Here is a 57,256-nt window from a genome sequence, read left to right as displayed (position 1 = left end):
GATACTGAGCCATGGTGTCGACTTTCGATTGCTGGGAAATACTGGGCCTGCCTGCCGGATCCGATGAGCGCAGCATCAAGCGCCAATACGCCAGACAGCTAAAGACCACGCGCCCGGACGAAGATCCGGTCGCCTTCCAGCGACTGCGTGAAGCGTATGAGCAAGCCCTGCAGATCATGCGTGATGGCGGCCTGGACGAGAGCGAGCAAGCTGCTGCTGACTTCATGGCTGAACCCTTTGTTGTCAGAAGCCACCCCCATGAGCCTCTCAACCCGACACCTTCACCCTACGAGCAAGCCGTCGAGCTGTTCTCCAGATTTGATGACGCAGACGTTGAGCAGTATTGGGATACAGCCTCGGCCAAAGGCTGTGGCCCTGAGTTCGAGCGTCTTCTGTTCCAGCGATGTGCAGACGACCCTGAAGCGCACACTGCGCTATTGACGTGGGGTCTGGAAAAACGTCAATGGCTGACGCCGTGGCAGCAGATCATTGGTGGCGAGTTTCAGCAACAACGGCTTGCCTTTGCTCTCACCACAGTGCTTTATAACCGCCTTGATCAGCACATGGCTGCAGGCGAAGACGCGTATTTTTTCGACTGCCTGGAGCAGCACAGCCGTCAAGGCTGGCTCAGTGATTTTTCACGCCGCCAGGCACTGCAGGTGCACGTCCTGAATCTGTTCCTCAACACTGAAAGCTGGTCGCCCGCACTATTCCAGCGCGTCTGCCAGTTGTTCGGTTGGGACGATGAAGCGGCAGTGGTGCCCATTGCGGATAAGTCATGGCAATACCTGCGTCGGCGCTGCGAGCAACAAGCCTGGCTTAACGAGTTACGCAGCCTCATGCAACTGCGCGAACAACAACCCAGTGCGCGCGCCAATGCCGCCACTCTGTTTCTGCTCTGCACCGCCCCTGCACAGCAAGCGCAACTGGCTGCTGATTTTGGCGAGGAAGACTGGCACGCCTGCGAACAACTGTCAGAGATTTTTGCCAGTCAGTACCCTGACCTGCTGGGAATATTCCCTAACCACAACCCCAGGTTCTGGAAGGCACTTGTCGTACAAAAGGCGCCGCCCTACGGGCTGAAACGCAGCGCCTGCGTCATCACCCTCGGCCTGATCCTGAACAGCATGGATCAACCCGACTTCATGTTCACGGTCACAATAATCCTGCTGCCACTCTATATCGCGGGCGGCGTGTTGGCGGCTTACGTCGGTAAATGGTTACTGAGCCACTGGGCGTCGCTGACGCAATACCTGTATGACGTGGACCTGCAAATCAGCCTATGGTGTGTGCGACACAATCTGATCAAGGATCGTCGATACCTCGTGATCCGTAACAGCGGCGGTTATCTAGCACTCGGATTTCTAATATGGAAGTTGCTCGGGATACTCGGCCTCGCGGCTTATGTGCTGACCGGAGCCATAGGCCTGCTGCGGTTTGCCGGTGCCGCGCCTGCAGACCGTCAGTACCGTTGGCGAAAGCCGTTGCAGGCGATCTATCGGATTGCCGGACTCAGCCCGTTGCAATGGCTGTTTGGCGTTTCGATGCTGTGTGTCATCGGCTATGTGCAACTGCACATGCCCGGCACCGTGCTGACTAAAAGTTGATGGCTGCGCATCAAGGGCTGTGGGGGAACTGGTTGTGGACATAAGCATCCAGTAGCCCCGTTACCCACGCAGAGTCCGTATTGCTTTCGAGGTGATAAGCAATCAGACCGAAATCATCGCTGACATACCCTGCAAGCTCGGAATTGTCCGAGACTGAAAAAACTTTTTTGAATACCCACTCTCTCAACAGGGTGATGTTTTCAATCACCTCACCGGTCAGTGGAGTGCTTTGCACAATGAGGTGATGCCGGGACCATTGCTCATCAAACCCCGCCTCATCGCGGGCATCAAGCATCGAGTCCCAGTCAGGGTTGCCTGCACACAACGCTTCAAAAAAACCGTCTGCGCGAACGAGACTCCACAATGCATTCAAATCTTGAACAATCATGAAAAACATCTCCGAAATTCACAACCGAGGACACGCAGCGCTCAGTGCCCCCACTACAAAACTGCTGCACGACGTCTTTATGGCATGAGCATATCGCACTGAGATCGACTTTGGTCATCACCTGCATGACTTGCTCTTCGTGACTCATATGTACCTTCTGAATGGAGCAATACATGAAATATGACGATGCCTCCTGGCACTACCTGGGCACCTTCCCCAAGCATCTGCCAAAAGCCGCTGGCGCCACTCATATCGGTATGTTTCTCGCGTGGATGCTGATGAATAACCTGGCCAGCGAAGAACTGGAAGAAGATGCCGAGAGCGAACTTGCCCAACTCAAGGCTCGCACCCTCACCGGCGCACAGTTTCTAATGAACGTACTGGACGAAAAGCTGACCGACCAGGAGTTCTCTGAAACCGGCAATGCATTTGCCGTTGCCTACTACGAAGGTTTGAATAACGACAGTCGCTACGTCGACGACTACCTGCAGACCTTTGGCGTCAGCATTAAAACCCTCTACAGCGTTGAGGACAGCTGGGACCATTACGACCAACTGTCTGCTGCGATGGATGCACGCTTTGCGGCCTGGATTGCAGCCGGGCGGCCCGAACATATTATTTGAACGAGCCTGGCGACGAGAATTACGCTCCAACATCAACGTACGGTCAGAGGGAAATAGCATGGATGAGTCGTTGCAGGCATTTGAACGGTTTGTAGCGCAATTCAATGCTTGGCCTGGCTCGCTCGGGGCCCTCACCTTTAACGCCGCCCCGGCTAATCTTCCGGCCATCGCCGAGATGCCGCAAGCGGGCCTGATGCGCAGGTATTTCGAGCACATAGACCTCTCGGCCGACCCCATGATTGGCGCAGACTTCGGCCTGGAACTTTATGGCCCACTGAGGCTGGAACAAGCACAGCAAGGTTGGCATGTCATAGACGATGAAGACCCTGCGTGGGGCTGGAAAGAAGGCTTCACCGTTTTCGCAGATCGCAATGGCGATGTGCTGGTTTATGACCGCCACGATGCCTGTTCTGCCATTTACGGATCGATTCAGAAAAGGTCGTTCAAGGTCGCTTCAGATATCGTTTCATTGCTCAACGCCTTACAAGCCGGGATCACGGTGCAATTGCAGGAATTCAATGATGACACCCTCGACGACGACCTGAGTCCCAAACCTGCCTTTCTGGATAGAGTCAGAGACGTAGTGGGTGATGTTGAGGGCGCCGACGTGGATGGATTCATGAAGTTCTTTTTTGAATGAACACGTGGAGTTAATCTCCTATTCAGTAGCCGCCTCAGGCTTTTAATTCAATGGGTGTACTCCAATGAGCTTGCGCTACGACTACAAAAATCCGCCTGCGAGTGTCGAAGACATCGCTATGGCCATGCAGCAATGCAACATAAAATCGGAGGCATGGATAACCGGGTTCTGGGCGCAGTGCAACGGCGCGATGATCGAAGACCTTGTGCTCATTTATTCCACGGACCACATCGCTGAACGGCAAGAGACCTACGACATAGCGACGTCTTTTCCTGATCACCTGCTCATTGGTGACGACTCTGGCGGTCGCTTTGTATTACTGGAGCGCTCGGCAGAGCCTCGGTTTTACCTGCAGGACTCGGGAAATCCTTTCATCGATGACGCAGAGGTTTTTTCATCCCTTGAGGCATTGATCAAAGCTGTCGTTGAAGAGGACTGAGCGTAATCAAATGGAAGACATCGACCCCGTACACGACCTAATCCACCAGCCTGACTATCAGGCATTGTCCGCGCAGCAACAAAGACTGGTGATCGCCAGCTATACGCTCAGAAGTCTGCGTCTGGTCGAGATGTTTGATCGTCGTTATAACCAATGTCTGGCAGATCTTTTTTGCCACGGCTTATCGGTCTACATCACCGGACGAGCCAGCGAGAGCCGCGACCTGCACGCAGAGATCGAGGCCCACATACCTGACACCGATGAGTTCAGTGAGCAGGAAGCGAGCTATGCACAAAACGCGTTTATCGCCCTGTTTTATCTGATAGGAGCGACAGCCACCGGCGACGCGGCTCTATTGCAGCGTAGTATCAACATGACCCTGGAAAACGTTGACTTGCTGTACTACGAGCGCGACCCTGACTACCTACAAATGGAACTGACGGCCGCAGAGCAGCATGTTCTCGATAACTTGCTGGAGCAGGCAGCAGCCACTTCTTCGGCAGAGCCCGCCACCTTTGAATTAATCGAAGCAATGACTTCACCCCACAGGCTGTGATTGTTTTTTCAACCTGATGGAATGATTTGATACCGCTGCTTGAACAGCCTGAGTGAGGCCTGATGAAAACTTACAGCATTCGCGAAGTACTGCAGAATATCGCAGACATGCCTGACAGCTGGTTCTACTTGCCAGCGACTCAATGGACGCTAGATACCCGCGGCGCGTTCTCATTGGACAGCCGGGATTTCGCACCCGATTCCACCGACTACCTGCCCCCGCAGGTGGCCAGTGAAGGTTGGGTGGAGACCTTGGAGAAGGCCATGATTGAGGACGTCATCTTCAACGCCGACCAGCAATTGACTCACGCATCGCTGGAGAACTACTTCCAGGCCTTCGAATTCTTTTACCAAAACGATGCGTTCATGGAATTTCAGCCAGACCCGCGCTGATGAACAATGATCGTTAGCCATAAGCTGCCACGAGAACCCCATGTCGACTTTGAACATTGAGCAGTTTCAACGGGATGTCCTGAAAGCGTCCATGAGCGCCATCGAACAGTTTCGAGCGGACTTCCCGAACGCAAAGGTCTGCGGATTCGCGCTGTATTCCGACGGCGACGCGGGAACACTGGTACCCGCCTTTAACACTCAAGACCATTTGGAGCGTGTCATAGCTGAAAACTCCGATGATTGGCAATACTTCAAGTGGTATCCCGCCGAGTGGAGCCACGAAGCCTACGCCGACCATTACTTCCAGGATTTATGCAAAATGCTCTGGGACCTGACCGACGCGACCACCGAGGATAATTTCGTGGCACATCGCAAACATATATTCGAGCAATCTGTCATCGCCCTGAGAAAGCTGACAACGACGTTCGACGATGCCATTTACGTGTTTGCGGTTTCGGACTTTGAGTGCCCGGAAGACGAGATTGCCTGGGTTACCGCTCTCAACACTCCAGACCAGGCCGACGAATTCAGGGCATGGAGGGAGTCACCCTCCAGTTGAAACCGCGAATATCGGGATATTCAATAGTTATGCAAGGACTTCAATCATGAGCATCGTCGAAACCTACCTCGCCGGTCTGCACAAAGCCTTACCGGCCGAACAACTCAATGAACTGAAACGTGCACACGGCGCTTCAGCGGCTGACCTGCAGCGGCTCACCGATCGTTATCCGTTGTGCCCGGCAAGCCTTCTTCAATTGCTCGGCCAGATCGACGGCACGCATTACCGGGATTATCCGGACGGCAGAGTCATGGTCCTGATACTTGGCTCCGATGTATTCGAGTACCCCTACTACCTCAGTTCGGTCGATCAGATCCTTGAAGAAATTGAGACTTACACCCGAAGCATTGAACAAATTTATGCAGGCTATCTTGACGAGCCCGACCTCGTCGGCCCCGGGATCGACATAACGCTGGGCATGCATGAGCGTCTGTGTTTCTCGCATTGCATGAACAATGGCGGCAGTTCCAGACTGTATATCGACTTTAATCCAGCGCCCGGCGGCAATGTGGGTCAGGTCGTGCGCTACCTTCACGATCCTGACAGTTACAAGGTGATTGCGCCGAGCTTCGATCAGTACCTGCAACAGTTGATTGATGATAATTACGCCTTCGTTTTCGAGGATGAAGACTACTGACGTTTTGTAAGTCCAGGGTTTTACAGCTCAGCCTGGACGATAAACGTGGCAACCTGAATCCAGTTTTTCTTTTTAAAGGCACCCCATCATGAGCCTCGTCGAAACTTATCTTGCCGGTCTGCGCGAGGTGTTACCGGCCGAAGATCTCGATCTACTGAAACACGCACACGGTGCTTCTGCGGCAGACTTGCAGCGGCTCACCGAACGTTATCCGTTGTGCCCGGCTAGCCTGTTGCAACTGCTTGGCCATTTCGACGGCACGCATTGGGAATACCCGGACGACGAGTCCGTAGTACTGATGCTGGGCTCCGATCTGGCGGGTTTGCCTTACTACCTGAATTCGGTAGAAGACATCCTTGCCGAGGCTGACGGCTTTTGTACCGAAAGCATCGACGAAATTTATGAAGGCTGGCCGGATGAGGAAGGCGAGCTGGCCGGAGAAGGCATTGATCGCACGGTGGGCATGAACGAGCGGCTTTGCTTTTCAAATTGCCTCAACAACGGGGGCACTTCCAGACTGTATATTGATTTCAATCCGTCACCGGGCGGGACAGTGGGTCAGATCATGCGCTTTCTGCATGACCCGGATAACTATGAAGTGATTGCGTCCAGCTTCGATCATTACCTGCAACAACTGATTGATCACGACTACCCGTTCATTCGCCGGGAGACCTGACGCCTGCTTACTGCCAGGGAAATGAGCGATGGGTCACTCGCTGCAACGGAATCGAGAGCGCGGAAAAACGCGCTTCGATCTGCATACACTGATCGCCGGTTATGCGCTCTCCCAGGCACAAGGGCAACGCCCGACATCCCTCTAGCGCACTGGCAATGTTGATCTCAAGAATCGCGCTAACCTCCCGCGCCGCGACACTCAACTGGTCAGGCGCGCATTCAGCCAGAAACAGGTCGTACTCAGCGTACAAGTCCCGCGCCAAACCGGGTTCTGCTGCCTTTGGTTCATCACCGCCTGGCACCTCCAGAAAGGCATCTTGCTCAGAGTAATGCTCAAGAGCGATGGCGTAGTCCTCCAGGCTAGAGTGCAGCTGTTGGCGCTTCTGTACGGACAACACGTCTGCAAAAGTAGCCGCCTCAAGGCACGAGGACAGGTCGTGCTGGGCGCCAAATTCCGAAACTCGACGCTCATCCTCGTCCTCGTCATCGCGCGTAACCAGGTAAAAGCGGCTGTCCAGCAATGCTGTGTCGCCCTGAACGTAGACCCAGACGTATTGGCTCCACAAAGCCCGATCATCAGAGCATGCAGCAATAGCCTCGACGGTTTCGCGAAACGACTTGAGCTTGAACATCCTGCAACGTCTCCTTGCGCGTAATGAGCGGTGACTATACCAAGGCTGCAGGAAAACGGGGCTGACGAGCAGGCCCTGAGTGCGCGTCAATCAAGAGTCAAAGGTATCTACCACCGAACGCGGCTGATTGTTGAATCCGGTACGGACTTTTTCATCACATAAGTATCCAATCCCGATACAGGCACTGCCTTTTCAGAATCACATGCTCTCCGTTCAGGGATACCTATGACCTTCTACATTTATCTACTCGCATGCTGTGCTGCCGCCGCAACGGGGATCATCTTCAAACCCGGGGCCTGGTACGAGTCACTTCAAAAGCCAGGCTTCACCCCGCCGAACTGGGCCTTCCCGGTGGCGTGGACGACGATCTATCTGCTGCTCGCATGGGCAGGGTATCGCTTGACCCTGATCCCCGGCAGCGAGATCGTGCTCGCGCTTTGGGCTGCACAAATAGCGCTGAACACGTTGTGGACACCGGTATTCTTTGGCGCGCACCGCATCGCCATTGCGATGGTAGTGCTTGCGCTGCTTTGGGCAGTGGTCGCCACCATGGTCGTGATGTCTTTTCAGCTGGACATCGTTACGGGGCTCATTTTACTGCCCTATCTGGCGTGGCTCTCCGTAGCGGCAGCGCTGAATTTTTATATTCTTCGGCACAACCGTCAGCGTTAATTCTGTACGCACGTACGTCGCTAAAGAGCCCCGGTAGCCTGCAAAGCTACCGGGGCTCTTTGTTTCACAAACGCTAGAAAGAGCAGCTCAGGCTCTATAACTCAGCCTTTCTAACTCAGGAGAACGCCCAATCCTGCGCAGGTTCTGATTGAGCGCCTATCAGCTCCACCTCTACAGATGCGGCGGCGACGTTCTGCGGCGCGAAGATGACGGTGTCTTGCAGCTCCGTCAACGGCCAGCGTTCGTCCAGGGTTAACTCAAAGCGCTGGCCCAGATCGTTGGTCTCGTAGTTCTTGAGGTAAGTGCGGCCCAACTCTGTGTTGTAACTGAGTTTAAGCGTGTCGCCAGTACCATCTCCGAACCCGGTAAAGCCCAGTGCCGAGACATCGATGTGATCAAACCTCTTGTCGAAGTTTTCAATGACGTCGGAGAAACTGTCCGTGGCTGTGCGGTAGCTATCGCGGATGGAGGTGTAAAGGAAAGTGTCTGCGCCCTCTCCGCCGTCCAGAATGTCGCGGCCGGCACCACTCTGGATAACGTCATCTCCCCCACCGCCATATATATGGTCGTTACCGCCCAGCCCCTGGATTGTCTCGGCAATAGCCGAGCCGTTGATCACGTGAGCGCCTGCGGTGCCTTTGATGTTCACCGGTTCGAATACCAGGTTGTCGGTGTTCAACTGATCGAGGTAATTCCCCTCAAGCACCAGTTCGAAGCGTTGCCCTTGAGCGTTGGTCTCAAAGTTTTTCAGGTAGGTACGCGTACCTTCAGCGTTTACCTGAAGTGAAAGCGTGCCGTCCAGACCATTGCCCAGGCCGGTAAAGCCCAGACCAATCAGGTCGATACGATCTTGAGTCGCGTCGAAATCAACAATACGGTCACTGCCAGTGGTGGTGCCGGTACGGAAGCTGTCGCCCACCGCGTCGAACCTGAAAATGTCAGCGCCGGTGCCGCCGATCAGGACGTCCCGCCCGCCATTACCCTGCAGTACGTCATCGCCGCCCAGACCCTTTATGATTTCAGCCTGATCGTTGCCAATCAGGTTGTCCGCGCCGGTCCAGCCATCAATGTGGCGATTACCGTCCTGACTACCGAACGTAGTATCCAGAGATCCGTCAGCATTAAGCCGGGTAATGGCGTACCCGCCCTGACCGACAACCACGATTTTTCCGTCTTCCTGCACGGTTACGCCACGCGCAGAGTAGCCTTCATTAGCACCCAATGCCGGGTGCACAACACCGTTGTCGCCAAAGCTGGTATCAAAGCTGCCATCCGCGTTGAGGCGCACTACTGTAGCGGCGTCGTAAGTTGTGCTGGTACCTGCAACGATGATCTTGCCATCGGGCTGCACAGTGACCGCAGATTGCCCTTGTAGCCCAAACGACTGTTCGAACACCAGGGTGCCGTTGTCAGCAAAACTGGTGTCCAGTTCACCATCAGCAGAGACTCTGACGATGCTGTAGGAGTAGTCACTCATTGCCGAGTAATTGCCGCCGAACAGAAAGCTGCCGTCGGGTTGTACTGTCGTCGAATTGTAAACCCCGATGAATTCACCTCCACCGGTGAAGGTGAACTTGCCATTCTCACCAAACTCAGTGGCCAGGGAACCGTCAGCGTTGAGCTTTGCCACGGATGGGTAGTCACCCTCCATGCCCGTGATGTAGAGCGTCCCGTCCGGGTTCACCGTAATATGTCCGCCGTTGTCGGCGGGCGGGATATCGACGTCAACAACCCCCGTGCCACCAAAGGAGGTATCCGCTACGCCGTCCTCATTGAAGCGCTGAACACGTACGCCCAACGGCCCGGCGACGGCTGACAGGATATGGCCGTCCGGCTGTACCGTCATATAGATACCCTGGTCCTGGTCTACGCTAGCCTGAACCATCACCACGCCGTCTTCTCCAAACGTGGTGTCCAGCGTACCGTCCGTATTGAGGCGGATCACCGAATAGTTGTCGCGTGTTTCGTGCTCTTCATAAGAATCGCCCAAGCGCCCCAGAACATAGGTACTGAAGCCGGCAACCAGTATCTTGCCATCCGCCTGCATGGCGACGCTGTTGGCCTTATCACCCAAGTTTGTGGGGTCTACATAAACCTGCCCAGGGGCTGTAATCACGGTATGCGTGCGTTGCTCTTCCATGTTGCCAATCCTTTAAACGTCATGGGGTCCACGTCAAAGTGGAGTAAGGGCGCTCGCCGAGATGTCGGACGACCGAGCAAAACTCTGACCTCGAATGATGCAACATGTGCCAGAAATCTGTTCAGCAATGTATTTGGGCGGTTTTCAGGTGATGTACGGGCGATGCATTTTCTGTAGGAGCTGCCGAAGGCTGCGAAGCCTTTCTCCTGACACGCCGCGATCGCAGCCTTCGGCAGCTCCTACAGGCCCTATGTTTGCCGCGAGACTGGTAGAACCGGATTCATCCGGGAAGACGGCATTCCAGACAGCAATGATGTGGCGGATGTACCGATCTCTTCCCGAATAAATTCGCTCCTACAGACTGCATGAACTTCACGTAGTACTGCTGAGCCCTGCTCATGGATTCATGTTGTAAAGCCCTGTTATCAGCGCAAGCCTGGTGCCATAGGCTCCAGCCATGGAAAAGTCCATCACACCTGTTTTCATCCAGTGCACCTGCGACGCAAGACGGCGGTCGATTGACAAGGAGTAAGCCCCATGAAGTTTGAGACGCCTGCGAGCACCAACCCCATCGATCAAATGAAAGTGATTGGTCAACCCAAGGATCGTGTTGAAGGCAGACTGAAAACAACCGGCACGGCGACGTATGCTTACGAACAGCAGGCCACTGCCAGCGCGCCCGCCTACGGCTATGTATTAGGTGCATCCATTGGAAAAGGCCGGATCTCCTCAATTGATTCGAGCGAAGCACGCCAGGCCAGCGGTGTTATTGCAATCGTAACCTATGAAAATGCCGGGCATTTGGACAAGGGGGAATTTTACGTTGATCGCGCACTTGCCGGTCCTGAGGTGGATCACTATCACCAGGCAGTAGCAATCGTCGTTGCCCACACGTTCGAACAAGCCCGCACCGCCTCGGCACTGCTTCGCGTCGATTACGTCAAGGAAGCTGGAGCCTATGATCTTGCCGCGCAGCGAGAGTCGGCCAAGACACCCCCGCCGGGTGCGTTCGGCCCTCCTCCACAAACCGCTATCGGGGATTTCGAAGGCGCGTTCAAGCAAGCAGCTTTCACCCTCGACGGTCATTACACCACCCCGGATCATGCCCACGCGATGATGGAACCCCATGCCACCATTGCTCAATGGCAAGGAGACAAACTGACGCTATGGACGTCCATTCAGCAAATGAACTGGGGCGTCAGAGACCTGGCCAAGACACTTGGAATCCCCAAAGACAACATTCACTTGATCTCGCCTTACATTGGCGGCGGTTTTGGCGGGAAAGGCACCATTCTGTGTGACGCCGTGTTGGCCTCTCTTGCGGCCAGAGAAGCCGGGCGGCCGGTAAAAGTAGCGCTTCCCCGCCCGCTGATGTTCAACAACCTGACCCATAGGCCAGCGACGATTCAAAGAATACGGCTGGGTGCCAATCCGGACGGCACACTCACCGCCATCGGCCATGAGAGTTGGTCCGGCAATCTGCGCGGTGGTCGTACTGAAGCCGCCACCGCATCAACCCGAACGTTGTACGCGGGCGCGAACCGCATGACCCGTTTGTACCTGGCCAAACTCGACTTGGCTGAAGGCAGCGCCATGCGAGCGCCCGGTGAGGCTCCAGGCATGATGGCGCTGGAAATTGCCATGGACGAAATGGCTGAGAAACTGGGCATGGATCCTGTGAAGTTTCGCGTCATCAACGACACTCAGGTAGATCCGGAGCAGCCAGATCGCCCATTTTCGCAGCGCCAGTTAGTCGAGTGCCTGAATACGGGAGCTGATCATTTCGGCTGGGCTCGACGTAATCCCCTGCCCGGCAAGGAGCTACATGACGGCTGGTGGACCGGCATCGGCATGGCGTCCGCCATCCGTGGAGCGCCTACCACGAAATCCGCCGCTCGCGTCCGGCTGGATCGCGATGGCATCGTCACCGTCGAAACCGACATGACAGACATCGGAACCGGCTCCTACACAATCATTGCCCAGACTGCAGCGGAAATGATGGGTGTGGGCATGGATAAGGTGAACGTGCATTTAGGGGATTCACGCTTCCCGGAGTCTTCCGGGTCAGGCGGCCAATGGGGCGCGGCTTCATCCACGGCGGGCGTCTATGCTGCGTGTGTGAAACTCAGGGAAGCCATCGCGACGAAGTTAGGACTGGACCCAACAACAGCGGAATTTATCGGTGGCCAGATTCGTGATGGTTTAAAAAGCATGCCATTGGCACAAGCGGCAATGGACGGCGACGTAATGGCCGAGGACGTCATGGAGTTCGGCAACCTGGCAAAAAAGTATGCCCAGCAAACCTTTGGCGCTCATTTTGTCGAGGTCGGCGTCCATGCCGCCACAGGAGAAATTCGCATTCGCCGCCAGTTGGCGGTCTGTGCAGCAGGACGGATACTCAACCCCAAAACAGCCCGCAGTCAGATCATTGGCGGGATGACCATGGGCGCAGGTGCAGCGCTTATGGAAGAAATGATTGTGGATCATCGCCTGGGATTTTTTGTTAATCATGATCTGGCCAGCTACGAAGTGCCGGTGCATGCCGACATCCCTCATCAGGAGGTTATTTTCCTCGATGAAGTAGACGCTTACGCAACACCTCTCAAGGCCAAGGGTGTCGGCGAGCTTGGTATTTCCGGAGCTGCCGCGGCGATTGCCAATGCTGTCTACAACGCGACCGGCATAAGGGTTCGCGATTACCCCATCACGCTCGATAAGCTCATTGATCATTTGCCCGCTCTGGGCTGACCTTACCTTCAACTCACTTGGCTTCGGAGTCATCAATGCAGCTCAGCCGGACGAATTTGGCCGATATTGTTTATTTCCTCGCCATCGCTCGGCATCAGAGCTTCAGAAAGGCGGGCCTGGAGGTGGGCATCAGTGCGTCAGCGCTGAGCCATGCCATGAAAGGCCTTGAGGCGCGTCTTGGTGTTCGGCTGCTTAACCGCACAACCCGAAGCGTGACGCTCACGGCTGCCGGTGAGGAGTTGCAGGGCCTCATCAGCTCTCCGATAGATGATATCGGGCAAGCGCTTGAGTCTCTGAACCGCTTACGTGATGAGCCCGCCGGGCGTATTCGTCTGAACGTCTTGAGTGACGGAGCCAAATTGCTGTTGGGGCCTGTTCTGCCGGTATTTGTTGATCGCTATCCGAACATCGAGGTCGACCTGACCGTGACCAACCGGATGGTCGATATCATCGGCGACGGACACGATGCAGGCATTCGTTTTGGTGGCACGGTCCCCGAAGACATGATCGCTCAACGCCTGTCTCCCGATGTGGCATGGGCCGTTGTTGGAGCGCCTGATTACCTTGAGCGATTCGGTACCCCGAAACATCCGGAAGATCTATACCAACACCGTTGTCTACGCGTACGCCTGGGTAACGCACGCATCTATCACTGGCAATTCTCGAAAGAGGATCAACAGATGGAGATTGACGCGCCCGGCACCATAACGATTGATGAAACCCGCGTCGGTGTAGCAATGGCGATGCGTGGCGCCGGCTTGATGTACGTTCCCGCGACGGTCGTTGAACGACAGATTGCGGAAGGCTCGCTGCAGCGAGTTCTGGAGGACTGGACTCATTACGATCCGGGTTTTCACATTTACTACTCAAGCTTCAGGCTGGTTCCTGTAGGCCTTCGCCTGCTCATTGACCTCATCCGCGAACTCGAACCGATGGGTCCCCTTCCATAGCGTTGGCATGCCCCATCCGAATGGTGACAAAAACTGTCCACATCCCGCTATAGATTCAACTCCGAAGCCAGCTCAACTATTGGACCAGGTTCGGAGACGTATCATGAAACGCATTCAATATCACACGTACGGCGGGCCGGAAGTGATGCGGGTCGAGGATTTTGACCTCCCTCCCCCAGGCGAAGGCGAAGTTGCAGTCAGTGTCAGGTTTGCTGCGATCAATCCGATTGACTGGAAGTTGCGCAGTGGGCAAATGAAAATCGTCACCGGGAAGAAATTTCCTCGTGCGATGGGTATGGATTTTTCCGGAACGGTTTTATCGGTCGGCCCAGGTGTGACACGTTTGAAAGTGGGCGATGCGGTTTTCGGGTTGGCCCGATTCAAGGAAAGCGGCGCGTTTGCCGAGGCCGTTATCACAAAAGAAGCATTTCTAACCCATAAGCCCGACGATGTTTCATTCGAGGAAGCTGCGTGCCTTGGTACGCCTGGCGTAACCGCATGGAACGGCCTTATCGACAAAGCCAGGCTGCAAGCGGGCCAGCAGGTCTTCATCAACGGTTGTGCCGGTGCCGTGGGCGAAGCCGCTGTACAAATAGGGCTTATGCATGGCGGTATCGTGTCAGGCAGTTGCAGCGCCAGGGACATACAAAGGGCAAAAACACTCGGTGTGCGAACCGTCTATGACTACCGCAATACACAGGTATCCAGTATCGCGGTCCAATTCGATGTCGTTTACGACACCGCGGCGACGCTAGCTGTTTCTACAGGGGTTGCAATGTTGCGCCCGGGAGGCGTGTTTCTGGATCTGAACCCAGGCCCTGGCAAATTCATTCGAGCGATCTTTGATCGCCGACTCAAACCCATCATTGGGTCGCCCCGCGCAGAAATTCTGGATAAGCTCGCCAAGGCTGCCAGTGCAGGAAGCTTCAGAATCCCGATAGGCATATCTGTGGCCCTACACGATGCTATACAACTGATCGGGGACATCGAAAACGGTCGCAAACCTGGCGGTAAGGCCGTCATCGAGATGGTTAACGAGATAGGGTAGCTATGGCCAGAAGTGATCGTTTGTTTGAGCTGATGCAAGTGCTTCGGCGTCATCGCAGAACGGTATCAGGACGAACACTCGCTCAAGAGCTGGGAGTGTCGCTTCGCACCATACGCCGCGACGTTCTGACATTGCAGGGCATGGGGGCCGAGATTGAGGGTGAACCCGGCTTGGGATACGTGCTCAAGCCGGGTTTTCTTCTGCCTCCGCTCTCATTTACGGAGGAAGAAATACAGGCACTGGTAACCGGTGCTTTATGGGTCAGTCGTCATACCGACGACAAGTTTGCCTTCGCCGTTAAAAATGCATTAGCGAAGATTAACGCTGTCCTGCCTCCGGACATGCGACCGGCCTTCGACGATGAAACATTTTATGTCAGCGGCCCTGCATCCCATGCCACACCCATCGACTTGAGCGAGATTCGCCGTGCCCTGCGCAACCAGTGCAAGCTGCGTATCACGTTGTCGATCACACATGCACCCGATATGGACCAGATCATCTGGCCAATCATGTTGGGGTTTATTGAAAACCGGCGTTCAGTAGCAGCCTGGTGCGAGGCTGACGGCAAATTTCGCATGATAGACCTGGATAACGTGACGCACGTTGAAGTGCTTGCAGAACGCTACTCCCGCAATCGCCGCCAGATGATCAACGAATGGCGTGCCCTGGACATTTTGCCGTGTAACGAACGTGGTGAGACGTGCTGATCGCGGGCGGCTGGCTACATCGTCTGTTTGAGCTTTTTCATACATGCCTGTTTTGGCAGTGGAAGAAATTAGCAAATATGTAGCTGCTATTTTTGGATAAGTCGCAACTTGCTGGCTGGCGATCGACACCTGGGAATGTCTTGGCAATACCCCATTATGCATATAGCCATAAAGGCGCTCGACTCGAGAAAGTGTGCAGTAACAGTGCATATTCCCAGCCTGCATAATTGCCGTTGCTGGCATCCACCACCTGCCGCAAACAAAAACCTTTCCTCACAACAGGCAAACGCCGAGTTCTCGGCAATAACGGCGATCCACGCCGCTGACCTAGGCGGAAATGGCAAGCAAATTGCTATTCCTTACAGGAAACTAATTTACTCAAAGGGAATTAATAATTTCACCCTGAGGCGTAAATCCAAGCGCTGACGCACTCTGCCCCGCAGGGTCGTGCCAGCGAAATTCCTGACCTCTGGAGATACTCAGCCATGATCCGCCTTACTCGCACAGGCCGCGCCATCTGCGGCCTCCCTCTTGTTGTGGCTTGCTCTTCAGGGTATGCCGATGAAGCTACGCCAGTGATCAACACGGGTGACACAGCGTTTGTGGCGCTGTGTTCGCTGGTCGTGTTGTTGATGACGTTGCCCGGCCTTGCGCTGTTCTACGGTGGTATGGCCAGAACCAAGAATGTGCTATCGGTGATGATGCAGGTGTTCTGCACGGCGGCCTTGATGTCGGTCATTTTTGCGGTGTATGGCTACAGTCTGGTGTTTGGCGACGGCGGCTCGCTGAATGCAATCATTGGCAACTTCGACAAGTTGTTTTTGCAGGGCGTAACCATTCATACAGTGGTGGGGACCATTCCTGAGTATTTGTACTTTCTGTTCATGTTGCTGTTTGCCGCCATTACCCCGGCAATTATTGTCGGTGCATTTGCCGAACGCATGAAGTTTGCAGCGGTGATGGTGTTCATGGCGGTGTGGATCACCATTAATTACATTCCCATGGCGCACATGGCATGGGGCGGTGGCTGGGTGTTCAGTCTGGGCGTGCAGGATTTTGCCGGCGGTAACGTCGTGCATCTCAATGTCGGTATTGCCTCGCTGGTCGGTGCCTGGCTGATCGGTCGGCGACGCGGTTTCGGCACCTCAGCGCTGGCACCGCACAACATGACGATGACCATGACCGGCGGTTCACTGTTGTGGGTTGGCTGGCTGGGTTTCTGCGGTGGCTGCGTGCTGGCCGTCAATGGTTTCGCCATGCTGGTGATGGTCAATACCATGCTGGCCAGCTGTGCCGGTGCGCTGGGCTGGATGCTTGTGGAATGGAAACACCGTGGCCGACCAAGTCTGTTCGGTGCGGTATCGGGCTCTATCGCGGGTCTGGTGGCAATTACCCCGGCATGCGGTTTCGTCGGGCCCATGGGCGCCATCGTGCTGGGCTTCATCGCAGGCCCTCTGTGTGTCTGGTCGGTGGAAAAACTCAAACCGATGCTGGGCCTCGACGACGCCTTCGACGTATTTGGCGTGCACGGTGTCGCGGGTATTCTGGGTGGGCTTTTGACCCCGGTCTTCGCCATGACAGCGTTGGGTGGTCAAGGATTTGCTGAAGGCCGTGACCTCATCAGTCAGTTGATGGTCAATGGCGGCGCGTTACTGTTCAGCATCGTGTTCTCGGCGGTGAGCAGCCTGGTGGCGTTCAAGATCGCTGCGATGCTGTGCGGTGGCTTGCGGGTCGACGAGGATGCCGAAGTGGATGGCCTGGACCTGGCAGCGCACGGCGAGGTCGGGTACAAATACTCGAACTGAGTCTCAGGATTATTCGGGGTTGATGGTCGGGCTGAAGGTATTAAGCCCGACTGCTTTCGATTCGGCATTGCTGCACAATCATTGTCTTGATTGCCCTGCAAAAGTGTATGCATGAGCGAATGAATTCGCTCCCACGGGGTTTGCACCAACGCGATCCTGTGGGACCGGATTCATCCGGGAAGGCGGCATTCCTGACGATAAAGAGGTTGTGGATGTAACGGCCTCTTCGCGAATGAATTCGCTCCCACGGGGTATGTGCCAACCTCAAATCCAACGCGATCCCTGTGGGACTGGATTCATCCGGGAAGACGGCATTTCTGACGATGAAGAAGCTATGGCTCTGAGGGGGATTCAGCTGCACGCCCCCTCCTTTCCAATTAAAAGAAAAAGGCGCCAGTGCAAGATACATCCTGCAATGGCGCCTTTAACCCGATGGAAAGACTTCAGCTACGAACCCGGAGTTTGTCTGGATCGTACGCCACGGTACTGGCAGCCACGTGCGCGCGAATACGCTTTTGCTGACCATCAAGTTTGCCGACCTCCACGGTCGTCCCCGGTTCGCAATACCCAACATCCAGTCGGCATAGCGCGATGTTGCGCCCCAGCACCGCAGAGCGCGTCGCGCTGGTGATCACCCCTACCTGAGCTCTTCCCACCCGCACGCAATCGCCATGTGCCGCCACTTCATTGCCTTCCAGCACCAGTCCCACCAGCTTGTGTCGAGGCTGAGCGGTACGCCGCAACAGCGCTTCGCGACCAATGAAATCGGCGGTTTTGCTTTTGAGTGGCACGCAAAACCCAATCCCTGCTTCAAACGGATCGGTCTGGTCGTCGAACTCGTAACCAGCAAATACCAGCCCGGCCTCGATGCGCAGCATGTCCAGGGCTTCAAGCCCCAGTGGCACCAACCCCAAGGGTTTGCCAAGCGCCCAGAGCCGTTCCCAGACTTGCATCGCGTGATCGGGGTGGCACCAGATTTCAAAACCCAGTTCGCCGGTGTAACCAGTACGCGAAACCATCAGCGCCGGGCCGTTATGGTCATCGAGGCGTCCAGTCAGAAAACGGAACCAGCCAAGTTCTTCCAGGGCAGGCTGGGTGCCTGGTGTCCAGATCATCTGCTTGAGCAATTCACGGCTCAGCGGGCCTTGCACCGCGACGTTGCTAATCTGTTCGGAAGCGCTCTTGATCCACACTTTCATGCCGAGTTTTTCGGCCTGCTCGCGCAGCCATACACCGGCATGGTCTTCGCCGCCGATCCAGCGAAACGCATCCTGGCCCAGGCGCAGTAAAGTGCCGTCATCGAGCATGCCGCCATGCTCGTAACACATCGCTGAATAGACCACCTGGCCGATGGCAAGTTTGCGCACGTCACGGGTCAGGCAATAGTCGAGCAACGCTTCGGCATCCGGGCCAAGCACTTCGAATTTGCGCAGCGCCGAAAGGTCCATCACGGCTACCCGTTCACGGCAGCCGTGGTATTCCTCAAGGGCGCCGTAGCCATCAAAGCGGCTTGGGGTCCAGAAGCCACGATAGTCGGTGAACTGTCGGGTCAGGCTTGAAGTGCCCGCATGAAAACCGCTTTCGCGGGTCAGCACCGGGTCGGCGTCAGCTGTCTGTCGTGTGGTCATGGCGATACTGAAACGCTCCTTTTCGGAATACACGCGAACATGAATATCGGTGGGCTGCCAGCCATTGGCCGGGTCGATGTCATCCGGGCAACTGCTACTGGCGCAGAGCAGATCGGTCATAGCCTTGAGCAACACGTAATCACCGGGACGAGACCATGGCTCATCGAGGGTCAGGTGCTGATGGGCATCGATGCCGGTATTGAAGAAGAAGTTGATCGCAGGCCACCCCGCCCGCCCCTGTACACCATGCGCGGCCAGCACGCGGCTGATGTTATCGCTGCAGTTTTCGTGGCCAAAGTAGCCCTGGGATTCGTAATAGCGTGCGGTGCAGGCCAAGGCAAAGGTGTCATGGCGGCCGACCGTGTCACGCACCACTTCCAGCATCGGTTGCAGGTTGCGGTCGAAGAAACGGCTGAACAGGCCTGGCCCCGGATAGGCGCTGCCGTTGAGGGTGCGGGTGACCGTGGGGTCCAGGTCAATTTCTCGGCCGACATCCAGCCCGCGCCGATCGAAGGCGACAAAGTCAGAGCACTGGCGTCCGGCGACGTCAATTACCTGAATGAACTGACCCGCGCCCACTCGATAGTCCCGCGCGGTACCCGGCGTAATGGTGAACTCGTCAATGACCTCACCCAAAGGCGCTGGCAGCGGTGGCACCCACAATGCTGTCGGATTGGCCCGTTCAATGATCAGACGCAACTCGCTGGCCCTGCCCTGTTCATCCACCGATGTGCGCCCACCTGGTGCGGCGACCACCACCAACAGATCGGCACTGGCGGTCATTGCGCGGCTGAAGCCTGCCGGTGTGGCGCTCGGCCAGAGGCTGCACGCATCAGCGAGATGACGGCAATCCACCCCGCGCTGCGTCAGGCCCGCCACAGCATGCTGCGCCTCACGACTGGACTGGCCAAGGCTCTGGCCGATAAAGCGTGCCCCGGGAGTACGTTGCAAACCCAACGCCGAGAGCGCTTCGCGGCCATCGGCGAGAAAGGCCAGCAATTCAGCGGCCTGGTCACCTTCCAGATCAATGACCTGCAAGCGGTCCCCAGCCTGCAAGGCAATCACCGTCAACCCACCCGGCGCAACCCGGTGGCGTTCGTAGCCAGGCGTGCGGGCAAACAAGGCCGGCTCCAGAGGCCGGCTTGTGACTGGAAGATTCATGGCAACCTCAACCTGCAGATTTCAGGCGATCAAAACCATCGCTGGCCAGATAGGTCTCTAACGAATCGTCCAGCGCGTCGAGCCACGGGGTGTGGTGAACGGTGGCCAGCGTACCGGTGATCAGCGAGCGATAGCAGTTGTTGCGATAGCCCATGATGTCTTCGTACTTGTCTTTCTTCCATTTCAGGAACGTCTGATTCACCTGCGAAATATCGAAACTGGGGTAGTCAGTGGCTCCAATCAATTGGCGGATGTATTCGCCCTGAAATTCGAACATCTGTTGCGCGGTTTCAAGGGTTTCTTCCTCACGGCGCCAAGCCAGGTTTTCCGCCTCCATGTGGGCTTTATCCGGTAAATCGATGCACCCCAGAATGACATCGCGGGCGTACCAGGCCTGGGCGTCGAACATATTGAAGCTGTACCACTGGTCCTGCATGCCCAGGTAGATCAGCCGCGGGTTGGCTTCCCAGAAAATGCCTTTGTACAGGTTCAGCGGCCACAGGCGGTTGCCCGTTTTGAGGCGCAGCTCTTCGGGCAGAAAAGCAAAATGATGTTTGTAGCCGGTGCACAGGATCACCGCATCGACTGCTTTACTGCTGCCGTCGACAAAGAACGCCCGATTGCCCTGCACATGAGTCAGCAGTGGCTTCTCTTCCCAATTGTCCGGCCAGTGATAGCCCATCGGGGCGCTGCGATAGCTGCTGGTGATGGTCCGGGCTCCATACTTGTAGCACTGCGAGCCAATGTCCTCGGCCGAATAACTGCTGCCTACGATCAACACGTCCTTGTCTTTGAATTCCAGTGCATCGCGGAAGTCATGCGCATGCAGCACGCGCCCGGCGAAGCTCTCGAAACCCGGAAAATGCGGCACATTGGGCGTGGAAAAATGCCCACTCGCGACCACCACATAATCGAAGACTTCGCTGCTGGTCAGGTCGCTGCCGTGATCATGAACGGTGACCGTGAACTGCTCCTGTACCTCGTCAAAACTCACGCTGCGCACCACCGTATTGAAACGGATGTAGTCACGCACACCGGCTTTTTCGACCCGGCCCTTGATGTAATCCCAGAGCACCTCGCGCGGCGGATAAGAGCCGATGGGTCGGCCAAAATGCTCGTCGAAACTGTAGTCGGCAAACTCCAGGCATTCTTTTGGACCGTTTGACCACAGATAGCGGTACATGCTGCCGTGAACCGGCTCACCATGCTCATCCAGCCCGGTGCGCCAGGTGTAATTCCACATGCCGCCCCAGTCAGCCTGTTTCTCGTAGCAGACCAGTTCGGGCGCCTGTTCCGGCGTGCACGCACCCGACTCCACGGCCGACTGAAATGCCCGCAACTGAGCCAGTCCGCAGGGGCCCGCACCAATAATCGCGACTCGTTTTTTCATGTTCGATTCTCCGCAATGAGAAAAGCTCGATGCCTCACAGGCAGTACAAGCGGCTGGCAACCAAGGCGTTGCGTATCAGGCAGGTGACGAACATCGGGGGCTCATCGGAAGATCACCGTCTTGTCGTGGTTGATGAACACGCGATGTTCCAGGTGGTATTTGAGGGCCCGCGAGAGCGCCACGGTCTCGGTATCCCGGCCGATGGCGACGAGATCGTCCGGGCTATGGTCATGCTCGACCCGTTGCACCTGCTGCTCGATGATCGGCCCCTCGTCGAGGTCGCCGGTGACGTAATGCGCCGTTGCGCCGATCAGTTTGACGCCCCGCGCATAGGCCTGGTGATAGGGCCTGGCGCCCTTGAAGCCGGGTAAAAACGAGTGGTGAATATTGATCGCCCGCCCCGCGAGCTTGTGACACAAATCATCGGACAGAATCTGCATATAGCGCGCAAGCACCACCAGGTCGGTCCCGGTCTGCTCGATGATGCTCATCAACTCGGCTTCCTGCTGCGCCTTGGTGTCAGGCGTGACGGGCAGATACACGAAGCAGATGCCCTCGCGCTCAGCCATCGGCCGCAGGTCCAGGTGGTTTGAAACTATGGCGGTGATGTGCATGCTCAACTCGCCCTTGTGGTGGCGATACAGCAGGTCAGTCAGGCAATGGTCGAACTTGCTGACCATCAGCAGCACCCGCAGCGGTTTATCGCCCGCGTGCAGCGCCCATTGCATGTCGAAGGGCATGGCAACATCGTCGAAGCCCTGGCGCAACGACTCAATATCGCCAGTGGTGCCCGCATTGAAGCGAAACACCGCCCGCATGAAAAAGCGCCCGGTGTGCTCGTCGTCGAACTGCGCCAGTTCGCTCAGGTAACAGTCGCGCTCGGCCAGGTATGTGGTCACGGCGCTAACAATGCCCGAGGTCGCCGGGCATTGGACGTTGAGTATGTAGTGGGAGGTGGACATGGCATGTTCTCTTGTCATGAAAAAATCGCGTACTCAGCCCTTGGCCGTGCGTTTTTTCTTCTCGGGGTCATCGAACGGCAAGCTGTGGCTGATTGCCTTCACGCTCAGGCTGCCCCGCACTTCCAGGGCGACGCCCTGCTCGGCAATGTGCGGCTGGACCCGGGCGATCGCCATGGATTTGCCGGTCAGACGCGAGTACATGCCGCAGGTGATCAAGCCCACCTCGCGGCCCTCGAACCACAGGGTGTCGCCCGCCTGAGCCGCCACCTGACCGTCGAGCAGCACACCGAATATCTTGAAGCGCTCAGAGCCCTGGCGTCGGTAATGCTCCTCAGCACCCCGAAACCCCTGTTTGCCGGGCGACACGGTGAAATCCAGGCCCAGTTCCCAGAGGCTGTCGCCGGCCTTCTGATCGGCGTAGGGATACATCTGCGAGTTGTCGTAGGGGAAAAACAGCAGTGAGCTTTCGACACGCAGCCAGTCCAGTGCGGTAAAAGCGCACGGGATAATGCCCAGGTCGCGGCCCTGCTCAAGAATGCCGTCCCAGATCAGCGGGGCATCGGCAGCCTTGCAGAAAATTTCGTAACCGCGCTCCCCTGTGTAGCCAGTGCGCGAGACCATCACCGGGCGGTCGAACAAGCGGGTTTGCAGATGGTGGAAATACGCCAGATCACGAATACCCGGTACGTGACTGGCGAGGAAATCCACGGCCTTCGGTCCTTGCAGTGAAAGATCGTGCAGGTCGTCATCGAACAACACCGCGACCTGACGGCCCAGTGCCGAACGCACCAGCAACTCATGGCCGCTGCCCGCTCCATGCACAACCATGAATGCATTGGGGCCGGTGCGGTACACAATGCAGTCGTCGGCAAAATTTCCGTCTTCATCGAGCATGCAGGCGTATACCGATTTGCCCGGATACAGCTTGGCGATGTCGCGAGTAGTGGCCTGCTGAAGCAGGTTTTCGGCGTGCGGCCCGACGTAATGCACCTTCTTCAGGCCCGACACGTCCATCAAACCGGCGCGAGTGCGAATGGCCTCATGGTGGTCAGCCAGGTCGCTGGCGTAGGTCCAGGCGGTGGGCATGCCGTTCCAGTCTTCCAGCTGTGAGCCAAGGGCCAGGTGCCGTTCGCGAAGCGCAGGGGTGCGCCATGAATGAGTCATGGAGTATTCCTCTTGGATTAAGTGAGGGGTTGAGGTCAGAGCTGGAGGTCAGGCCTGATCTCAGGTATCGAAATCAAAGCGTCGCAGCCAGTCGATCAGGGCCTGCCGATAACGGGTCATGCCCTTGTAGTCGGCAATGGCCTCGGGTAAATCGCGAATCACCCGGTGCATGCGCTGCGCCCAGGCCGGATTGGTGACGAGTTCGTCCATGCTGATCAGGTAGGTGCGAATGCCGAACATCAGCGCATTGGAGCGCGGCAGGCGCATCATCAGTTGCATCTCGACGCGCAGATGAACCAGTCGTCCTGCATTTTCGGCGGTGACCTTGCCACGGTCGTTGCCCCATTCATGAAAGGTTTCGGGCGACGAATCCAGTCGCGGATTGATCGTCAACGTCCAGTTCAGGCGACGCACCGGCTGGCCGACCTGCACATTCAGCAGGTATTTCAGCGCCCGGTCGAAGATGCCCATCTGGTGCGCCATCGGCACCGGCGAGTGCCATTGTTTGAAGCTCATGCCAGCGTCGAAACGCAATGACCAGTCGGCCGGACAGGTGACCATGCCCGCGTCCATGAACAGGTCGCCATCGCGCTGGTCGAGCACAGCGAAGTCGCCCTGCAACTGGCGGGTGATGTACTCCAGTGGCTCGCACGGCAGGCTCGCCGGATCACCGAACGTGAAACGCTGATCAATACCCATGGGCAGGTTCTGCCAGTGCCAGGCGTCGCCGTCGCGCTGCAGATGAAAGTGCTGCGGATAGTCTTCAGACAGATGCTCCATCAGCACCTGCACCATGTCCCAGGCGGCCTGCGTCATATGCGGCATGACCAGACAGCGTCCGGGGTCGCGTTCCAGTACGCGGGCTCGTTCGGCGGTCTCGGACAGGTAATGTTCGTCGATGTCGAACGGGTGCTCGAAGATCGACCCCGGATCACGGGAAACCGCCGGTTCGATGTTCACTGAATACATGTACTGGTCTTCAGGAAACGGAAACGGGAAGCGTGCGATGGCCTGCGGGCTATTGCGAAAGCTGAAGTCGTCGCAGTAGGTTTGCGGCGCTTTGAAGGCTAGGGTCATGACAAAACTCCACAATCAGATATCGAGTACCAGCGCTCCGCCGCAACTGCGCGACACACAGGGCATCAGGTGAGTGTTGCGTTCGTGGTCGCTGAGAAACAGATCCCGATGCTCGACCGCGCCGTCTATATAGGCTGTCTGGCACTGCCCGCAGACCCCGCCGCGACAGAGGTTGGGCACCTCGATGCCAGCCGCTTCCAGGGCTTCGAGCAGGCTGTCTTCGGCATTGACCTTTAACTGTCGACCGCTACGTGCGAGGTGCACATCGAAGGGATTACCAGGCTCCGGCGCGGCGAACGCCTCCCAGTGCACGCGACTGGCCGGCCAGCCCAGCGCCTGGCTCTGCTCGCGCAAGGCATCGATCAACGTTTGCGGCCCACAGGCGTAAACATGTGTGCCCAGTGGGCGCTGGCTCAGCAACGTGTTCAGATCCAGTCGTCGCGTGGGGCTGGCATACACATGCAGGCGTGGCCCCAACTGCTCGCGCAACGTGTCCAGATAGGCATCGCTGATGCCGGGACGGCAGGCGTAATGCAGCTCGAAATCCTGGCCCTGACGCGTTAGCTCCGCGCAATACGCCATGAACGGCGTAATGCCGATGCCTGCGGCAATCAACAGGTGCAGGCGCGCTTTGCTGTGTACCGGAAACAGATTGGCCGGTGCCGAAATAGTCAGCCGGTCACCGACGTCCAGTTCGTCATGGATAAAGTGCGAGCCACCCCGCGACTGAGACTGACGACGCACGGCGATGCGGTAATGGCCCGTCTGAGCGGGATCACCCAGCAGCGAATAGGCATTGCGCCGACCATTGGGCAAGTGCACTTGCACATGGCTGCCCGCTGAAAACGCTGGCAACGAACCACTCAGCGGCTCCAGCAACAGCTCGCGTACCATCGGCGTCAGCAAGTGGGTTTGCGCCACTCGAACAGCAATCGTGCGGCTCATGCGCAGGCCTCCCCGTATGGAAGGTCGGCGTCGGCGCAGACGCCAATGTAGGCGCCCAAACGCTGGGAAAAGTGCTGGCGAACTTCAAGCACTACAGCGCACTGGCAACAGGTGTGCAGTGCGGCATCAGTAGCGTCCTGCAATGTGGCACAGTGCACGCAGAACACCGAACGGTTACCGCCCTCGCCCCGTCCCGAGTTCAGGCTCAACGTGATTTCATCGGTCAGTAGCCCCGCGTCAACGGCTACCGTGCGCACCTTCCAGAGAAACGACTCATCGCCCTGCACATGCAACTGCACACCGACATGGCTGCTGCGTAAATGCTCGGCCAGTACCCGCTGTAACGTGGGCAGATCTTCCAGTTCGGGCAAGGCCAGGTGCGTCAGGCGGCGGGCTTGTGCAACCCGGTCTTGTCGCTCCGCATGAAGCTCAAGGCCTTGCGTCTGGGTCACCAGCAAGTAATCACGGGACAACTGCATGGGTGGTGCGGCGTCATACGTCGGCAGGCTGACAGGGCGCGACGCTGCAATCGGATTGTTCATGTCGATCCTCGTGCTGACGAGGGCGGAATTGCCCTGAGGTGTTTCCTCGTGGGCAAGATAATTTCCTATGCGGCATGCATGCTCAATCCTCACGATGAGCTACTCCCAAAGGGGTAGTTGACAGTCAGAGGCATGGAATTTGCTGTCTTACAGCATTCATATCGACAAGACGGGAGGAAAAAATGCACACAATCAGCCCCGCGCCTTCGCCGTTATCGACCACCCATTCGCTGACCGAACGCGAAACGCAAACCCTCAGCCTGATCAGGGACGGCCTCAACAACAAGCAGATCGCCCGGGAGCTGGGCATCAGCGATGGCACGGTAAAGATTTATGTGCGCAACCTCCTGCGCAAGTTTGACCTGCACTCACGCCTGGAGCTGGCGTCCTGGATGCATCGTCATGAAGCGCAGCCCCAAGGGCATGACCCGATAACGCTCACTGAACAGGCCCCGCAGGCCACCACCACGATCAGTGTCAGCGGCTTGGTCAACGATTTGCCGGCGCTGATTTACAAGGGTGAAAACGCGCGCGCCTGGCGCATGCAGTACGTCAGTGAAGGCTGCCTGCACCTGACCGGCTACTCCGCCGAACAACTGACTCGCGAACAAAGTTACGGCGCATTGATTCTTGAGGAATACAGCGACTATGTCTGGTACTGCGTGCAATGCGCACTGCTCAAGCGTGAGCCATTTCAGCTGAAATACCGGATATGTTGTGCCGATGGCCGAATCAAGGAAGTGTGTGAAACCGGCGTCGGGCTGTACTCGAGTAGCGGCGAGATCCTGGGACTTGAAGGGGTGATATTCGAGGTGGGTGCGTAAGGTCTGTACCATTTGATACTTCAGGTGCTCCGTAATTTATTCGGCGCCTTTCCCTTCCTTCATCAAACAACATGCAAACGCTGGATTGAAATACATTTTCTGTAGGAGCTGCAGAAGGCTGCGAAGCACCTTGTCCTGACAGACCGTGATCGCAGCCTTCGGCAGCTCCTACAAGTCCTATGTTCACCGCGAGACAGCGCGGCGCCTGGACGACGTATAAATCAATAGCACACCTGTGCTATCGAAAATCATCTGCAGGTCAATTACTGTTTTTCAACTGAACCAGATTGCAGGTTCATTGAATAGAGTCATTGCCATGCTACGTACCACGGCGTTTTCTTCGCTGATGCTCACAGCGTTTGCTTCGGCATTTGCCCAGACGGCTTGCCCGGGCGGCGTCGCTCCCGGTAGCCCTCAGTGCGGGCCGGACTCGGGGACATCAAGAGCCGATTCTGCCCCTGCCCGTCCGACCGGCGAATGGATAAAAACCTGGGGCGCGATTGCAATGTCTAAATCCACAGGCGAAGTAGGAACCGTTGTTGGCAAACTATCCGAGGGCGATGCGAAGATCTCTGCCATCAAACAATGTGCAAAGGGCGGAGCAAATGATTGTGCCGTTCAGCTGTTTTATCGGAATCAATGCGCTGCGCTCGCTGCGTCTCAGGTGGACACTTTTTTCCAGTCGTCTCCAATCCAACAGCTTGCAGAGAGTGGCGTGAAAAAGGTGTGTGATGAGAGTGGTGGAGGGACATGCAAGGTCTTGTACTCAGAGTGTACCGAACCGCTGTTCAGAAAATACTGAAGTCGGAACCGGCTTATCCTCGGTCACCGATGTTCATCGCGAGTTTCATTCCCCTTGAATAACCGTTATTTCACGCAGAGCGCAATGTTCGTGCGCGCAGCATGGATCACGCTCAAATAATCGTCGACGACGGCAGGTGACATGTCCTGGGTAATTGCATCATCTGCCATCGCAGCATCCTGGCGATATTTCGACAGCGTCGCCAGGCATCCAGCTTTATCCTTCAATTTGTACTGCGTGAGCGCATAGTCATTGCGCAGACCGCCCTCATCCATCAATCCCATTGTGCCGAGGCACTCACGATAAACAGGCGCCAGGGTCGTCTCGGCCTGGGCGTATTTTTTCTCGTCGTAGAGCTTTTTGAACAGTCGGCGCGTCTTGTCCAGCGCGGGTTGAGCGCAGAAGGCCGGCACATAGCGGTAATCACCTTCGAAACTGCCATTGCTGCCGCAATACTCGCGACACTGCTCTTTTGTAGAGGTACTCACCACTAACCCGTTGGGCGCGATGGTCAGTTCCAGTGAACATTGGCTCGGGGCATCGCCTTCGTAAACTACCGCGCTTCCTCCCGGATTCAACCGGCCGGAAAACGTGCAGCCACTACCGGCGTTTTCGGTGTCCAGTGAGAAAGTCTGGCTACCCTTCACTCCAGCGGAGCCAATGACCAGTTGCCCCCAACCACCCTCAGTCGCATAAGTGCCCGCTTTTAGCGGTGATTGTTGCGCCATGGTTGATGCAGGCAACATCAAAGAGGTAAAACAAAAAGCAGCACAGCAAATATTAATAGCTCGCTTCATCGCTACGCCCTTATGGAGGATTGAGCCCATTTACTGCCACCGCGGATAATATGCATAGGGACCTGAAACTGCCCCACTGCGTAAATAAACAACATCGAGTTTGGCGCTCCGCAACGTTTCGACAGGCGCACATGACACTTCCTGGCTCTTGGTGAGCGCCGTTTTTTTCTAGTAACCAACTTACGGACTGCAGTCGATAAATCAATAGCACACCTGTGCTATCGAAAATCATCAGCAGGTCAATTACTGTTTCCCGCTGGACAGGTATTTAAAGGTTCGTCGAGGTCGAGTGATCAATATGATTCGTGCCACGTTATTTTCACTGTTGGTACTCGCTGTCTCTACTCCGGCCTTTTCGCAGACGGCTTGCCCAAGCGGCGTCGCCCCTGGCAGCCCTCAGTGCGGACCTGACTCGGGGACCTCACGAGCGAACTCCGCGCCTTCACGGCCAACCGGGGAATGGATTAAAACCTGGGGAGCGATTTCTGGATCGGATAGTCGTGGGGAAGCATGGACTTCCATTGGACGACTGTCGAAAGCTGAAGCTGAAGAGCAAGCGCTTGACCAATGCAAGGCCGCCGGAGCGTCGGACTGCATTGTGACGTTAGCGTATCAAAATCAGTGCGTATCGATGGCCTCCCCTCCTGGTTCCGGGCGCAGCGCTACTAACAGTGCAAAGAGCAAAGAAATTGCCAATCAAGACGCGCTGGCTAAGTGTCAGGAAGTAAATGGGCAAGCCTGTGAAGTTATCTATAGCGCATGCACAGATCCGATATTTAAAAAGTTCTGATGATCATGGCAGCCGTGACAGTACATAACAGCCCCAAAGCAAACGAGTTCTACACGCTGATGCCCGACATCCGCAGTAACTGGGGGCCCTACGGCGTCATCTTTTCGAATGAACGCGAGTTACTGACACCGCCGCGCCGTATCCTGCGGCCCCCTGAAGGCGGTTTCCCGCCGCTACGCCAGACACCGCAGCTTGAATATGACCCCAGGAAAGGCAAAATGCCGCGCGACTTTGAAGGCATATTCAGCGGCTACTGGCTGGTTTCAGAGCGGCTGAAGAAGGTGTTCGAGGAGATAGATCCATTGGCCTTTGAGTTTGCCGAATGCACATTCCATTTGCCTGATGGCTCGAGGGGGCCCACTCATTTCCTTTGTGACGTTGTACGCGTCCTCGATGCGGTGGATGAAAAAGCTTCCAGGTTAAACGTCGAGATCAGCGATGAATTCTTGAATGGAAAGTTCTATAACTTCTGCGGCGGTGCGAGGCTCGCTTTCCATCAAAGCGTCGTCGGTTCGGCGCACATTTTCCGCGTCCCCTACTCCGGCCGTCTGGTTGTCTGCGATAAAGCATTTCGGGATGCGGTTCGGCAGGCCGGGATTGGCGCCAAGAGTCACTCTGACGGGCTGTGGTTCGAAGATGCTGCCAATCTGTAGGCCGAAGCAAACACTCGTGGCTGGTACAAATCTTGTGGCCCCCGGTGTCCATGGCACCACACTGTCGTACAGCAAACGGAGACTTGTAGGAGCGCGCTTGCCCGCGATGGCATCTGGTCAGGCAACGCATTTTTCGCTGATGCACCGAATCGCGGGCAAGCGCGCTACTACGCATAAAATCAATCCAAATCAGTTACTTATAATTGTTAATCAGGGGAAATTCATCCGCAAACAGGCTGGTGCATTCACAGCATCCTTATCATCAGGACTGCCGACTTCCCGGATAAATCCGCTCCGATAAACGCGCCATGACTAATTCACGCTGAGGAGTCAACAATGCAATTGCACCCTTCGTTGAAGTCCTTGATACCGGAATGCAGGCAATGGCTTGATCGGGCCCGGACCTCGGGCGATATCGACCGCTACACAAGCGCCGTGGAAGAACATCTCGCAGTTGCCGGCCGCCTTAGCCCCAAGGCCGGGACACAGCTTGGACGAATCAGCCACTTTTGGAGCGTCGCCGCCTGCGACGCCTACTTTCGGGCGGATCTGGATGAACTTGCCTGTTTTTTCAGCTGGACGATTGAAAGCCGTGCGCTGGTGCTGCGCTGGGATGCGGTACACAGTCAGCTGCGTCCACAGCTTGGCAACTGGCCCCAGGAGTACTCAGACAGCCTGCGTGCTGCAGGCCCCACAGTCTTGTCTCAGTGGGATACAGGCAAGACCGGCGCGCAGCGCTTTCTGGAAATGGCGGAGAAAGATGCACGGCTCAATCTGTTCCCTCAGTCACGTCGAATCGCCCACAACACCCACGATGTGTTTTTAACGTTTCTGTTCTGCGACGCCTATGCACTGTCGACCCTGTTTGCACCACGCAAGCCCTTGATAACTGTGTATCAGGAGCTACTGGATAACTGGAAGACCCAGGACCAGAACACTTTTGCGCACCACATGAGCCAGGCCGCTGAATTCCATATCAGTCGGAGTAAGTACAGTACGGGTTCGAAATCTTACGAATTCGACTACGACTTTGATCGCGTCTTCCCGATCGAATTACTGGCCGTCCTTGCGCTTCGACGTCGGGACAACCTTGCGGATTTTCCAACGGGTCACGTGCTGATTGATGGGCCGTGGTCGGTGATAAAGGAACTGCCTTGCGCTACGCCGCACCCTCTTATCGCGGCTGTTCTGAAACGCGTAAAGAGTGGCTATCCGCAATTTCTCTGACCGAAGACTCGGCAGACTCTGGCAAGAGAAGCGCAAATGACTACCAGGCAATTACCGGAAAAAGAACAGTTCTATGTCCTGCAGAGTGATCCGCGCGGCGGTGGGCCCGGTACGGACGTTGAGATCGACAACCTGGATGCACTTTTAACGCCTCCTAGCCGCATTCTCAGGCCTGTAAACGGAGGATTTCCTGCACTGCCAGAGGTGCCGCATTTGGTGCATGCCAACAAGTCAAAGCGAATGCCTCGTGATCTTGAAGGTGGATTCAGCGGTTACTGGCTGGTTTCCCAGCGTCTGAAGCAGGTCTTCGAATCCATAGATCCAGATGGATTCGAGTTTCTGGCCTGTGACTACACGCTGCCAGATGGTTCAAATGGCCCGCCGCATTACCTCTGTGACGTTGTACGCATGATCGCGGCATTAGACGAAGAAAAATCTACTTACCAGGTTCGCACAGGTCATGAATTCGAGACTGGAAAGCCGTTCAGGATAATGACCTTTGCTGGCGGCGCACATCTCGCCTTCAAAAAGGATCTTGTGGGTTCTGCCCATGTATTCCGCATGGCCGAGAAGAAATCGTCAGTCATTTGTGATCGCGTGATGTACACCGCGATCAGGAAAGCCGGTATTGGCGTCAAGCCAAGTTCTGGAGGTCTTTTATGGCGGGACGCTGCCGATGTGTAAAGGTACGTCCAGTCTGAATGTCTTAATAACATACTCGTTAAAACCGAACCTATAGTACGGGTGTGCTATTGGAAAAATGCCCTGCCCCTGTAACTTACAGATGATCATCGCAGGATTACTTTTCCACGACTTTTTGATCAGGCACGAGAGCACAGAGGCTTTTCAATTGACGCTAGATACCGTTCACAACCGTTTGCCCGTGGGCTGGAAAAATCAACTGCTGCGAGTCGCGTTCATCACAGTGGCGGCGACATGCAGCTGGCAGCCGCTGAGCGCATTGGCCGGGTCTGTGGCCCCGGCCAATTCCGCCTCTACTCTGCCTGTCGATAACACCGAAGCCTCACTGAACCTTGATGAGCGCAAGCTGATTCAGGAAGGACTGATCTGGGGCGGTTTTTATCAAGGCCCTATTAACGGCAACTTTGACAAAGACACCCGCTACGCCATTGCAGCTATTCAGCAACAGTATAAACAGCCCGGCACCGGTCTACTGAACGCCGACCTGGCCATGCATCTGGGTGGTTCAGCGCTGAATAAGCGAACAGCATTCGGCTGGACCACCGGGACTGAACCCAAGACCGGGGTAAGACTGGGTTACCCCGCAAAGCTACTCACTGTGCTCACCAGCCCAAACGCCAATACCGTGAATCTGAATACTGAGGACAGCAGTGTTTCATTGCGGGTTGAGCGGATGGTCAATATGAAGCCCGGCCAGATTGATAAGATCTACAACAACCTCGCCAGCGACCACAAGTCCACTGTTACGTACAACGCCAGGCATGCTGACTCATTCGTCACAGCGGGCTCCCGTGGTCCACTCAAGTTCTTGCGTCACTATACGCAACGCGGGAATGAGATTCGTGCATTCGACCTCGTATGGCTCGGCGAGCGAGATGCAGATATGAAAGCCCTCGCGATATTGATTTCCAACAGCTTCGACCCGTTCAATACTTCCGGCCCGCAAAAAGAGGCGCAATACCCTTACCTCTCCAGCCTCGCCCGAGCGGCAAATAACGAATCGGCTGGCGACAAACCAAATGCCGTGCCCGCTCAGTAGAGCTATGCGCCAGAAGCCAGACTTGAGAAATGAAGCCAGTCTTCCAGACGGTTCATTTGCATGAGACTTCCACTGGCCCTCGTTGGCGCTGTCTGTCTGGTCGCGGACATATCCATCGTGAGTGCGAGCGAAACAAGCGCCGTGACCAATGAGCAGGGATGCATCAGGCAGCGCGGCGGTCCACAGGATCCCGGCACGGTGCCGCCGCCCGTCATGGATGCCTGCGTGGGCCCCTACTCTCTGCGCATTCCCGCCAACTATTTCGATGACCAGATGGGACCGAACTTTGATGGCAGCTTTGGGTTGTATCTCGAATACCCGGACCTGACGCCCTTCGCGCCAGGCGAACGAACACACCTGACACTGGATGTGGCCACGCGCACGGTGAACATTGGTTATGTCTACCTCGACCGGGTAAGCGCCGAGGCGTTTATGCGACGACAAACCGTGCCAGACGGTTCTGGCGAAGATGCGCCCGAAATGGATATCCAGACGCGTATCAAAGGCAAGGAGGTCGATGGGCTTACACCTTATTACGCCGATGTTGCTAAGTATCGCGCGCACTATCTGGCGAAGGGACTGAAGCCATCCAACTCCATCATGGACGCCAGCTATTACATGGACTGGTACGTGGCGCGCGATACGCGAGGTCAAATCGAGACGATCATCAAGTGCACATCGCGCGAAGTCCAAGAGTCCGGCGTGGAATATCGTGACGGCAAGCTGATACGCAGCAAGGAGCGCCAGTTACCCGAGTGTGAGCACACGTTTGTCATGCCCGGGACGAAGGTGGCCGTGAAGATCAACTATGTGCGCTTCGCGCTCAAGGACTGGAAGAAGATTCAAGACCGCGCACGGAGCGCACTGCAGGAATTATCTCGTGATGCTGGTTTGACCCGCCGTTAATGAAGAAACCGAGGTTGTGCTGTTGCAAGACATCATCCACAAGCAACTTGAGGAGATCGGGTCATGACCCAGTCGTATTCACCAAACCCGGCCTGCTTATCGATAAAAACTACGTCTACGCGCGCGATGAAGCTTATCTTTGCGCTGAGCCTTGCAGGGCTATCGCATTGCGCTTTGGCTGCCAGTTTCGATTGCAACAAGGCCTCGACCGATACGGAAAAGCTGATCTGTAGCGATGCCGAGACATCCGCGCTGGATGGCAAACTGCAGCAAGCCTATAAGACGGCACTGGCTGCGACCGATGCGTATGGCAAGAAAGCGCTGGCTAAAGAACAACGCAACTGGATCACTTACAGTCGTGGCCTTTGCCAGGATACGACCTGCCTGCAACAGGCATATACCTCTCGCATCGCCATGCTGGCGCGTAATGAGAAAAATATACTCGACGGTGAGGCTTACCCGGACTGCAAGCTGCCGGGCGAAGCCAACCAGACCGCCAGTAGCGAATGCGTAAATGTGATGCCTGTCCGAGATCCCGACTCCCGGATCGACTCATTCAACCAGTCGCTGAAACAGCGCAAGCAAAACGGCCAGGTGATTGGTTGCAGCCGACTGATTGATCTGCCGGTGGGTGTAGCCGGAGGTAATCACAGTTTTGGCGGCCTCTGCGTCCTGCAGGAAGGTGCGCAGCGCAAAACCGTGATGATCTGTAACGACGATATGTTTGGCCATTTCCAGGTACAGCCGTCCACTTTGCAGGACGTTTCAGACAAGCGCCTCATCGATTTCACCTATGCGCAATGCTATGGCGGTTAATGCGCACCGTTATCTAAATCCAATAATCCACTCTGATAGTCAGTTACTGCCACAGGATTAAAAAGATGGGATTTAAAGTTCACTTGGTGAGTATTTCGCTGCTGTTATTCAGCCTGCAAGCCGGAGCGCAGACAAGGTGCCCTATGGGCGTTCAGGCGGGCAGCATTCAATGCATTCCGGATGACCCGCAGACCAGTCAAAGTGCACCTCCCCGCATGACCGGCGAATGGATAAAAACATGGGGAGCAGTTGCAGGTTCGGATGCAACTGGCGAGTCCGGAGCGGTGGTCGGCAAGTTAACCGAAGAGGAAGCGAGGTCGGTAGCCCTGCATCGATGCGCTCTAGGAGGAGCCACTGACTGCAAGGTGAACCTGGCCTATAAAAACCAGTGTGTCGCACTGATCTCCAGTGAAATCAATAGCGTCGTACAAGGCTCCGTTTCGGAACAGAGAGCGATTGATTTGGCGATGGCCAGTTGTAAAGAAGATAGCGGTGGCCGTGAATGCAAGGTCCTGTACACCGCCTGCTCTGATCCGATTTTTCGCAAATATTAAGCTTTTTGTGTCGAGTGTGAGCTAACTAAGGAGGTTTACGGTCAGCGCACGCCAGCTTCTTCAAGGCATGGCAACGCTGACCTGGCGTTATCTGTCACTGACTTGGAGCGTTAGTCCCAGGCGCCCAAAACGCTCTATAGGTGAACTCCGGCAACGTAGTCGCGAGCTCCGGTCGACCTATTTTGACCATGCCGTTGGTTCGCCGAGTGCTTGCCTTACAGACGAAATCATAGGGCCGCTCCAGCATGGTGCGGGCAACCGGTTCCCACTGAGTACTGGTCGGTCCCTGGGTGACGTCGCCCGAACGCAGTTTGGAATTCGATTCGTCTACACTGTACAGTCCAGCCTTACACTGAAAGGCAATCCTGTACAGGGTGAAGAGAGGTTTGTCCTTATCTTCGAACACATAAACAACATCCACTGAACGAGTGGGCTCAGCACCTGATTTCGAAGGACTGTCCGCGACGGAAAGAGCATCGGCATAAATGACTTGCCGTTTCGGCTGGTCCCCACTTCCGAAGATTAGCCACCAGTCAGGCATTGCGGCAACTGCCGCGCCTGGGGCGATGACGAGCGGGGACAGGACGGCGAGAACCAAAGCGTATTTATGCACCAGCGTTTACTCCCGGAGTTGCTGACAATAAGAATCGAACAAACTTTTAATTGACGTTAATGATCGCATACCCTCTTTAGCGTTCAATAGCACACCTGTACTATTCACCACGACAACTCCGGGACCTAGAGTCAAGGTCTCGAACATGCCATTGCAGGATTGAAAAGATGCTCAAAAACCTGTTCAACAGCCTTTTCAATCGTCCGCTGACAAAAGATCAGTTCGCCGAACACCTCATCGAGGCTGCGCGGGAAAAAGGCTTTACCGGCCCTCTCGAATACCGTCCGGAAGAATTCAGAATCGAGCATGGGGATAACAGCTACCTGAATCTTCACAATGCGTTTGACGAGTATCAGAACGCTGATAAAACCGAAAAGCCTCAAATAGTGGCCAGGTATGTGACGGCGTTTATCCATGCCAGCTCCGCCCCCTCAGCATCGTCCCGGACTTTCGAAGACACCAGAGCCCTGTTGCGGCCGGTTATTCGTAACCTGGCGACGTATGAAGAAATTCGCCTGAATCAGATCCGCTCTAAAGGCTGGGATGCCCCGTTCGAAATAGCCCAGCGGACCTTTGGCAAAGATTGCGCTTTACTGCTCGCAGTCGACTACCCCGATTCGCTATCAACTTTGTTCAGCGGTATCCCTGATGACTGGGGAATCACGCTGGACGAAGCATTATCGATTGCAATTCGAAACCTGCGTGACGAGACCGAGGACCGCTTCGAAGAAGTCGCGCCGGGACTTCATGTCGGTCGTTGGAATGACGGTTATGACATCAGTCGGGTACTGCTGCCTGACGTTTTGCAGCGAATCCCCTTGCAGGGACAGCCCGTTTTCATGGTGCCTACACGCGATGTTTTGTTGGTGGCCGGCGACAAGGATGAGCACGGAATTCGCCACATGATTGAGGTCTGCTTTCAGGTAATCGAAACCGGGTGCGCCGTTTCCAGCCAGTTATATACGTATCAGGACGAAAATGTCGTCACGTTCTTGCCTCAGGACGAGGACAGCCAGGCCCGTCTCGCCACACTGGAACGGATGCTTCTTCAGGGTGAGTACGATTCACAAAAGACGCTTCTTGATGCGCTCCATGAGGAACAGCAGGAGGATGTGTTCGTTGCGTCTTACTTGCTTTACAAATCGGATGAGTCCGGCGAAAGCACTTTTTCCATCTGTAGCTGGGCAGAAAACGTCATCACGCTGCTGCCCAAAACAGACCGGGTTTCGCTTGTGCAACCTCTGCAGGATGGAACAACCCATACGCGGATTGTGGAATGGGACGAACTTGAAAGCCGGTTCGGCGAGTTGATGAAGCCCGTGACGCTCTACCCGGTCAGGTACCGGGTCGATGGATTCCCGACGACCGAGCAGCTCGGCCAACTGCCATAAATGATCAGGCCATCAGCATTACAAACCACTGCCACGGTGTCAGCTTCGTCACCATCATCAACACCACGACGAACATGCCGAGAAAACCGCAAACACCCATCCAGAACCATTTCTGGTAGAGGTTATGGTATCGATCATCCAGTAACAGACCCTGTTCAACCGCGCTCAATGCCAGCCCATGCATCCTCTTTTGCAGGACGAGGACCGGCAGCCAGAGGGCACCTACGCCAATGAAGATCGCCACCGAAATCATCAACCAGGGTGAAGTCATCGGCAGCCCCGCAAGCGTCACCAACAGGTAGCCCGTACCAAGCTGAAGAAAGCCTGCGGGCGTGGTAATCCAGGTATCGAACCGCACCACCATCGCACAGACATGAGCGATGACTTGTGGGTTGCGAGTGCGACTGGCTGCGATCAGATAAAGAAACGAGCCCATACCGAATCCGAAAAGGAAGATCGCCGCGATCACATGCAAATACTTCATCGCCAGATAAAGCATCGATCAACCTTTCTCATCCGAGAACCGTACGGCCAGCTGTATATTCTGCGGATCGTTCATGGCTGCCAGATACTCTTCAACGCTGACCTCCCCCACACAGGGTCGGGCGCCTGGCTGCGGGCGATACTGCTGAGCGACTTTCGCCATCAGCGCTACCGCAGCACAACTGGGAATCTCCGGACCTTTGTCGTTGTCCGCCGTTAACTGGGCATTCATGCTCAGGGCTTTACCGTCCAAACCGACACCCTCGACATCGATGTACATGGCACTAAGGCCGTCACCGAAGCGCTCGAACAGCGTTCCCCAGCGATGCAGTCGTGCGGCCCATCCCATCCGGTCCTTGACCAGCCCTGCGCGTAAGCCGGCCGCCAGCAGGTAATTGGCTACGCCCCCAAGCTTGAGGCCCGAGCCAGCTTTGAAACTCAGGGTGTGCGCGCCATAACGGCTGCCAAAAATGTCGATATCCGGCACGTCGACGTTAGCCAGCACGCGCGTCCCCAGATGCTGCATTTTGCGTAATGTCAGATCCTGCCAACCCGAAACTTCGTGGACTTTACAGCCTCGCAGTTGTTTGATCGGCTTGCCAGCGTAAGCGAGTACACCTTCAACGGTGGACAATCCGGGCATTTTTGCCGAGGAAGAGATGCCATGTTCAATGACATCAATACGGCTGAAGCGGTGACGGTACTGGTCAATGATGGCTGATGACAGCGTAGGCACCGAGCTGCAGCCGCTGAGCAGGGTTACACCTGCCTGTCTGGCTGCTGCGTCGAGAATGCCGATACCGTTGACGAAAGCTCGGCAGTCCGCCAGGTCACAGTAGTTGACCCCGGCCTCGATACACGCCTGGGCCACAGCATAGGACTGCCCCTGAAATGGACCGCCTGTATGGATGACCCATTGGATATCCAGCGCGCGCAATGCCGAACCGAACTCTGCGCCCATGGCATTACCACACCAGTTCTCACATATGACGCCCGATTGGCCTTGCAGCGTACTGACACTCTCAGCCAGCCTTTCAGGGTTGCGCCCTGCAATCACAAGTACAACGTTGGGCATGTTGATCAGGTGTCGGCAAACAATTGTGCCGAAATTTCCATACCCGCCAACCACCATGACTCTCAACGACATCCAATGCTTCCCTGTCTTAAATACTGTTCACGTTAACATTCGCCGCTAAGTTGATCAGGCCCGTTCCACAGGTTTCTCACACATTGACAGCAGTGTCAGGCGCAGTTCCGAAGGTCTCAGCGGTTTTGACAGCACAGAGATGTCCCGTGCCTGCGATGCCTCCTGGACCATGTCCACTTCTCGGCCGGTGACAATCAGCGCGGGAACATCCCAGCCCCGAGCCATGCGGATGCTGTCGATGCAATCGAGACCGTTGGCTTTCGTACCCAGATCGTAATCGGCCACGATAATGTCGCAGTTGGTACTCAACCCTTCCGCCGAACTGGCGGTCTGTACGTCGCAGCCCCAGCGCTCAAGCAAAGCTGCGGTGGCCATGAGGACGTTGTTGTCGTCCTCCACCAGGCAAATTTTAACGCCCTTGAGCAGGCTGTGCCCCAGTGTTTTTTTGCGCGGTTGCTGCACGGGCGCAGCGACTTCTTCGAGACCGTGAATGGTCACGCTCGTACCACGGTTCACTCTGGATTTAATCTGAATCTGCACGCCGATGATCTGGCTGAGTCGCTTGACAATGGACAGGCCTAATCCCACGCCTTCTACATCCTTGTCGCGCTCGTGGCGTATTCGATAAAACTCATCCCAGACGTTGGGGAGATGCTCGGCGGCGATCCCCGGCCCTTGATCATGGACACTGATCGACAGCGCTCCCTTATGGCTGCGCACGCCGATCAGTACCGGATGGTTTGGTGCGTATTTGAGTGCGTTGGACAGTATGTTCTGAACCATGGTGGCAAGGAGCGTGGCGTCCACCCTCACCCACCGGTTACAAGGCCGGATTCTGAGTTCGACACCGGCCCAGCGCGCGGCGGCGATATTCTGCTGGGCGATTTCGCCGAGCATTTCGCCCAGATTGACCACGTCTGATTTGGCCGACACCTTGCCGCTGTCCAGTGTGTAGATGTCAAGGATCGAGCGGAATAGTTGTGCCACGTTGTGCAGTGACCGATCGATATTGTCCACCAGCTTGCGCTCGTAATCCCCGAGCGGGCTTGAACGCAGGCAGGCAGTGAACATGCCGATGGAGTGAATGGGCTGACGCAGGTCGTGGCTGGCCTGGGCGAGAAAACGTTCTTTCTCCTGATTGGCAACGGTGGCCTGCTCCGACGCCTGGCGCGTCCTGACCAGCAAGATATGGGCGTAGCCCGGCACTAGAATGGTGACAGCAACCAGCATCAGGACCATGAACGGCTGGGCCTGCCAGTACGGAGTCAACTGATAAATAATCAGGATCGCCAACAGTGCCAGAGACGCAGCAATCGCCAGATAGCGCGAGCCGTAGCGCATGCCGTTGCCCAGCGTGACCCAGACCATCACACTGAAGATCGGCAGCGTCGCCTCTCCGCCCACCACCAACCCTACTGAAATCCCGGTGTAATCGTGCACCATGCCGAATATCCGACGTGCAGGGAATACGCCAGGCCGGGTGATAATGTATTGCCGCAAGATAAACGAAACCACCAGAAAACCGGCGTAGTAAGCAATGATCGGCTCATACTGCGCGACATCGTATCCCGGCAAAAAACCTATCAACGATACATAAGTGATCGCCACCGTTGCCACGGTCAATCTCAGCGTGGCCTGATCCAGTTCAGCGTTTTTCCGGTCTGTCATGAGTAACCCTGCCGTTAGTCTGGCGGTGATGCGCGGTCTTGCTTCGTACAAGTTTAAAGATGAGGCATGGAAGATTCATACAGCAAGTCGCAGAACCGGATTTATTTTCCCTGATGAGCCTTGCCAAAATGGATCTCGAGTGGCACTGGGGGCGTATCGTCAAGACTTCCTTGCCGCTGCACAGTCACCTGATAATGCCCCGTCTCAAGTTTTCTCTTAACCAGGTCGGCATTGAGATAGTTGCCTGCCCATGAGTCTAATTTAGGATGCATGACCTGCTCGTTCAGCATCTCAATACCGCTCTCGATTTCTTGAATGCGGACTTGAAACACTAACGCAGATCCGGGCTCGCGCCATGTGTCGTTCTCACGGGTGTCACCTCCCGCCAACGCCCAGGCTTTTTTCCGTTCGATGCCGTCGCGGTAGGGATACTGCAGCGCCACGGCATAACGATCGGGTTCCGTCACCCATACCTCAAGGTTTGTTGTACTGGCTGGGCCCTGCATGTCCAATGGCACGCTATACCTTGGCGTGCGATCTGGCGTGAACTGTGTAAGCAGGAATACGACGAAAAGCACGATGATCCCGGATACGACTGCCAGAATCCCGAGCGCACCGGCCAGCAGTGTTCTAAGCAAGGAAAGCCTCCCGGCGCAAACGCGCGTTGCAATACTTAAGGATTGAGAAAGTTGGAGTCAACACACCCAGGCGGGTGATCGCTGTTATTGTCCAGACACTGCACCAGTGGGTAGCCACCCGGCAGGAGATTACTTCGTCGAAAATCAAAACCTGATGGTAGATGCTTAAAGGTTATTGCTCGCGACCTCTTTCAGGCAATAGCACATCTGTACTATAGGCAGTTTTGGAACAGCCCCCTTAAGCTATCGCCATAAACGAAATCCGCCCCACCGTTAAAAGTATGCGTCGCCCGGTCACTCCACATGGCAAGTAACCTGCCATTGCTGTCGCCCCCGCGCGCGAAGAATTAATACCACTCTATTTTCAGATCAGAGGTAACAGGCATGGGTACTTATTGCCAACTGGCAAAATTCAAAGGTTTGGCGACCGCAGCCATGTTAATGGCCGCGTTAACGGCGTGTTCAAGTGGTATCGGGAGTTCAATTCCTGGGCTGGATTCTCTGACGGGCGAGGGAAAATACGCGCCGGAGTTTATTAAAACCAACATTATCGTTGGCAAATCAACAAAACAACAAATTCGAGAAAAATTCGGCACCCCCACAAACGCGACTGACGACTTAGGCAACAACTCCTCGGAATGGCTGTATGATCGTGAAGATACACAGATCGGCAAGCTCGCAGACATGGCGTATAAGTACACCAGCCGTTACTCGGGCGGCAACTCTGCAAGCAGTACGATCATTGGTGGGCAAATCAAGGCGGGTGAAGCTCAGGAAATAATGACTGACGCCGGCACGGTCACAGGTAGCAACACTCCGGGCCAAAAAGTGAACATCAAAAAACTGTATATCGAGTTCAGGGGAGACGTAGTGCGCGACTTCAGAACTTACTAAGGAATTACCGATGCCTTTTTAAATATTTCAAGGCATCGGTTTCCTCACGGGCAAATCTCTCTCAGAGCGTTCGTCAGAACCGGTAAGTAGCCCCTACCCCAAACAAGTTGGCGTCGCTTTGATAAGTCGCACTGTAACTCGCCAACGCATTGGAGCGACTGACATCAACGCTTTCTTCTTTGAGGTAGGAATAAGCAAGGTCAATCGTTAATTGCGGCGTCACGTTATAACCGACACCGATGCTGAATATCTGCCGATCACCGGTCGGCGTGCGCGGCGAACGATTGGTGTTGCTGGTCGGCGATTGATCGAGTGTCAAACCGGCGCGCACGACCCATTGCGGATTCAACTGGTAAGCCGTGCCGATGGCATAAGCCCAGGTGTCATGCCAGTTCAGGCCCTCCTGAATGGAGCCAGTCAAGGCCGAAGCCAACGCACCACCCTGCGCTGCCGAGATCGGCTGATTACGCAGACTCAGGTCCTGCATGCTGCTCCAGCCCGTCCAGGTCGCGCTGGCGAAGACTTTCCAGGCGTCGGTCACTTCCTGGGTAACCGAAAGATCGTAGGACTCAGGTGTGGTCACTTTCAGCGTGCAGTCATAACGGTTGCTGGCCAGTATTTGTGGAGGCGTTCCTGCACCGGTGGCGACCTGAGTGTGGCAGTCCAGTTTGTAGTCGACTTTGGAGTGGTAGGTCAGCCCGACCCGGGTGGTGTCGGTGGCATTGAACAACACCCCCAGATTGAAACCGACAGCCGTGTCGTCACCTTTGACCTTGACGTTGGTGTCAGGAATGGCCGGATTCAGTGTGACGTCGGACTCAAGCGTGCCAGCAATCCGGTTGAAGGTAGGCCCGAAGCCGATCGACAATCTGTCGTTAAAGGCGTAGCTAACGGTGGGCTGCAGCGTGATGACCTTGATGTCGCTCTTGCTGGCGAACATCCGTCCCTGAAAGCCGTTTTCGTAATCAGTCGACAGGCCAAACGGTGCATAGACCCCAAAACCAAAGGACCAGTGTTCATCGAGCTTTTGCGTATAGAAGCCGAATGGCACCGTGCTGAACGGCACCATATCGCCGTCGTTGCTGCCAGTGGAACGGCCGCTGACATTGCTGATGTCCGTGGAGGCGTCGATGAACGTGGCGCCTGCGGTAATCTGCGTGCCTTCAAGGCGCGCCATGCCCGCCGGATTCCCGTACACAGTACCTGCGTCATTGGCGGCCGATGCCCGCCCCGCCTGACCGCTCCCCATGGAACTGATGCTTTGTTCGGTACGGGCGAAGCCGCCAGCAAGAACCTGTGTGGATACAAATGCAACGGCGAGGCCAAGGGTTGTCTTGAGCATGGTCATTTCTTTCTTCAGAACCCGTTATTGAAAAGTGCCGGGGAAGATCATCAACGATGCCTTCTCTTCCAACATGAATCGGCGCGAGGCCGAGGCGAGTCCGTTCACACAACAATCCGATAAATCAAACACTCAGTTTCATGGCGAGTTATTGCGAGGTGGTGACGACTTTTATCGTTTCGTTAGTCACGTCCGGCAATCCACCATGGGCTGAAACAAAAGTTTTTATGAGTCGCCCGCGGTACTGCCCGGCCGACGCAAACCAACTCTCGATGACAGCCAGATTTCGCCCATCCTTGCTGGAAGCGAGTCCCGAGGAAATCTCATTGGTGAACTTGCAGGCATCAAAGGTGCCCAGCGGAGTCGTTATTGTTTCTCGCCCGACATAGGTGTGCTTTTCAGTGATCTCGTACTCGACACCAGGCCCGGCCGTGACGGTTTTGCTGCGATAGCTGACCGTGACGGTTTGCCCCGGCTGCAGATCAATCGGGACGGCTGGTGGCGGCTCGTTGTAGGTGGCGACCAGCGAAGCACCGCTGCCGTGCTGGTTGCCGTATCTGATGAGCTTGCCATCCACCAGGTCGACGAAGGCGTACCCGGTAAAAACCGGGGCGTTATTAATCAGCGTGGTTTGTGCCTGCATCAGCGGATTGGCGCCGGCAAATGACTGACGGCCGAGTGTTTCGGTTTTGTTGTGCCCTGGCACTGCGGGCGCGTTGCTGATCCGCGTTTGAGTTTCGACCACCGAGCCTTGACGGAAGTCGGTCTCGGCAACGCAAGTGCCTGACGACTTATCGCTGGCAGCCGCTGAGCCTGCAAATACCCCGCTCCAGGCCACAACCACCAAAACTGCCAAGCGCGTTGCTTGTTTTGGATAACGACGTTTCAAACTGATTTCACCCATGGACAGTCTCTTCACCGCTACAACCGCCCCACGCCTGCACTCGCAGCACAAATCATGGGCTGCGTCGACGTAAAGACAAACCACGGACGATATCAGTCGCTGAAAACGTGCTCAATAGCACATATGTGCTATATGGCCTTGATTTGGGTGTGGGCTTTTATTGCGCAAGATCTACTCCCCGTGTCGCTGACACCGCGCTGTCTCGCAAACATTGCGATCTGTAGGAGCTGCCGAAGGCTGCGATCGCGGTCTGCCAGGAGACAAGCTTCGCAGCCTTCGGCAGCTCCTACAGAAAACGCTTTCAATCCAGTAGTTTGCACGTTGTTTGATGAAAGCCGATTCACCAGGGTACTTCAGCCCTGAAGTCTGACTTGCGAATAAACTTAGTTAGTCCCCCACTTGTGCAGCGATCCAGTGTTACCCATCCCCATAAGGCCACAGCCTATGGTTTCGTAGTACTCGATGATGCCTTTGGAGTTAACGGTCATATTCACCCTGCAGGCCTTGTATTTGCGTTCAGCTGTATGGGTCCCTAGTATTGCTGAACGATGTTCGTCAAGCGTTGAAAACAACCTGAGCTGATCATCCGTGCCATACACCGAGATCAACCCAGGATTAAAATTGAATAAGTGACTGCCGAGATCAGTAAGGCGATTGCTTGGTGGGCTCACCCTTTTTCGAACATGAAGGCGGATTCGTCATGCCCATGGTCAGAAGGTTGCCACCGTTACATACGGTCGCACCCCGGCACACTGTCAGCTGCTTACTTATTCAGATCAGTTGGCAAGCCACGAGTCCACAACATCTGCACCGTACTTGGCTTTCCACTCTTTAAGGGTGCGGTGATTGCCCCCTTTCGTTTCAACAACCTCGCCGGTTTCAGGATTCTTGAACACCTTGATCACTCGTGCTCTGCGGGTTTTGCGCTCGGCGACGGGCTTGTCAGCCTTGACACGGGGAGCTGCAGCATGGGGATCAAGCACCGCCACCACATTTTTCAGGCTGAATCCGTAATCAGCCAACAGGTTGCGCAATCTTGTTTCGAATTCGATCTCTTTCTTTAGCCCTTCATCGCCTTTCAGCGCATCCAGCTCTTTAAGCTGCTCGGCCAATTTTCTTTCCAGCAAACGAAACTCTGCAAGCTTGGACATTTATAACTCCATCACGTATTGGAGGTTGGAATGGGCGGACAAACAGAAGTGTCCTGTTCGTGCGCGGAAAAGCATTCAATGTTGCGCCAGTTAGCGATGTGATCCAGGCCAGCCTCTCTACTGGCTTTTTATACGAACTGCACTTACCTGACTGAGCATGCTTTCCTTGCTGAACACGAAAGTCATCACCACGGAACTGGCATCAGGGTCGACTATAGCCCGCCCCCGGTTATCCCGAACCACCACTCTGTCAGGCAGATTCTCGACAATCGTCCACGTACTGGACGGCGTAAATGCCCGGATGAGCGCCGCCTTTTGGGTATTCAGCGGAAAGAATCGCGTGACCACTTCGCTGACATCGATTTGCTCAAACCCGACCGGTTTTATCGACGCGTAAATCTCGTCAAACATGGCGTTCAGGTTTGCCTGCCGATCCCCCGAACTGGCACTCCACTCAGGACTGACTTCGGCAGAATCCTGGCTACCGGATTTACACGACGCAATCGGGTTCGGTTTACCACAATCCATGGATCGCGCCAGAGCATGATGCGAAGAGAAAGCCAGCAAAATAACTGCAACCGCGGGGTACTTCATTAAGAGGATCCTTGGTAATTCTTGACCTGATGTTTACCGGGGACATTGTTGACCGGGATTTACAGACAGCCCTCTTCCCGATAATTGCCGTCAACATAAGCCAGCGTATCGCCCGGCCCAGGCTGCCAGCGGACCCTGGCAGTCACTCTGCACGGTATCCATCCCTCGCGTCGTACAGCACCGTAATAACCTGCACTCTCAAACCACGTGGGCTTGAAGCCTTCCTTGTTGAGTTCACGAATGAAATCACCCGCAGGCATACCCAGAGGAAAACGGGCGCGCAGACGACTGTCAAACTCCGCAGACGCGCCGTTCCATGAAGTGGGTAATCCATCAGTCAGAAAAGATGGCGAACGCACCGAGTCCCACATCAGAACGATGAAAACTCCAATGACGACCCCTGAACCGTATAGCGCTGCATGTCGAAAAAATCTTCTAACGTTCAGTCCAGGAGCTAGTTCCATGGACAACCCCTTGATGGTTTCTGATCCTGCTCGCCTGTCATGACTCGCGTTTAGTGGTGGACTTCGAAAAGATGTAGCCAATGGCAGCAATTAATTCATTCATGCCAGGCCGTTTTCAATAGCACATGTGTGCTATTTGTTCGTGCGCGCCCTCGGTATAGCCTTTCGCATGCCACTCATGGGCATCGCTGATCTGTTAGTTATCTATGAAGGATGTTTTATGCACCATCGCTTGCTGACTACTCTGGCTCTTGCTGTAAGTGCGATCACTGCTTTCCAGGCTCAGGCGAGTGATGATGACTCCTGCGCACCGACCTGGTCGGTCAACAAGAATCAATTCAGTGTTTGCAGCAATCTCCCTTTTCTCAGCCCCAGTAACGACAGCACCGTCAACTTGCGCCTGTTACTGGCAGACTCCGGCAAACTGCCGCTAACGCCTGCGCCCTTGAGCAAAGATGACATCGCAGAAGGTTATGGTGAGGTGCCTTTCGCCTACTATCGCCTTCAACCCGCGTCTGACACTGAGAATGAAAGTACGACATCTTCGGACGGCGCAAAAAGCCAGAGCCTTGATCCATTGCTGACAAGCCTGGGAATCAAGCGCGAGCAGGCGGAGGTTGCCAGCTCGACACTGGTCGACGGTGAAGGCAGTCGTTGCCGAAGCAACAATGAACAGACGGCCGCCAACTTCATTCAGGCGCTGGTCAACACACAGGATTTATCCCCTGCTGAACGCTCTGCGCTGGGCACTAGCCGGTTGCGCATGCTCTCGGCTTGCAGTTGGGAGCGAGAGCAAGTTAAAAGCATGCTGCCTGCCGATCTGCAGTCCGCTGCAGGCAAATCTTTCGCGACCTATCTGGAGGCAGCGGGGGATTTTTACAGCGGCCGGTTCCTTGAATCCACGTCTGGCTTTACGTCGCTCGCGAATAATCCCAATCCCTGGCTGAAAGACACATCGCTGTACATGATCGGCCGCAGTGAGTTGAACCTGGCTCAGGAAAAAGCCTTCGAGTACGGCGAATTGAAGCCTGACCGGGTCGATAAAGCGGCTGCCCAACGCGCCGAGGAGGCCTTCGAGAAGTACCTTCAAACGCTCCCGTCAGGCACGTATTCCGCCACCGCCAAAGGGCTGCAGCGCCGTGTCCACTGGCTGTTACAAGACACCAACAAGCTCGCTGCCGAGTATGAAGCGCTGTTTGCCGACATCGACAAAGTCACTCAAGCCGACAGCGCAGCTTACGATGCGCTGATTCGCGAACTGGATCTGAAGCTGATCACGCCTAATAAAGCGCCTGTCAGTTCGCCGCTGATTGCGGCGGTCAATGACCTGATGTGGATGCGCGTGGGCATATCGAACACGTTGACCGAACCGGCACTGCTTCAGCAGAAAGAGATTTTTGCTCAACAGCCCGCACTGTTCAGCTACCTGCAAGCAGCGGTCGCCTTCTACACCGAAAAAAACCCGAATCGCGCGCTGCAATTGTTGCCTTCCGAGGTGCCTGACACGCTTGGCTATGTCGCGTTCAGCCAGCAAGTCTTGCGCGGCCTGGCGCTGGAGGCCATCAAGGATGACAAGACCGCACAGCAACTCTGGCTGCAATTGTTGACCAAGGCCAAATTGCCTTTGCAGCAAGAGCAACTGCAGCTCGTGTTGGCGATGAACTATGAGCGCAGCGGTCAGGTAGCCGATGCATTCCGCGCAGACTCGCCGATCAAGAACGAGAAAGTGCGGTATATCCTGCTAGCCAAATCGGCTAATGCAGATCTACTGCGTCAACAGGTTACTCAGGGGATCAGCAAAACTGAACGCGACACCGCCCTCTTCCTGCTGCTCTATAAACAATTGATGCACGGTCAGTTCGCAGCGTTTGCCAAGGACCTGAAACAACTGCCTGATCAAGTCCCTGACACCAAGCTCAGTTACAGCCTGGGCTATCAATATGATCAGGGCCAGTCACTGGCACTGTTCAAATGGAACGGTGAAAAGGCTGAGTCCGGTTACCGCTGCCCGAGCATCGCCGAGATTGCGGCGGTACTGGAGAAAAACGCAAGTGACGACCAGGGTTTGATTTGCATGGGTGAGTTCATGCTGCGTAACCATCTGGACGACTCGCCACTGAATGAAAAGCTGACTGATGGCGTGCTGGGCAGCGGTCCCTCGAGTTTCCCGGGCGAGTCGTTCTCACGGCATAACGCTTACGTAACGGTCATCAACAATCCAAAGGCCAGTCACACAGACGTCGCTTATGCGCTTTACCGCGGGATTAATTGCTATGGCCCGGCGGGTATCAATAGCTGTGGCGGAGAGGATGTAGAACCCAAAGTCCGTAAATTCTGGTTCCAGGACCTCAAGAAGGAATTTGCTGATACCCGTTGGGCCAAATCCCAACAGTATTACTGGTAAATGCGGACCCTGTTATGGCTGACCCTGGTCAGCCTGCTGCAAGTTGCTACGGCATCTGCCGCAGTCAAGGCCGACGACTATGATGCGTTCTGGCTATGGGGAGGCGTGTCATCGCAAGACGTGCTCGCCAAGGCCAAAACACTGTATGTGCTGCAAGGACAAATCAGCAGTTCACGCAGTGAGCGCCATCAACGGGTGAATTTTGTCGCGCAGGGCATGCCAGTCTCCAGGCTGCCTCAGGAAGAGCTCTGGATTGTTTATCGTGCACATACCCTGCGTTGGCCGGACTCTGTATACACGCAGTTGCTCGGACAGCTCAATCGATGGCAGCAGGCTGGTAACAACGTTGTCGGCATACAGGTCGACTTTGACGCCCGTACACGATATCTCGGCGAGTACGTGGAATTTCTGCGCGATCTACGAAAGCGCCTGCCCAAAAACTATCGGCTCAGTATCACTGGCCTGATGGACTGGAGCAGTAACGCGGACACTTCAGTCATCGGCGAGCTCAAAGGCGTGATCGATGAGGTAGTGGTTCAAACGTATCAGGGCAGGCACAGCATTCCAGACTACAAAGCCTATCTGCCGCGACTGAGTCGCCTGGGGCTGCCTTTCAAAGTAGGACTGATTCAGGGCGGTGAGTGGAACGCGCCGGCTTATCTGGAGCGCAGTGAGGGATTTTTAGGGTATGTGGTGTTTCTGCAAAACCCTCAGTGAGCACACTTACATGGCCAGATCAGGGGCGACATCGTATGCAAAGCCACATCCATCCATCCTTGAAACGCCTGGCACTGGATTGTAGTGAGTGGGTTGAACGCGCCAGGCTTGAAAGAAAACACGAGAATTTCACAGCCGCTGTCCAGGCCTACCTCGATACCGCTGGCCCACTTCACGCCAAGGCGGGACTGCATCTGGACAGCCTGGCTCATTACTACGATGTGGCCAGCTGTGACGCATTTCTTCGCAGCGACAGGCCGATGCTCAGCCGTACGCTTCAACGCGCAGCCTCCTTGCGGACACTGATGCTGCGTTGGGACGGCATGTACAGCCATATGCGTCAGGATCTGGGGAACTGGCCAAGAGAGTTTAAATACGGAATGAGGGCTGCCAGTCCGGCGATGTTTTCCTGGTGGGACCGCGCCGAGATCTGTGCCCGTCTATTTATCGAAATGGCCGAGAAAGATCAGCGCATTAACACGATGCGTGAGATGCGCAGAATAAAGCGCGGCACGAGCGACGCTTTCTTGATTGGTCTGTTTTCCCAGGCGTTCAACATCGAAACGGATTTCATGGCTCCAGAGCCGCTTGTACCCGGTTACCGGGCGCTGCTGGAGCACTGGCAAAGCGAAGATCAAGCCACCTTCACCACCGTCATGCAAGAGGCGGCAGACTTTCATATCAGCCGGAGCAAAGAAAATACAGACCGGAAAAGATATGAGTTTGACGCCACGCTGGATCGCTGCTTCCCCGCTGAGCTGCTTGCCGTTCAGGCCCTGCGTCGTCGAAAAGGTCTCCCCGATTTTACCGTGGGCCACCTCCTCATCGACACGCCCTGGAGTTTCGTGCAGGAGATGAAATCGGTGGAGCGCTACGCATTGGTGGATAACGTGGAGGCCAGATTGATTCATGACTATCCGGAATTTCGTTGAGGTCATACGCCACGAACGACGGACCTGATTAGCAGGCCATTGCAGAAGCAAAGGAAACAATCCATTGACGATACTGACTGTTGCAAGCAGTGCCTCGAAGCGCTGGAGAAATCATATGCTTCATCTGGCCTATATTTTCACAGCATCGGCGTTCCTCTGGCAGCCGCTGGGCGCACTTGCCGCGCCGACAGCACCCGCGCCTCCCTACCCCGTTCAGACTGCGGATGACATCGAAAACCTGCTCAATCTTGATGAGCGCAAAATCATTCAAGAAGGCTTGATCTGGAGCGGGGTTTATACCGGCGGGATCGATGGCAACTTTGAAAAGGACACGCGTGACGCTATTGCGGTAATCCAGAAACAGTACCAACAACCCGAAACGGGTCGGCTGAGTACTAAAATAGCCGCGCGTCTTTACCAGTTAGCCCAACACTCAAGAAATAAATTCGGCTGGGAAACCTATATCGACCCGAGGACGGGCGTGACGCTTTCCTACCCGGAGATATTACTCGCAGCATCCCCCGACCCACGCACCGGAGCGATGGGCTTCGTCTCCGACGACAAGAAAATAGTGCTTCAGATGGTCAATCAGGTTGGGGTCCAATTTGACGCTATTGACGCCCTTTATAAGCAAACGACTGAAAACTCGAAGTCAAACATCACTTATAAGCAAAAGAACGAGAACATGTTTGTCAGCGCCGGGGAGCGTGGTGCTGTTAAGCACTACAGCCGTTACGAGCAACGAGGGGATGAGATTCGTGGTTATGACCTGATTTGGTTCCGCGAGCGTGATACAGAGATGAAAATTCTATCCCCCTTGATTGCCAACAGTTTCGCATTCGGCACGCTCGGGACATCAGACCCCTTTCTTAAACCTCACGGGATAAAGTTTCCTCATTACCCGTATCTGGGGGGGCTTTCTCGGGAAATAAAAAAACAAACCGCCGGCACCAAGGCTTCACCCCTCAAACAGCAAGCCCCGGTGGAAGCGACTCCCGACGGGCTTGGGCCGCGCTTTTCGTATTCTTACGAGGAGTTCACAAGTGGGAAAGCTGTAGACGCCTATCGCGTGGCACGCAAGTCTGACTTGCTGAGAAGCAACATCGCAATCACCGCGCTGGATGGGATGTTCATGACACAGCATCCTTTGCGTTATATCGCCAGACCTTGTCGCGTGGACGCGGATTACAACCCAGAGGAATCCGCAGTTTTCCTGTGTTATGAGATGGTCGACTACCTTCTTCGCCAGGCTAACTCCCTCTACGTCAATGAGGATCCGGCATTCCGGCTTCAATACATCAAGGCCAGGCTGCAGCTTATTCTGCTGCATGCGACAGGCCACGCACTTATTGACCTGCTGAAACTGCCACCCCCTATGAACGTCGAAGAAGCTGTCGATCAACTGGTCGCCACCCTGATTCTGCTGGGTATGAAAAATGAGGACGATCCTGAAGAACTCACGCACATGCTGGCAATGAACGCGGCCGGATTCAAAGCCGATCCGTCAGTGCAGCCGGCTTACACCCGCGACTATTTTTCCGAAAACCACGCCTGGAATGAGGAACGTTATTCCAACGTGCTGTGCATGATTTATGGCAGCAACCCGAAGAAGTACGCATCGATTATCGATCAGAGGCTGCTTCCGGAATCCAGAGCAGCAAGTTGCAGAGAAGATGCGCCGAGGAAATATGAAGCCTGGGTGGACTTCCTGTCGCCATACTTCGCGCCGCGCTATCAGAAAACCATTAATGATTCCGCCGAACCCCGCATGATTCAATAGCACACGTGTGCTATGGATAGTCGTCATCCAATCAAATACTATTTTTTGATTGGATTTACGCAATTCAATTAGCCTAATTCCGTCAGGATTTGATTAATGACTGCAAGCACACTCAAAACTTTAGCGCCCGTCGCTGTGTTTGTTTTTCTCTCCGCATGCGCAGGTGTACCGCCAAAACCCTCCAATGGTGCTGCGGCTTACGCCCCTACGCAGTGTGGAGGGGTTAAAACCGATACTGTCGCGTTCCTGACCAAAGCTTGCGACAGTCAATTGCAATCCGGTGCCCAGCCTCTGGCCTGCGGTTCTTTGCGTGAAGAGACTGCCAAAGTGATCGCTCAGGCGCAGCAGGAACCCGCTCGCATGACAGCCGCCCAGCGTGGCAATGGTTGCCGCGAAACAGTGATGGATCAGATCAGCGGCGATATGGACAAAGCCATGCAAACGTTGAACAGGTTCCAAGCTGCGCAACTTGATGAACTTATTCCGAAACAGTGCGCTCGTGTTGACTTCAGAAAGCTCGATGCACTCGGCAAACAGTGTGAAGGGCAACTGGCCGAGCCGGGAAAGATGAGTACGAAAACCGCGTGCGCAAACCTGTCGAAAGAACTCGATGTGATGGGTCCCATGCTTGACAAGGCAAAGGCACAAAACGATCGGGATCCAGAAGCGTGCAGTAACTCCGTCAAGATGATAAACGCCCACTTCGGCAAGGCTTTGAAGCCTGCGATGGAGTACGACTCCCGCAAATTTGATGAGAACCCGACATGGTGATTCGTGCGCTCAAACCTTTATTGCTTTCGAGCATAACGTTGATCAGTGCCTGCGCCTCTGTTCCAGAGCTGATGGCACGCTCCGCGTGGGAAGGCCGCAACGTACAGGATGCTTATAAAAAGTGGGGTGGACCCCATCAGATGGACCAGACTCCTGATGGCGTGTTTACCCTCGTCTGGTTTGAATCACACTGGGAAACCGATACGGTCTACAAAGGCAGCAGTGAGAACGTGAGTGGTGGTGTTCGAAACATCACCAATTATTACGCCGACGAAACGACAAATGTGGACTGCAAGATCACGCTCTACGTGGCTCCAGATCAAACCATCCTTAAAGCTGATTCCGAGGGCGGTTGCGGACGACACATGACGCCACCCGACAAGTGAATTGCCGCCGCTCTTGTTGCGCTGCGTAGCGGCCTTGCAACGATTGCTTTTCCGTCTTGCGGATCCAGGGAATTTAAGCGCCGGGCTGAGTACACTCTTGAATGTCGATAGCGTTGAAGAACTTAGAGCAGGATCGGCGTGTCTGGCTGCAGGAAACATCCGCTTGGCTTAAAAAGAGACGGGTGCCCACTTAAATTTAAGTGCACATCAGTCCCTGGACCTTATGGGGTTGGGTAGATGGCTGGCCGGAGGCACACTGAGCACGTCCGAATCTTTGATGCCATTGAAACAACGCTCGTCAAAGTTAGTTGTTAGCACACTCGCTATCGCGGTACCTATAGTACGGATGTGCTATTGGAATTTTATCGTTTCCCCGTACATTGCTAATAACCAACCTCTGCTATTTCTGCCGACAGCGTGATTTCGCGGCCGACATTAGAAGCCGCCGACAGTGCAGCAATTAAGGATAACTACGGAGTATGGCTACTGCATCCGTCTGGATAACAACACCTCGTAAAGCCTCAGCAGGCTTCATGGTGTCACTTGTACTTATGGTACTGCCCGCCGGCGTCCATGCCAGCGGGCAACTGCCGCCGAGTGCGCTCGAAGACCGCACGTTGCCCAGCGCTGCCGCCTGCCGTGCTTTCCTTGAGGCGACCTGGCGAATCGATCAGCAGAAAGCCGATCCGCAGCCTTTGCCCGGTGATAACGGATCGAGGCAGACGTTGATCTACTCCAACGGTGTGGTTGCCATTGATGACAAACACCTGACTTATGACGTTGAGGAAGGCTGGCAATTCCGACGGCTGCTGCGCGATATAAATATGAGTAGCATACGAACTTCCTACAGTTACGAAAGGCGAAGTTACAGGTGCGATGACGCTCATCTGACGGGCACGAGTATCAAAGGCTACGCACTGGAAGGCTATGAAGCCCTGCCTGAGAACTGAACTGAACTGAACGATGACGAACTTACTTAATCTGGCGAGCGCACTTCAGGGGCTATTCCATTGATGATAGGGACCTTAGAAACACGCTCCTCGACGAGCTGGAAAAATCGAATGCTGCACGTGGCATTCATCACGACCGTTGCAGCTTTGGGCTGGCAGCCTGCAAGTGTGTTCGCGGGTGTCGCCGCCCCCGCTAACCCCTACGCCACCCAGAATGCCGACAACACCGAAGGCTCGCTCAATTACGATGAGCGAAAGCTGATCCAGGAAGGCTTGGTCTGGGGCGGTTTTTACAACGGCTGGATCGATGGTCAGTTTGGCAAAGGCACCCGGGACGCCATTGCAACTGTTCAGCAGCAATACAAGCAACCTGGCACCGGCATGCTCAATGCCGACCTCGCCGTGCATCTGGGTGGTATGGCGCTGAATAACCGCACGAAGTATGGCTGGACGACTATCACCGAGCCCAAATCCGGCGTGACGCTGGCCTACCCTTCAAAGTTGCTCACCAGGACCACTAACCCGGAACCCAACTTCGTCAATATTGACTCCGAAGACAGAAGTGTTTCGATCCAGCTATTACGTATTGATAGGGTCAAACCCGACGCCATCGACACGTTGTATAACGACCTGACCGGCAACGGTAAATCCACCGTGACTTACTCGTTCAGAAAAGGCAGCTTGTTCATCATCGCGGGTGATCGCGGCACCGGCAAATACTACAGCCGCTATGAACAGCGTGGTGGCGAAGTCCGTGGTTATGATCTGGTCTGGAGCGGCAGCCGGGATGCAGAAATGCAGGCGATCTCGGTATTGATTTCAAACAGCTTCGAGCCCTTCGATACCCCTCGCCAAAACAGAGAGCCTGACTATTCCTACCTTGTCGGGCTGGCTCAGGCTGCGAAAAACGAGTCCGGCGGCAACCCGCCTCAGAACAACGCCAATACGCAACCACCCGCACAGCAACCTGTGCAACAACAACAACAACAACAACCCGCACAGCAGCAACCTGCCGCACAGAACGCGCAAAAAACCGATGTCTCGGACGGTAAGGGCACGCGGTTCTCCTATACGTATCAGGCGCCTCGTGATGCACGGCTGGAAGAAGCCTATCGTTTCACGCGCAAGGCAGACCTGCTGGTCGGTAACGTAGAAATTGACGCCATGGACGGCATGTTCATGATGCCTCGCCCTCTGCACTATGTGGCCATGGAGTGCGGGATGGTCAATGCGTTCTACAGCCCGAAAGACTCGGCGGTATTCCTCTGCTATGAGATGGTTAACTACCTGCTGCGTCAGGCCGATGAACTGAATACGAACAACGACCCGGATTTTCCAACCGATTACGTGAAGTCCAACCTGCGGTTTATTCTGCTGCATGAAACCGGGCATGCGTTTATCGACTTGTTGAACCTGCCTTCTACCGGCCGGGAAGAAGATGCAGTCGATCAAATGGCGGCGACCATGATCCTGATGCATGTAAACCGTGATGAAACCCCAGAGCAGCTCACCCGGGTATTGTCGATGACCGCGACCTGGTTCAAAAACAATGCCTCACTACAAAATGGCAATGCACTCCACGATGCATTCTCGGACGAGCACTCCCTGAACGAACAGCGGTATTACAACTTGCTCTGCATGGTGTACGGCCGTAATCCGCAGGAGTACGCCTCAATCGTCGATCGAGGGCTGCTTCCAAAGTCGAGAGCTGCGCGTTGCCCTCAGGAAACCAGCAAAATCGTCTCTTCCTGGGCCCGGTTACTGCTGCCGCACTTCGCGCCGCGTTATCAGAAAGACGCCAACGACTCAATCAATCGCCAGGATGCGCAGAGCCGGTAGTGATTTTTCAGCTACCGGTCCCGAGACTTTTACCCGTGGGATTCTATGTTTCCCTGCAAACACAAATCCGTGGGAGCGAATTCATTCGCGAAGGGGCCGGTACATCCGATGTAGCGGTATCGTCAGGAATACCGCCTTCCCGAATGAATTCGGTCCCACAGGATTTGCATAAGCTTGAGATGCTACCAACCTGCGGGAGCTGAGCTTGCTCGCGATGAACGACGACGCGGTATGGCCATAAAACCGAGTCGCCAGTATCGCGGGCAAGCCCGGCTCCCACAGGGATTTGCGATCCGCCTGAGACGGTTATCTGTGCGAATTCATTCGCGAATGGGCCGGTACATCCGATGTAGCGGTATCGTCAGGAATACCGCCTTCCCGAATGAATTCGGTCCCACAGGTTTTGCATAAGCTTGAGATGCTACCAACCTGTGGGAGCTGAGCTTGCTCGCGATGAACGATGACCCGGTATGGCCATGAAACCGAGTCGCCAGTATCGCGGGCAAGCCCGGCTCCCACAGGGATTTGCGATCCGCCTGAGACGGTTATCTGTGCGAATTCATTCGCGAAGGGGCCGGTACATCCGCAGCCTTTGTATCGACTGAAATACTGCCTTCCCGAATGAATTCGGTCCCACAGGTTTTGCATGAGCTTGAGATGCTACCAACCTGTGGGAGCTGAGCTTGCTCGCGATGAACGATGACTTGGTATGGCCATGAAGCCGAGTCGCCAGTATCGCGGGCAAGCCCGGCTCCCACAGGGATTTGCGATCCGCCTGAGACGGTTATCTGTGCGAATTCATTCGCGAATGGGCCGGTGCATTCGATGTAGCTGTATCGTCAGGAATACTGCCTTCCCGAATGAATTCGGTCCCACAGGTTTTGCATAAGCATTGAGATGCTACCAACCTGTGGGAGCTGAGCTTGCTCGCGATGAACGATGACTTGGTATGGCCATGAAGCCGAGTCGCCAGTATCGCGGGCAAGCCCGG

The 57,256-nt window shown here is 55.4% G+C and carries 56 protein-coding genes (1 of these 56 cut by a window edge); 36 read left to right on the top strand and 20 right to left on the bottom strand.

Translation table 11 applies throughout. The features are described from left to right. Together KDX30_RS08490 and KDX30_RS08485 are read left to right on the top strand one after the other, a co-directional pair. On the top strand, positions 1 to 8 hold the 3' portion of the coding sequence (locus KDX30_RS08490) for a molecular chaperone HscC (protein WP_231675507.1). It extends 1,687 nt beyond the left edge of the window; only the last 8 of its 1,695 coding nucleotides appear in the window; the start codon falls outside the window, past its left edge; the stop codon is at positions 6 to 8. Between the two features lie 3 nt (positions 9 to 11). Next, positions 12 to 1,607: a J domain-containing protein gene (locus tag KDX30_RS08485; RefSeq protein WP_231675506.1), complete on the top strand. Its 1,596-nt coding sequence runs from the start codon at positions 12 to 14 to the stop codon at positions 1,605 to 1,607. 10 nt (positions 1,608 to 1,617) lie between these two features. On the opposite strand, the gene KDX30_RS08480 is transcribed toward KDX30_RS08485, so the two are convergent. Beyond that, on the bottom strand, positions 1,618 to 1,995 hold the full coding sequence (locus KDX30_RS08480) for a hypothetical protein (protein ID WP_231675505.1): 378 nt from the start codon (positions 1,993 to 1,995) through the stop codon (positions 1,618 to 1,620). Positions 1,996 to 2,168: 173 nt separating this feature from the next. Between KDX30_RS08480 and KDX30_RS08475 the strand changes: the two genes are divergently transcribed. The 8 genes from KDX30_RS08475 (at position 2,169) to KDX30_RS08440 (ending at position 6,517) form a co-directional block, all read left to right on the top strand. Then, positions 2,169 to 2,618: a DUF7832 domain-containing protein gene (locus tag KDX30_RS08475; RefSeq protein WP_231675504.1), complete on the top strand. Its 450-nt coding sequence runs from the start codon at positions 2,169 to 2,171 to the stop codon at positions 2,616 to 2,618. Between the two features lie 58 nt (positions 2,619 to 2,676). After that, the gene (locus tag KDX30_RS08470) at positions 2,677 to 3,258 is read left to right on the top strand and encodes a hypothetical protein (RefSeq protein WP_231675503.1); all 582 of its coding nucleotides are present in this window, start codon (positions 2,677 to 2,679) and stop codon (positions 3,256 to 3,258) included. A 64-nt stretch (positions 3,259 to 3,322) separates the two neighbouring features. Beyond that, positions 3,323 to 3,697, top strand: a complete 375-nt coding sequence (locus KDX30_RS08465; protein ID WP_049826949.1) for a hypothetical protein — start codon at positions 3,323 to 3,325, stop codon at positions 3,695 to 3,697. A gap of 10 nt (positions 3,698 to 3,707) precedes the next feature. After that, on the top strand, positions 3,708 to 4,253 hold the full coding sequence (locus KDX30_RS08460) for a hypothetical protein (RefSeq protein WP_231675502.1): 546 nt from the start codon (positions 3,708 to 3,710) through the stop codon (positions 4,251 to 4,253). A 62-nt stretch (positions 4,254 to 4,315) separates the two neighbouring features. Next, a complete protein-coding gene (locus KDX30_RS08455; RefSeq protein WP_027900408.1) occupies positions 4,316 to 4,645 on the top strand; it encodes a DUF7716 domain-containing protein in 330 nt (109 codons plus the stop codon). Between the two features lie 40 nt (positions 4,646 to 4,685). Further along, on the top strand, positions 4,686 to 5,204 hold the full coding sequence (locus KDX30_RS08450; RefSeq protein ID WP_231675501.1) for a DUF4303 domain-containing protein: 519 nt from the start codon (positions 4,686 to 4,688) through the stop codon (positions 5,202 to 5,204). Positions 5,205 to 5,250: 46 nt separating this feature from the next. Next, positions 5,251 to 5,841, top strand: a complete 591-nt coding sequence (locus KDX30_RS08445; protein ID WP_231675500.1) for an SMI1/KNR4 family protein — start codon at positions 5,251 to 5,253, stop codon at positions 5,839 to 5,841. Positions 5,842 to 5,929: 88 nt separating this feature from the next. Then, entirely contained in the window at positions 5,930 to 6,517 is a 588-nt protein-coding gene (locus KDX30_RS08440; RefSeq protein WP_231675499.1) for an SMI1/KNR4 family protein, read from the top strand. 7 nt (positions 6,518 to 6,524) lie between these two features. On the opposite strand, the gene KDX30_RS08435 is transcribed toward KDX30_RS08440, so the two are convergent. Continuing rightward, positions 6,525 to 7,148 (bottom strand): DUF7716 domain-containing protein, encoded by a 624-nt coding sequence (locus KDX30_RS08435; protein ID WP_231675498.1) that lies wholly within the window; start codon positions 7,146 to 7,148, stop codon positions 6,525 to 6,527. A gap of 225 nt (positions 7,149 to 7,373) precedes the next feature. Here KDX30_RS08435 and tspO point away from each other — a divergent pair, with 225 nt between their 5' ends. Then, entirely contained in the window at positions 7,374 to 7,820 is a 447-nt protein-coding gene (gene tspO / locus KDX30_RS08430) for a tryptophan-rich sensory protein TspO (RefSeq protein WP_231675497.1), read from the top strand. 115 nt (positions 7,821 to 7,935) lie between these two features. Here tspO and KDX30_RS29480 read toward each other — a convergent pair whose 3' ends face one another. Then, positions 7,936 to 9,960, bottom strand: coding sequence for a M10 family metallopeptidase C-terminal domain-containing protein (locus KDX30_RS29480; protein WP_264760229.1), 2,025 nt, complete (start codon positions 9,958 to 9,960; stop codon positions 7,936 to 7,938). A 537-nt stretch (positions 9,961 to 10,497) separates the two neighbouring features. On the opposite strand from KDX30_RS29480, the gene paoC reads away from it, so the two are divergent. From paoC to KDX30_RS08395, 5 genes are all read left to right on the top strand, one after another. Beyond that, on the top strand, positions 10,498 to 12,708 hold the full coding sequence (gene paoC, locus KDX30_RS08415) for an aldehyde oxidoreductase molybdenum-binding subunit PaoC (RefSeq protein ID WP_231675496.1): 2,211 nt from the start codon (positions 10,498 to 10,500) through the stop codon (positions 12,706 to 12,708). Positions 12,709 to 12,743: 35 nt separating this feature from the next. Continuing rightward, positions 12,744 to 13,658, top strand: coding sequence for a LysR family transcriptional regulator (locus KDX30_RS08410; RefSeq protein ID WP_231675495.1), 915 nt, complete (start codon positions 12,744 to 12,746; stop codon positions 13,656 to 13,658). A gap of 103 nt (positions 13,659 to 13,761) precedes the next feature. Further along, the gene (locus KDX30_RS08405) at positions 13,762 to 14,706 is read left to right on the top strand and encodes an NAD(P)-dependent alcohol dehydrogenase (RefSeq protein WP_231675494.1); all 945 of its coding nucleotides are present in this window, start codon (positions 13,762 to 13,764) and stop codon (positions 14,704 to 14,706) included. Positions 14,707 to 14,708: 2 nt separating this feature from the next. Then, the gene (locus KDX30_RS08400; RefSeq protein WP_231675493.1) at positions 14,709 to 15,413 is read left to right on the top strand and encodes a helix-turn-helix transcriptional regulator; all 705 of its coding nucleotides are present in this window, start codon (positions 14,709 to 14,711) and stop codon (positions 15,411 to 15,413) included. Positions 15,414 to 15,898: 485 nt separating this feature from the next. After that, positions 15,899 to 17,218: an ammonium transporter gene (locus KDX30_RS08395; protein ID WP_027900416.1), complete on the top strand. Its 1,320-nt coding sequence runs from the start codon at positions 15,899 to 15,901 to the stop codon at positions 17,216 to 17,218. A 443-nt stretch (positions 17,219 to 17,661) separates the two neighbouring features. On the opposite strand, the gene KDX30_RS08390 is transcribed toward KDX30_RS08395, so the two are convergent. From KDX30_RS08390 to KDX30_RS08360, 7 genes are all read right to left on the bottom strand, one after another. Further along, positions 17,662 to 20,007 (bottom strand): DUF1989 domain-containing protein, encoded by a 2,346-nt coding sequence (locus KDX30_RS08390; RefSeq protein ID WP_231675492.1) that lies wholly within the window; start codon positions 20,005 to 20,007, stop codon positions 17,662 to 17,664. Between the two features lie 7 nt (positions 20,008 to 20,014). Continuing rightward, positions 20,015 to 21,397 (bottom strand): flavin-containing monooxygenase, encoded by a 1,383-nt coding sequence (locus KDX30_RS08385; protein WP_231675491.1) that lies wholly within the window; start codon positions 21,395 to 21,397, stop codon positions 20,015 to 20,017. A gap of 101 nt (positions 21,398 to 21,498) precedes the next feature. Then, positions 21,499 to 22,359, bottom strand: coding sequence for a formyltetrahydrofolate deformylase (gene purU, locus KDX30_RS08380; RefSeq protein WP_231675490.1), 861 nt, complete (start codon positions 22,357 to 22,359; stop codon positions 21,499 to 21,501). Positions 22,360 to 22,392: 33 nt separating this feature from the next. Continuing rightward, the gene (locus KDX30_RS08375; RefSeq protein ID WP_231675489.1) at positions 22,393 to 23,523 is read right to left on the bottom strand and encodes an aminomethyltransferase family protein; all 1,131 of its coding nucleotides are present in this window, start codon (positions 23,521 to 23,523) and stop codon (positions 22,393 to 22,395) included. Positions 23,524 to 23,583: 60 nt separating this feature from the next. Next, a complete protein-coding gene (locus KDX30_RS08370; RefSeq protein WP_231675488.1) occupies positions 23,584 to 24,600 on the bottom strand; it encodes a heme-dependent oxidative N-demethylase family protein in 1,017 nt (338 codons plus the stop codon). A 15-nt stretch (positions 24,601 to 24,615) separates the two neighbouring features. Beyond that, complete coding sequence (locus tag KDX30_RS08365) at positions 24,616 to 25,545, bottom strand: PDR/VanB family oxidoreductase (RefSeq protein WP_231675487.1); 930 nt, start codon at positions 25,543 to 25,545, stop codon at positions 24,616 to 24,618. Continuing rightward, entirely contained in the window at positions 25,542 to 26,087 is a 546-nt protein-coding gene (locus KDX30_RS08360; protein WP_231675486.1) for a dimethylamine monooxygenase subunit DmmA family protein, read from the bottom strand. The genes KDX30_RS08365 and KDX30_RS08360 overlap by 4 nt, the downstream gene beginning before the upstream one ends. 182 nt (positions 26,088 to 26,269) lie before the next feature. Here KDX30_RS08360 and KDX30_RS08355 point away from each other — a divergent pair, with 182 nt between their 5' ends. Further along, on the top strand, positions 26,270 to 26,911 hold the full coding sequence (locus KDX30_RS08355; protein WP_231666726.1) for a LuxR C-terminal-related transcriptional regulator: 642 nt from the start codon (positions 26,270 to 26,272) through the stop codon (positions 26,909 to 26,911). Between the two features lie 316 nt (positions 26,912 to 27,227). Next, on the top strand, positions 27,228 to 27,713 hold the full coding sequence (locus tag KDX30_RS08350) for a DUF4189 domain-containing protein (RefSeq protein WP_231675485.1): 486 nt from the start codon (positions 27,228 to 27,230) through the stop codon (positions 27,711 to 27,713). 65 nt (positions 27,714 to 27,778) lie between these two features. Here KDX30_RS08350 and KDX30_RS08345 read toward each other — a convergent pair whose 3' ends face one another. Beyond that, a complete protein-coding gene (locus KDX30_RS08345; protein ID WP_231675484.1) occupies positions 27,779 to 28,540 on the bottom strand; it encodes a hypothetical protein in 762 nt (253 codons plus the stop codon). Positions 28,541 to 28,808: 268 nt separating this feature from the next. On the opposite strand from KDX30_RS08345, the gene KDX30_RS29685 reads away from it, so the two are divergent. The 9 genes from KDX30_RS29685 (at position 28,809) to KDX30_RS08305 (ending at position 37,201) form a co-directional block, all read left to right on the top strand. Continuing rightward, the gene (locus tag KDX30_RS29685) at positions 28,809 to 29,300 is read left to right on the top strand and encodes a DUF4189 domain-containing protein (protein WP_406643797.1); all 492 of its coding nucleotides are present in this window, start codon (positions 28,809 to 28,811) and stop codon (positions 29,298 to 29,300) included. After that, on the top strand, positions 29,300 to 29,953 hold the full coding sequence (locus KDX30_RS08340) for a DUF1629 domain-containing protein (RefSeq protein WP_231675483.1): 654 nt from the start codon (positions 29,300 to 29,302) through the stop codon (positions 29,951 to 29,953). Before KDX30_RS29685 ends, KDX30_RS08340 begins: the two co-directional genes overlap by 1 nt. Positions 29,954 to 30,289: 336 nt before the next feature. Continuing rightward, a complete protein-coding gene (locus KDX30_RS08335) occupies positions 30,290 to 31,180 on the top strand; it encodes a hypothetical protein (protein ID WP_231675482.1) in 891 nt (296 codons plus the stop codon). A 36-nt stretch (positions 31,181 to 31,216) separates the two neighbouring features. Continuing rightward, a complete protein-coding gene (locus tag KDX30_RS08330) occupies positions 31,217 to 31,864 on the top strand; it encodes an imm11 family protein (protein ID WP_231675481.1) in 648 nt (215 codons plus the stop codon). Positions 31,865 to 32,030: 166 nt separating this feature from the next. Further along, complete coding sequence (locus KDX30_RS08325) at positions 32,031 to 32,921, top strand: peptidoglycan-binding domain-containing protein (RefSeq protein ID WP_231675480.1); 891 nt, start codon at positions 32,031 to 32,033, stop codon at positions 32,919 to 32,921. Positions 32,922 to 32,981: 60 nt separating this feature from the next. Further along, on the top strand, positions 32,982 to 33,827 hold the full coding sequence (locus KDX30_RS08320) for a hypothetical protein (RefSeq protein ID WP_231675479.1): 846 nt from the start codon (positions 32,982 to 32,984) through the stop codon (positions 33,825 to 33,827). A gap of 63 nt (positions 33,828 to 33,890) precedes the next feature. Further along, positions 33,891 to 34,643: a lysozyme inhibitor LprI family protein gene (locus tag KDX30_RS08315; protein WP_231675478.1), complete on the top strand. Its 753-nt coding sequence runs from the start codon at positions 33,891 to 33,893 to the stop codon at positions 34,641 to 34,643. Positions 34,644 to 34,708: 65 nt separating this feature from the next. Continuing rightward, positions 34,709 to 35,197: a DUF4189 domain-containing protein gene (locus KDX30_RS08310; protein ID WP_231675477.1), complete on the top strand. Its 489-nt coding sequence runs from the start codon at positions 34,709 to 34,711 to the stop codon at positions 35,195 to 35,197. Between the two features lie 780 nt (positions 35,198 to 35,977). Further along, entirely contained in the window at positions 35,978 to 37,201 is a 1,224-nt protein-coding gene (locus KDX30_RS08305) for a DUF1444 family protein (RefSeq protein WP_231675476.1), read from the top strand. A gap of 4 nt (positions 37,202 to 37,205) precedes the next feature. Here KDX30_RS08305 and KDX30_RS08300 read toward each other — a convergent pair whose 3' ends face one another. The 4 genes from KDX30_RS08300 to KDX30_RS08285 all read right to left on the bottom strand — a co-directional run bounded on the left by KDX30_RS08300 (position 37,206) and on the right by KDX30_RS08285 (position 41,137). Continuing rightward, positions 37,206 to 37,700 carry a DUF2269 family protein gene (locus KDX30_RS08300; RefSeq protein ID WP_231675475.1) on the bottom strand — a complete coding sequence of 165 codons (495 nt, stop codon included), beginning with the start codon at positions 37,698 to 37,700 and terminating at the stop codon, positions 37,206 to 37,208. Between the two features lie 3 nt (positions 37,701 to 37,703). After that, positions 37,704 to 38,831 (bottom strand): saccharopine dehydrogenase family protein, encoded by a 1,128-nt coding sequence (locus KDX30_RS08295; protein WP_231675474.1) that lies wholly within the window; start codon positions 38,829 to 38,831, stop codon positions 37,704 to 37,706. Between the two features lie 54 nt (positions 38,832 to 38,885). Continuing rightward, positions 38,886 to 40,499, bottom strand: coding sequence for a hybrid sensor histidine kinase/response regulator (locus KDX30_RS08290; RefSeq protein WP_231673404.1), 1,614 nt, complete (start codon positions 40,497 to 40,499; stop codon positions 38,886 to 38,888). A 101-nt stretch (positions 40,500 to 40,600) separates the two neighbouring features. Beyond that, positions 40,601 to 41,137, bottom strand: coding sequence for a DUF5625 family protein (locus KDX30_RS08285; RefSeq protein ID WP_231675473.1), 537 nt, complete (start codon positions 41,135 to 41,137; stop codon positions 40,601 to 40,603). 384 nt (positions 41,138 to 41,521) lie between these two features. Here KDX30_RS08285 and KDX30_RS08280 point away from each other — a divergent pair, with 384 nt between their 5' ends. After that, on the top strand, positions 41,522 to 42,031 hold the full coding sequence (locus tag KDX30_RS08280) for a hypothetical protein (RefSeq protein WP_231675472.1): 510 nt from the start codon (positions 41,522 to 41,524) through the stop codon (positions 42,029 to 42,031). Positions 42,032 to 42,104: 73 nt separating this feature from the next. On the opposite strand, the gene KDX30_RS08275 is transcribed toward KDX30_RS08280, so the two are convergent. From KDX30_RS08275 to KDX30_RS08255, 5 genes are all read right to left on the bottom strand, one after another. After that, positions 42,105 to 43,373, bottom strand: coding sequence for an OmpP1/FadL family transporter (locus KDX30_RS08275; protein ID WP_231675471.1), 1,269 nt, complete (start codon positions 43,371 to 43,373; stop codon positions 42,105 to 42,107). Between the two features lie 148 nt (positions 43,374 to 43,521). Continuing rightward, positions 43,522 to 44,277, bottom strand: coding sequence for a DUF3108 domain-containing protein (locus tag KDX30_RS08270; protein WP_231675470.1), 756 nt, complete (start codon positions 44,275 to 44,277; stop codon positions 43,522 to 43,524). Positions 44,278 to 45,053: 776 nt separating this feature from the next. Next, positions 45,054 to 45,428 (bottom strand): histone-like nucleoid-structuring protein, MvaT/MvaU family, encoded by a 375-nt coding sequence (locus KDX30_RS08265; protein ID WP_027899953.1) that lies wholly within the window; start codon positions 45,426 to 45,428, stop codon positions 45,054 to 45,056. 117 nt (positions 45,429 to 45,545) lie between these two features. After that, a complete protein-coding gene (locus KDX30_RS08260) occupies positions 45,546 to 46,022 on the bottom strand; it encodes a DUF6393 family protein (RefSeq protein ID WP_231675469.1) in 477 nt (158 codons plus the stop codon). 59 nt (positions 46,023 to 46,081) lie between these two features. Then, positions 46,082 to 46,486: a hypothetical protein gene (locus KDX30_RS08255; protein WP_231673397.1), complete on the bottom strand. Its 405-nt coding sequence runs from the start codon at positions 46,484 to 46,486 to the stop codon at positions 46,082 to 46,084. A gap of 220 nt (positions 46,487 to 46,706) precedes the next feature. Between KDX30_RS08255 and KDX30_RS08250 the strand changes: the two genes are divergently transcribed. The 8 genes from KDX30_RS08250 to KDX30_RS08215 all read left to right on the top strand — a co-directional run bounded on the left by KDX30_RS08250 (position 46,707) and on the right by KDX30_RS08215 (position 56,265). Continuing rightward, complete coding sequence (locus tag KDX30_RS08250; RefSeq protein WP_122806157.1) at positions 46,707 to 48,890, top strand: outer membrane assembly lipoprotein YfiO; 2,184 nt, start codon at positions 46,707 to 46,709, stop codon at positions 48,888 to 48,890. After that, on the top strand, positions 48,891 to 49,607 hold the full coding sequence (locus KDX30_RS08245) for a DUF3142 domain-containing protein (RefSeq protein WP_231675468.1): 717 nt from the start codon (positions 48,891 to 48,893) through the stop codon (positions 49,605 to 49,607). It abuts the gene before it with no gap. A 35-nt stretch (positions 49,608 to 49,642) separates the two neighbouring features. After that, positions 49,643 to 50,539, top strand: a complete 897-nt coding sequence (locus KDX30_RS08240) for a hypothetical protein (protein WP_231675467.1) — start codon at positions 49,643 to 49,645, stop codon at positions 50,537 to 50,539. A 115-nt stretch (positions 50,540 to 50,654) separates the two neighbouring features. Continuing rightward, positions 50,655 to 52,319, top strand: a complete 1,665-nt coding sequence (locus tag KDX30_RS08235; protein WP_231675466.1) for a DUF4344 domain-containing metallopeptidase — start codon at positions 50,655 to 50,657, stop codon at positions 52,317 to 52,319. 96 nt (positions 52,320 to 52,415) lie between these two features. Beyond that, complete coding sequence (locus KDX30_RS08230) at positions 52,416 to 53,090, top strand: hypothetical protein (protein WP_231675465.1); 675 nt, start codon at positions 52,416 to 52,418, stop codon at positions 53,088 to 53,090. Then, positions 53,084 to 53,476, top strand: a complete 393-nt coding sequence (locus KDX30_RS08225) for a hypothetical protein (RefSeq protein ID WP_027899961.1) — start codon at positions 53,084 to 53,086, stop codon at positions 53,474 to 53,476. The genes KDX30_RS08230 and KDX30_RS08225 overlap by 7 nt, the downstream gene beginning before the upstream one ends. Positions 53,477 to 53,955: 479 nt before the next feature. Further along, positions 53,956 to 54,426: a hypothetical protein gene (locus KDX30_RS08220; protein ID WP_231675464.1), complete on the top strand. Its 471-nt coding sequence runs from the start codon at positions 53,956 to 53,958 to the stop codon at positions 54,424 to 54,426. Positions 54,427 to 54,537: 111 nt separating this feature from the next. After that, positions 54,538 to 56,265 (top strand): DUF4344 domain-containing metallopeptidase, encoded by a 1,728-nt coding sequence (locus tag KDX30_RS08215; RefSeq protein WP_231675463.1) that lies wholly within the window; start codon positions 54,538 to 54,540, stop codon positions 56,263 to 56,265. Positions 56,266 to 57,256 lie beyond the last annotated feature (991 nt).

It is taken from the genome of Pseudomonas quasicaspiana (assembly GCF_021147825.1).
Taxonomy (GTDB): domain Bacteria; phylum Pseudomonadota; class Gammaproteobacteria; order Pseudomonadales; family Pseudomonadaceae; genus Aquipseudomonas; species Aquipseudomonas quasicaspiana.
The sequence above is the reverse complement of the archived record's forward strand: the minus strand, read 5'-3'. Positions and strand labels throughout refer to the sequence as shown.

Bases quoted from the DNA above. Each gene is read 5' to 3' on its own strand.
- KDX30_RS08485 (WP_231675506.1), top strand. From the start codon at position 12: ATGGTGTCGACTTTCGATTGCTGGGAAATACTGGGCCTGCCTGCCGGA.
- KDX30_RS08480 (WP_231675505.1), bottom strand. From the start codon at position 1,995: ATGATTGTTCAAGATTTGAATGCATTGTGGAGTCTCGTTCGCGCAGAC.
- KDX30_RS08475 (WP_231675504.1), top strand. From the start codon at position 2,169: ATGAAATATGACGATGCCTCCTGGCACTACCTGGGCACCTTCCCCAAG.
- KDX30_RS08470 (WP_231675503.1), top strand. From the start codon at position 2,677: ATGGATGAGTCGTTGCAGGCATTTGAACGGTTTGTAGCGCAATTCAAT.
- KDX30_RS08465 (WP_049826949.1), top strand. From the start codon at position 3,323: ATGAGCTTGCGCTACGACTACAAAAATCCGCCTGCGAGTGTCGAAGAC.
- KDX30_RS08460 (WP_231675502.1), top strand. From the start codon at position 3,708: ATGGAAGACATCGACCCCGTACACGACCTAATCCACCAGCCTGACTAT.
- KDX30_RS08455 (WP_027900408.1), top strand. From the start codon at position 4,316: ATGAAAACTTACAGCATTCGCGAAGTACTGCAGAATATCGCAGACATG.
- KDX30_RS08450 (WP_231675501.1), top strand. From the start codon at position 4,686: ATGTCGACTTTGAACATTGAGCAGTTTCAACGGGATGTCCTGAAAGCG.
- KDX30_RS08445 (WP_231675500.1), top strand. From the start codon at position 5,251: ATGAGCATCGTCGAAACCTACCTCGCCGGTCTGCACAAAGCCTTACCG.
- KDX30_RS08440 (WP_231675499.1), top strand. From the start codon at position 5,930: ATGAGCCTCGTCGAAACTTATCTTGCCGGTCTGCGCGAGGTGTTACCG.
- KDX30_RS08435 (WP_231675498.1), bottom strand. From the start codon at position 7,148: ATGTTCAAGCTCAAGTCGTTTCGCGAAACCGTCGAGGCTATTGCTGCA.
- tspO (WP_231675497.1), top strand. From the start codon at position 7,374: ATGACCTTCTACATTTATCTACTCGCATGCTGTGCTGCCGCCGCAACG.
- KDX30_RS29480 (WP_264760229.1), bottom strand. From the start codon at position 9,960: ATGGAAGAGCAACGCACGCATACCGTGATTACAGCCCCTGGGCAGGTT.
- paoC (WP_231675496.1), top strand. From the start codon at position 10,498: ATGAAGTTTGAGACGCCTGCGAGCACCAACCCCATCGATCAAATGAAA.
- KDX30_RS08410 (WP_231675495.1), top strand. From the start codon at position 12,744: ATGCAGCTCAGCCGGACGAATTTGGCCGATATTGTTTATTTCCTCGCC.
- KDX30_RS08405 (WP_231675494.1), top strand. From the start codon at position 13,762: ATGAAACGCATTCAATATCACACGTACGGCGGGCCGGAAGTGATGCGG.
- KDX30_RS08400 (WP_231675493.1), top strand. From the start codon at position 14,709: ATGGCCAGAAGTGATCGTTTGTTTGAGCTGATGCAAGTGCTTCGGCGT.
- KDX30_RS08395 (WP_027900416.1), top strand. From the start codon at position 15,899: ATGATCCGCCTTACTCGCACAGGCCGCGCCATCTGCGGCCTCCCTCTT.
- KDX30_RS08390 (WP_231675492.1), bottom strand. From the start codon at position 20,007: ATGAATCTTCCAGTCACAAGCCGGCCTCTGGAGCCGGCCTTGTTTGCC.
- KDX30_RS08385 (WP_231675491.1), bottom strand. From the start codon at position 21,397: ATGAAAAAACGAGTCGCGATTATTGGTGCGGGCCCCTGCGGACTGGCT.
- purU (WP_231675490.1), bottom strand. From the start codon at position 22,359: ATGTCCACCTCCCACTACATACTCAACGTCCAATGCCCGGCGACCTCG.
- KDX30_RS08375 (WP_231675489.1), bottom strand. From the start codon at position 23,523: ATGACTCATTCATGGCGCACCCCTGCGCTTCGCGAACGGCACCTGGCC.
- KDX30_RS08370 (WP_231675488.1), bottom strand. From the start codon at position 24,600: ATGACCCTAGCCTTCAAAGCGCCGCAAACCTACTGCGACGACTTCAGC.
- KDX30_RS08365 (WP_231675487.1), bottom strand. From the start codon at position 25,545: ATGAGCCGCACGATTGCTGTTCGAGTGGCGCAAACCCACTTGCTGACG.
- KDX30_RS08360 (WP_231675486.1), bottom strand. From the start codon at position 26,087: ATGAACAATCCGATTGCAGCGTCGCGCCCTGTCAGCCTGCCGACGTAT.
- KDX30_RS08355 (WP_231666726.1), top strand. From the start codon at position 26,270: ATGCACACAATCAGCCCCGCGCCTTCGCCGTTATCGACCACCCATTCG.
- KDX30_RS08350 (WP_231675485.1), top strand. From the start codon at position 27,228: ATGCTACGTACCACGGCGTTTTCTTCGCTGATGCTCACAGCGTTTGCT.
- KDX30_RS08345 (WP_231675484.1), bottom strand. From the start codon at position 28,540: ATGGGCTCAATCCTCCATAAGGGCGTAGCGATGAAGCGAGCTATTAAT.
- KDX30_RS29685 (WP_406643797.1), top strand. From the start codon at position 28,809: ATGATTCGTGCCACGTTATTTTCACTGTTGGTACTCGCTGTCTCTACT.
- KDX30_RS08340 (WP_231675483.1), top strand. From the start codon at position 29,300: ATGATCATGGCAGCCGTGACAGTACATAACAGCCCCAAAGCAAACGAG.
- KDX30_RS08335 (WP_231675482.1), top strand. From the start codon at position 30,290: ATGCAATTGCACCCTTCGTTGAAGTCCTTGATACCGGAATGCAGGCAA.
- KDX30_RS08330 (WP_231675481.1), top strand. From the start codon at position 31,217: ATGACTACCAGGCAATTACCGGAAAAAGAACAGTTCTATGTCCTGCAG.
- KDX30_RS08320 (WP_231675479.1), top strand. From the start codon at position 32,982: ATGAGACTTCCACTGGCCCTCGTTGGCGCTGTCTGTCTGGTCGCGGAC.
- KDX30_RS08315 (WP_231675478.1), top strand. From the start codon at position 33,891: ATGACCCAGTCGTATTCACCAAACCCGGCCTGCTTATCGATAAAAACT.
- KDX30_RS08310 (WP_231675477.1), top strand. From the start codon at position 34,709: ATGGGATTTAAAGTTCACTTGGTGAGTATTTCGCTGCTGTTATTCAGC.
- KDX30_RS08305 (WP_231675476.1), top strand. From the start codon at position 35,978: ATGCTCAAAAACCTGTTCAACAGCCTTTTCAATCGTCCGCTGACAAAA.
- KDX30_RS08300 (WP_231675475.1), bottom strand. From the start codon at position 37,700: ATGCTTTATCTGGCGATGAAGTATTTGCATGTGATCGCGGCGATCTTC.
- KDX30_RS08295 (WP_231675474.1), bottom strand. From the start codon at position 38,831: ATGTCGTTGAGAGTCATGGTGGTTGGCGGGTATGGAAATTTCGGCACA.
- KDX30_RS08290 (WP_231673404.1), bottom strand. From the start codon at position 40,499: ATGACAGACCGGAAAAACGCTGAACTGGATCAGGCCACGCTGAGATTG.
- KDX30_RS08280 (WP_231675472.1), top strand. From the start codon at position 41,522: ATGGGTACTTATTGCCAACTGGCAAAATTCAAAGGTTTGGCGACCGCA.
- KDX30_RS08275 (WP_231675471.1), bottom strand. From the start codon at position 43,373: ATGCTCAAGACAACCCTTGGCCTCGCCGTTGCATTTGTATCCACACAG.
- KDX30_RS08270 (WP_231675470.1), bottom strand. From the start codon at position 44,277: ATGGGTGAAATCAGTTTGAAACGTCGTTATCCAAAACAAGCAACGCGC.
- KDX30_RS08265 (WP_027899953.1), bottom strand. From the start codon at position 45,428: ATGTCCAAGCTTGCAGAGTTTCGTTTGCTGGAAAGAAAATTGGCCGAG.
- KDX30_RS08260 (WP_231675469.1), bottom strand. From the start codon at position 46,022: ATGAAGTACCCCGCGGTTGCAGTTATTTTGCTGGCTTTCTCTTCGCAT.
- KDX30_RS08255 (WP_231673397.1), bottom strand. From the start codon at position 46,486: ATGGAACTAGCTCCTGGACTGAACGTTAGAAGATTTTTTCGACATGCA.
- KDX30_RS08250 (WP_122806157.1), top strand. From the start codon at position 46,707: ATGCACCATCGCTTGCTGACTACTCTGGCTCTTGCTGTAAGTGCGATC.
- KDX30_RS08245 (WP_231675468.1), top strand. From the start codon at position 48,891: ATGCGGACCCTGTTATGGCTGACCCTGGTCAGCCTGCTGCAAGTTGCT.
- KDX30_RS08240 (WP_231675467.1), top strand. From the start codon at position 49,643: ATGCAAAGCCACATCCATCCATCCTTGAAACGCCTGGCACTGGATTGT.
- KDX30_RS08235 (WP_231675466.1), top strand. From the start codon at position 50,655: ATGCTTCATCTGGCCTATATTTTCACAGCATCGGCGTTCCTCTGGCAG.
- KDX30_RS08230 (WP_231675465.1), top strand. From the start codon at position 52,416: ATGACTGCAAGCACACTCAAAACTTTAGCGCCCGTCGCTGTGTTTGTT.
- KDX30_RS08225 (WP_027899961.1), top strand. From the start codon at position 53,084: ATGGTGATTCGTGCGCTCAAACCTTTATTGCTTTCGAGCATAACGTTG.
- KDX30_RS08220 (WP_231675464.1), top strand. From the start codon at position 53,956: ATGGCTACTGCATCCGTCTGGATAACAACACCTCGTAAAGCCTCAGCA.
- KDX30_RS08215 (WP_231675463.1), top strand. From the start codon at position 54,538: ATGCTGCACGTGGCATTCATCACGACCGTTGCAGCTTTGGGCTGGCAG.